54 protein-coding genes and 1 pseudogene (1 of these 55 cut by a window edge) are annotated in these 57671 nt (G+C 41.5%); 33 read left to right on the top strand and 22 right to left on the bottom strand.

Annotated features, from left to right (window positions below; genetic code table 11):
- Window positions 1-124: 124 nt before the first annotated feature.
- Window positions 125-280: a hypothetical protein gene (locus AB0756_RS34790; RefSeq protein ID WP_167844846.1), complete on the top strand. Its 156-nt coding sequence runs from the start codon at window positions 125-127 to the stop codon at window positions 278-280.
- Between the two features lie 102 nt (window positions 281-382).
- Here AB0756_RS34790 and acsF read toward each other — a convergent pair whose 3' ends face one another.
- Window positions 383-1459 (bottom strand): magnesium-protoporphyrin IX monomethyl ester (oxidative) cyclase, encoded by a 1077-nt coding sequence (acsF, locus tag AB0756_RS34785; RefSeq protein ID WP_038081589.1) that lies wholly within the window; start codon window positions 1457-1459, stop codon window positions 383-385.
- 561 nt (window positions 1460-2020) lie between these two features.
- On the opposite strand from acsF, the gene AB0756_RS34780 reads away from it, so the two are divergent.
- Window positions 2021-2533 carry a TM2 domain-containing protein gene (locus AB0756_RS34780; protein WP_038081599.1) on the top strand — a complete coding sequence of 171 codons (513 nt, stop codon included), beginning with the start codon at window positions 2021-2023 and terminating at the stop codon, window positions 2531-2533.
- Here the strand turns inward: AB0756_RS34780 and AB0756_RS34775 are convergent.
- Both AB0756_RS34775 and hemW read right to left on the bottom strand, forming a co-directional pair.
- On the bottom strand, window positions 2530-3198 hold the full coding sequence (locus tag AB0756_RS34775) for a DUF2996 domain-containing protein (protein WP_038081590.1): 669 nt from the start codon (window positions 3196-3198) through the stop codon (window positions 2530-2532). The two genes, AB0756_RS34780 and AB0756_RS34775, sit on opposite strands and share 4 nt — an antisense overlap.
- A 234-nt stretch (window positions 3199-3432) precedes the next feature.
- Window positions 3433-4608, bottom strand: coding sequence for a radical SAM family heme chaperone HemW (gene hemW / locus AB0756_RS34770; protein ID WP_038083211.1), 1176 nt, complete (start codon window positions 4606-4608; stop codon window positions 3433-3435).
- A gap of 363 nt (window positions 4609-4971) precedes the next feature.
- On the opposite strand from hemW, the gene AB0756_RS34765 reads away from it, so the two are divergent.
- From AB0756_RS34765 to AB0756_RS34755, 3 genes are read left to right on the top strand one after another with little or no spacing between them, the layout of a single operon-like run.
- Complete coding sequence (locus tag AB0756_RS34765; protein WP_038083214.1) at window positions 4972-6048, top strand: PIN/TRAM domain-containing protein; 1077 nt, start codon at window positions 4972-4974, stop codon at window positions 6046-6048.
- Window positions 6017-6238: a hypothetical protein gene (locus tag AB0756_RS34760; RefSeq protein WP_237266053.1), complete on the top strand. Its 222-nt coding sequence runs from the start codon at window positions 6017-6019 to the stop codon at window positions 6236-6238. The genes AB0756_RS34765 and AB0756_RS34760 overlap by 32 nt, the downstream gene beginning before the upstream one ends.
- A gap of 35 nt (window positions 6239-6273) precedes the next feature.
- Window positions 6274-7392 carry a YheC/YheD family protein gene (locus AB0756_RS34755; RefSeq protein WP_038083217.1) on the top strand — a complete coding sequence of 373 codons (1119 nt, stop codon included), beginning with the start codon at window positions 6274-6276 and terminating at the stop codon, window positions 7390-7392.
- A gap of 96 nt (window positions 7393-7488) precedes the next feature.
- Here the strand turns inward: AB0756_RS34755 and gloA2 are convergent, their stop codons facing one another.
- A complete protein-coding gene (gene gloA2, locus AB0756_RS34750; protein WP_038083219.1) occupies window positions 7489-7878 on the bottom strand; it encodes an SMU1112c/YaeR family gloxylase I-like metalloprotein in 390 nt (129 codons plus the stop codon).
- Between the two features lie 105 nt (window positions 7879-7983).
- Window positions 7984-9231 carry a vWA domain-containing protein gene (locus tag AB0756_RS34745; protein ID WP_038083221.1) on the bottom strand — a complete coding sequence of 416 codons (1248 nt, stop codon included), beginning with the start codon at window positions 9229-9231 and terminating at the stop codon, window positions 7984-7986.
- Window positions 9232-9542: 311 nt separating this feature from the next.
- On the opposite strand from AB0756_RS34745, the gene AB0756_RS34740 reads away from it, so the two are divergent.
- The 3 genes from AB0756_RS34740 to AB0756_RS34730 all read left to right on the top strand — a co-directional run bounded on the left by AB0756_RS34740 (window position 9543) and on the right by AB0756_RS34730 (window position 11790).
- The gene (locus tag AB0756_RS34740; RefSeq protein WP_038083222.1) at window positions 9543-10247 is read left to right on the top strand and encodes an ATP-dependent Clp protease proteolytic subunit; all 705 of its coding nucleotides are present in this window, start codon (window positions 9543-9545) and stop codon (window positions 10245-10247) included.
- Window positions 10248-10344: 97 nt separating this feature from the next.
- Window positions 10345-10935, top strand: coding sequence for an ATP-dependent Clp protease proteolytic subunit (locus AB0756_RS34735; RefSeq protein WP_038083225.1), 591 nt, complete (start codon window positions 10345-10347; stop codon window positions 10933-10935).
- A 243-nt stretch (window positions 10936-11178) separates the two neighbouring features.
- Window positions 11179-11790, top strand: coding sequence for a J domain-containing protein (locus tag AB0756_RS34730; protein WP_038083226.1), 612 nt, complete (start codon window positions 11179-11181; stop codon window positions 11788-11790).
- A gap of 78 nt (window positions 11791-11868) precedes the next feature.
- Here AB0756_RS34730 and AB0756_RS34725 read toward each other — a convergent pair whose 3' ends face one another.
- The gene (locus AB0756_RS34725) at window positions 11869-12930 is read right to left on the bottom strand and encodes a LeuA family protein (RefSeq protein ID WP_082051653.1); all 1062 of its coding nucleotides are present in this window, start codon (window positions 12928-12930) and stop codon (window positions 11869-11871) included.
- A gap of 190 nt (window positions 12931-13120) precedes the next feature.
- On the opposite strand from AB0756_RS34725, the gene AB0756_RS34720 reads away from it, so the two are divergent.
- The gene (locus tag AB0756_RS34720) at window positions 13121-13336 is read left to right on the top strand and encodes a hypothetical protein (RefSeq protein WP_038083228.1); all 216 of its coding nucleotides are present in this window, start codon (window positions 13121-13123) and stop codon (window positions 13334-13336) included.
- A 110-nt stretch (window positions 13337-13446) separates the two neighbouring features.
- Here AB0756_RS34720 and AB0756_RS34715 read toward each other — a convergent pair whose 3' ends face one another.
- On the bottom strand, window positions 13447-15984 hold the full coding sequence (locus AB0756_RS34715) for a bifunctional serine/threonine-protein kinase/ABC transporter substrate-binding protein (RefSeq protein WP_050045451.1): 2538 nt from the start codon (window positions 15982-15984) through the stop codon (window positions 13447-13449).
- A 190-nt stretch (window positions 15985-16174) separates the two neighbouring features.
- Window positions 16175-17026, bottom strand: coding sequence for a sulfurtransferase (locus AB0756_RS34710; RefSeq protein WP_038083230.1), 852 nt, complete (start codon window positions 17024-17026; stop codon window positions 16175-16177).
- A gap of 1126 nt (window positions 17027-18152) precedes the next feature.
- Here AB0756_RS34710 and AB0756_RS34705 point away from each other — a divergent pair.
- The 7 genes from AB0756_RS34705 to AB0756_RS34675 all read left to right on the top strand — a co-directional run bounded on the left by AB0756_RS34705 (window position 18153) and on the right by AB0756_RS34675 (window position 27847).
- Window positions 18153-18551 (top strand): helix-turn-helix domain-containing protein, encoded by a 399-nt coding sequence (locus tag AB0756_RS34705; RefSeq protein WP_038092057.1) that lies wholly within the window; start codon window positions 18153-18155, stop codon window positions 18549-18551.
- On the top strand, window positions 18503-19099 hold the full coding sequence (locus tag AB0756_RS34700) for an IS630 family transposase (protein WP_202048575.1): 597 nt from the start codon (window positions 18503-18505) through the stop codon (window positions 19097-19099). Before AB0756_RS34705 ends, AB0756_RS34700 begins: the two co-directional genes overlap by 49 nt.
- A gap of 241 nt (window positions 19100-19340) precedes the next feature.
- Entirely contained in the window at window positions 19341-21323 is a 1983-nt protein-coding gene (locus AB0756_RS34695; protein WP_050045452.1) for a bifunctional diguanylate cyclase/phosphodiesterase, read from the top strand.
- A 251-nt stretch (window positions 21324-21574) separates the two neighbouring features.
- Complete coding sequence (locus tag AB0756_RS34690; protein ID WP_038088485.1) at window positions 21575-22666, top strand: glycosyltransferase family 4 protein; 1092 nt, start codon at window positions 21575-21577, stop codon at window positions 22664-22666.
- A gap of 224 nt (window positions 22667-22890) precedes the next feature.
- On the top strand, window positions 22891-23973 hold the full coding sequence (gene psbA, locus AB0756_RS34685; protein ID WP_038088482.1) for a photosystem II q(b) protein: 1083 nt from the start codon (window positions 22891-22893) through the stop codon (window positions 23971-23973).
- A gap of 198 nt (window positions 23974-24171) precedes the next feature.
- Entirely contained in the window at window positions 24172-26268 is a 2097-nt protein-coding gene (locus AB0756_RS34680) for a hydantoinase/oxoprolinase family protein (protein ID WP_038088480.1), read from the top strand.
- 28 nt (window positions 26269-26296) lie between these two features.
- On the top strand, window positions 26297-27847 hold the full coding sequence (locus tag AB0756_RS34675; RefSeq protein WP_038088477.1) for a hydantoinase B/oxoprolinase family protein: 1551 nt from the start codon (window positions 26297-26299) through the stop codon (window positions 27845-27847).
- Here the strand turns inward: AB0756_RS34675 and AB0756_RS34670 are convergent.
- Entirely contained in the window at window positions 27844-29313 is a 1470-nt protein-coding gene (locus tag AB0756_RS34670; protein WP_038088584.1) for an amidohydrolase family protein, read from the bottom strand. The two genes, AB0756_RS34675 and AB0756_RS34670, sit on opposite strands and share 4 nt — an antisense overlap.
- Window positions 29314-29573: 260 nt before the next feature.
- Between AB0756_RS34670 and AB0756_RS34665 the strand changes: the two genes are divergently transcribed.
- Window positions 29574-30359, top strand: a complete 786-nt coding sequence (locus tag AB0756_RS34665; RefSeq protein ID WP_038088581.1) for an aspartyl/asparaginyl beta-hydroxylase domain-containing protein — start codon at window positions 29574-29576, stop codon at window positions 30357-30359.
- A gap of 138 nt (window positions 30360-30497) precedes the next feature.
- Here AB0756_RS34665 and AB0756_RS34660 read toward each other — a convergent pair whose 3' ends face one another.
- Both AB0756_RS34660 and AB0756_RS34655 read right to left on the bottom strand, forming a co-directional pair.
- On the bottom strand, window positions 30498-31586 hold the full coding sequence (locus tag AB0756_RS34660; protein WP_038088474.1) for a phosphatase PAP2 family protein: 1089 nt from the start codon (window positions 31584-31586) through the stop codon (window positions 30498-30500).
- 19 nt (window positions 31587-31605) lie between these two features.
- On the bottom strand, window positions 31606-32256 hold the full coding sequence (locus AB0756_RS34655; RefSeq protein WP_038088472.1) for an HMA2 domain-containing protein: 651 nt from the start codon (window positions 32254-32256) through the stop codon (window positions 31606-31608).
- 393 nt (window positions 32257-32649) lie between these two features.
- Between AB0756_RS34655 and AB0756_RS34650 the strand changes: the two genes are divergently transcribed.
- The 4 genes from AB0756_RS34650 to hisS all read left to right on the top strand — a co-directional run bounded on the left by AB0756_RS34650 (window position 32650) and on the right by hisS (window position 37812).
- A complete protein-coding gene (locus AB0756_RS34650) occupies window positions 32650-33693 on the top strand; it encodes a nitrilase-related carbon-nitrogen hydrolase (RefSeq protein WP_038088469.1) in 1044 nt (347 codons plus the stop codon).
- Between the two features lie 243 nt (window positions 33694-33936).
- Window positions 33937-35355 (top strand): aldehyde dehydrogenase family protein, encoded by a 1419-nt coding sequence (locus AB0756_RS34645; RefSeq protein ID WP_038088466.1) that lies wholly within the window; start codon window positions 33937-33939, stop codon window positions 35353-35355.
- A gap of 72 nt (window positions 35356-35427) precedes the next feature.
- Window positions 35428-35874: a DUF3598 family protein gene (locus tag AB0756_RS34640; protein ID WP_038088463.1), complete on the top strand. Its 447-nt coding sequence runs from the start codon at window positions 35428-35430 to the stop codon at window positions 35872-35874.
- A gap of 549 nt (window positions 35875-36423) precedes the next feature.
- On the top strand, window positions 36424-37812 hold the full coding sequence (hisS, locus tag AB0756_RS34635) for a histidine--tRNA ligase (protein WP_038088459.1): 1389 nt from the start codon (window positions 36424-36426) through the stop codon (window positions 37810-37812).
- A 192-nt stretch (window positions 37813-38004) separates the two neighbouring features.
- On the opposite strand, the gene AB0756_RS34630 is transcribed toward hisS, so the two are convergent.
- The 5 genes from AB0756_RS34630 to AB0756_RS34610 form a co-directional block, all read right to left on the bottom strand.
- Complete coding sequence (locus AB0756_RS34630) at window positions 38005-38427, bottom strand: type II toxin-antitoxin system VapC family toxin (protein WP_038088456.1); 423 nt, start codon at window positions 38425-38427, stop codon at window positions 38005-38007.
- Between the two features lie 11 nt (window positions 38428-38438).
- Window positions 38439-38795: a hypothetical protein gene (locus AB0756_RS34625; RefSeq protein WP_038088454.1), complete on the bottom strand. Its 357-nt coding sequence runs from the start codon at window positions 38793-38795 to the stop codon at window positions 38439-38441.
- Between the two features lie 72 nt (window positions 38796-38867).
- Window positions 38868-39302, bottom strand: coding sequence for a YybH family protein (locus AB0756_RS34620; protein ID WP_038088451.1), 435 nt, complete (start codon window positions 39300-39302; stop codon window positions 38868-38870).
- 8 nt (window positions 39303-39310) lie between these two features.
- A complete protein-coding gene (locus tag AB0756_RS34615; protein ID WP_038088577.1) occupies window positions 39311-39673 on the bottom strand; it encodes a hypothetical protein in 363 nt (120 codons plus the stop codon).
- Window positions 39674-39698: 25 nt separating this feature from the next.
- A complete protein-coding gene (locus AB0756_RS34610) occupies window positions 39699-40889 on the bottom strand; it encodes a class I SAM-dependent methyltransferase (protein WP_038088448.1) in 1191 nt (396 codons plus the stop codon).
- 148 nt (window positions 40890-41037) lie between these two features.
- Here AB0756_RS34610 and AB0756_RS34605 point away from each other — a divergent pair, with 148 nt between their 5' ends.
- Window positions 41038-41433 (top strand): nuclear transport factor 2 family protein, encoded by a 396-nt coding sequence (locus AB0756_RS34605; protein WP_038088446.1) that lies wholly within the window; start codon window positions 41038-41040, stop codon window positions 41431-41433.
- A 163-nt stretch (window positions 41434-41596) separates the two neighbouring features.
- Here the strand turns inward: AB0756_RS34605 and AB0756_RS34600 are convergent, their stop codons facing one another.
- Window positions 41597-42265 (bottom strand): Coq4 family protein, encoded by a 669-nt coding sequence (locus AB0756_RS34600; protein ID WP_050045454.1) that lies wholly within the window; start codon window positions 42263-42265, stop codon window positions 41597-41599.
- Between the two features lie 64 nt (window positions 42266-42329).
- On the opposite strand from AB0756_RS34600, the gene AB0756_RS34595 reads away from it, so the two are divergent.
- On the top strand, window positions 42330-42485 hold the full coding sequence (locus AB0756_RS34595) for a hypothetical protein (protein ID WP_237266052.1): 156 nt from the start codon (window positions 42330-42332) through the stop codon (window positions 42483-42485).
- Complete coding sequence (locus tag AB0756_RS34590) at window positions 42448-43410, top strand: AraC family transcriptional regulator (RefSeq protein ID WP_237266051.1); 963 nt, start codon at window positions 42448-42450, stop codon at window positions 43408-43410. Before AB0756_RS34595 ends, AB0756_RS34590 begins: the two co-directional genes overlap by 38 nt.
- A gap of 38 nt (window positions 43411-43448) precedes the next feature.
- Here AB0756_RS34590 and AB0756_RS34585 read toward each other — a convergent pair whose 3' ends face one another.
- Window positions 43449-44186 (bottom strand): sensor histidine kinase, encoded by a 738-nt coding sequence (locus AB0756_RS34585; protein ID WP_050045455.1) that lies wholly within the window; start codon window positions 44184-44186, stop codon window positions 43449-43451.
- 189 nt (window positions 44187-44375) lie between these two features.
- On the opposite strand from AB0756_RS34585, the pseudogene AB0756_RS34580 reads away from it, so the two are divergent.
- A pseudogene (locus tag AB0756_RS34580) lies at window positions 44376-45018 on the top strand (transposase); the annotation flags it as partial.
- Between the two features lie 58 nt (window positions 45019-45076).
- Here AB0756_RS34580 and AB0756_RS34575 read toward each other — a convergent pair.
- On the bottom strand, window positions 45077-46537 hold the full coding sequence (locus AB0756_RS34575) for a cryptochrome/photolyase family protein (protein ID WP_050045456.1): 1461 nt from the start codon (window positions 46535-46537) through the stop codon (window positions 45077-45079).
- Window positions 46538-46722: 185 nt separating this feature from the next.
- Between AB0756_RS34575 and AB0756_RS34570 the strand changes: the two genes are divergently transcribed.
- Window positions 46723-47265 (top strand): cupin domain-containing protein, encoded by a 543-nt coding sequence (locus AB0756_RS34570; protein WP_038088438.1) that lies wholly within the window; start codon window positions 46723-46725, stop codon window positions 47263-47265.
- A gap of 11 nt (window positions 47266-47276) precedes the next feature.
- Here the strand turns inward: AB0756_RS34570 and AB0756_RS34565 are convergent, their stop codons facing one another.
- From AB0756_RS34565 to AB0756_RS34555, 3 genes are all read right to left on the bottom strand, one after another.
- Window positions 47277-48071 (bottom strand): CBS domain-containing protein, encoded by a 795-nt coding sequence (locus AB0756_RS34565; RefSeq protein ID WP_038088567.1) that lies wholly within the window; start codon window positions 48069-48071, stop codon window positions 47277-47279.
- A gap of 91 nt (window positions 48072-48162) precedes the next feature.
- Window positions 48163-48525, bottom strand: a complete 363-nt coding sequence (locus AB0756_RS34560; RefSeq protein WP_038088564.1) for a four-helix bundle copper-binding protein — start codon at window positions 48523-48525, stop codon at window positions 48163-48165.
- 886 nt (window positions 48526-49411) lie between these two features.
- Window positions 49412-50575: a pyridoxal phosphate-dependent aminotransferase gene (locus AB0756_RS34555; RefSeq protein ID WP_237266050.1), complete on the bottom strand. Its 1164-nt coding sequence runs from the start codon at window positions 50573-50575 to the stop codon at window positions 49412-49414.
- A gap of 292 nt (window positions 50576-50867) precedes the next feature.
- Here AB0756_RS34555 and AB0756_RS34550 point away from each other — a divergent pair, with 292 nt between their 5' ends.
- The 7 genes from AB0756_RS34550 to AB0756_RS34520 all read left to right on the top strand — a co-directional run.
- On the top strand, window positions 50868-51086 hold the full coding sequence (locus tag AB0756_RS34550; RefSeq protein WP_137986189.1) for a hypothetical protein: 219 nt from the start codon (window positions 50868-50870) through the stop codon (window positions 51084-51086).
- Between the two features lie 320 nt (window positions 51087-51406).
- On the top strand, window positions 51407-52195 hold the full coding sequence (locus AB0756_RS34545) for an FHA domain-containing protein (RefSeq protein ID WP_038088429.1): 789 nt from the start codon (window positions 51407-51409) through the stop codon (window positions 52193-52195).
- A gap of 130 nt (window positions 52196-52325) precedes the next feature.
- Window positions 52326-53756, top strand: a complete 1431-nt coding sequence (locus tag AB0756_RS34540; RefSeq protein ID WP_038088426.1) for a hypothetical protein — start codon at window positions 52326-52328, stop codon at window positions 53754-53756.
- Window positions 53757-53968: 212 nt separating this feature from the next.
- Window positions 53969-54382: a hypothetical protein gene (locus AB0756_RS34535; RefSeq protein ID WP_038088423.1), complete on the top strand. Its 414-nt coding sequence runs from the start codon at window positions 53969-53971 to the stop codon at window positions 54380-54382.
- Window positions 54383-54567: 185 nt separating this feature from the next.
- Complete coding sequence (locus AB0756_RS34530) at window positions 54568-55389, top strand: superoxide dismutase (RefSeq protein ID WP_038088420.1); 822 nt, start codon at window positions 54568-54570, stop codon at window positions 55387-55389.
- Window positions 55390-55539: 150 nt separating this feature from the next.
- Complete coding sequence (locus tag AB0756_RS34525; RefSeq protein ID WP_137986190.1) at window positions 55540-55770, top strand: hypothetical protein; 231 nt, start codon at window positions 55540-55542, stop codon at window positions 55768-55770.
- Window positions 55771-55896: 126 nt separating this feature from the next.
- Window positions 55897-57671 carry the 5' portion of a sensor histidine kinase gene (locus AB0756_RS34520; RefSeq protein WP_038088417.1) on the top strand. The gene runs 238 nt beyond the window's last position, so 1775 of the gene's 2013 nt are visible here — the first part of the coding sequence; the start codon lies at window positions 55897-55899; the stop codon falls past the right edge of the window.

Genomic DNA, 57671 nt, shown 5'->3' with positions numbered 1-57671 from the left:
CACTATATTCTTATTTTGTAACGAAAGACGAACGAATAACAAGGAATTCGGACTGCAAATCTTAAGTATCATCTTTGTTTCTGAATTAGTCGTCCCGGATTTCCCTAATCTTTGCGAGGTTCTCATGAGCGAGCAAGAAAAAGCCAATATTCACTCAGCGTATCAAATGGCAGCAGAAATGACCTATCTTGTAGCGGTTGGTTTGAGCAAGGCAAAAGAAAAATCAGAAGCCAGAAAAATGCATCGCGACAGGAAAAATAGGAAACCGTTTTCTAATTAAACAATTGCCCAATTCAACAGAAAAATTCTCTAGAATCTATTGATAGCATAAATAAAATAGAGAGACGTTATATATAACGTCTCTCTATTTTATGGACTGTATCTACCGCACAACATATCGAGTTGCTTCAGCATCAATTGGTTTGATGAAGTACAACTGCACTACTTGCCAAGCATTGGAGATGTAGTAGGGTAGCTTCTGGAAGAATTGCAGGAATTTTGGAGTATTGGAGTTCGCGATCGCAGTCAACTTCTCGTTGTTCTTGACACAAACTTCCAAACGCTCGTAGAACTCCGGACGCTCAATATCTAGCATAACGGGGAAGACTCGCCCTGCTGTTTCATTGGTTTTTTCAATGACGTACTTATCATATTCCCGTGCATCTAAACCAATTGAGGCATAAAAGTCTTTGCGTTGCACGTCATTGAGATACATAGTGGCAAAGACTGACAGCAGGAAGAACCGACACCACAACCGTGCTTTCCAATCGTTCAGCATTTGTGGCTGAGATTTCATAATGGCATCAAAGAAATCACCGTGGCGATTTTCATCCTGACACCAGTTCTCGAACCAACGGAAAATTGGATAAATCCGGTCTTCTGGGTGTGCTTCTAAGTGGCGGTAAATAGTGATATACCGCCAATAACCAATCTTTTCTGAAAGATAGGTTGCGTAGAAGATAAATTTTGGTTTAAAGAAAGTGTACTTGCGGCTCTTTGTTAAAAACCCTAAATCTAGCGACAGATTAAAATCTGAGAGTGCTTTGTTAAGGAACCCAGCGTGACGTGCTTCATCCCGAGACATGAGATTAAAGCACTCTGCTAGAACGGGGCTTTTATCCTTTAAACGACGACCGAGTTCTTTGTACAACAAAAATCCGGAAAATTCTGCCGTACAGGAACGTTCCAAAAATTCAACGAACAACCGACGAGTTTCCCCATCAATACGATCCCAGGATTGTTCAAACTCGGAATCCCGAACAAAGTGATGGCGGTTGTAGTCCGCACGAAACTCTTCTAGGATGGCTTGCAACTCATCTTCGTTGACGGAAATGTCCATCCGTGCCATCTCATCGAAGTCAGTTGTGTAGAATCGGGGTGTCAGCAGGGTTTCCTTCGCTGGGACTTTAATCCCTGGCCGTATTTCTTCAAAGCCTGGTTTTTTTAGGGAATCTACCATGTCCTGATTGCCATGAATGTCTTATTATTCCGTGGTTTCCGTCAAAGCCATAAGCAATGCGCTCGCGAACATTGACAGAAGACAGTATTTTATTTGTATAGTTCAGTCTACCAAGGCTAGGGGTAATAACAGACGCCTAAAACGTTAAGACTTGCAACAATACTTCAACTAACGATCCTAGTGGGTGAAGTGCAATTGCATTTTTCCGAACTATCCTAGAGATATAAAATCCTATTTAAGAGCCGCACAAGGGGGACAGGGGAGACAAGGAACAGGTGTTTGTAAATCATTTAGGACTGATGAACAAATCGTGTTTGTGTTGTTTATGGGAATGTTATTAGAATTATGAATCTTTATAATGAACTGTAAAGTTGCACGGAGAAAAAGAGGTCTGTAAAAATTGAACTAAATTTCTCTATATAAAATGTCACACTTATGAAATTTCTCTTACTGATTTTTTGAATGCATGATTTTTGAATCGCTACCTACCATGGTTTGAAACAAAACAGTATGGGAAAGCCGTCTGGAAAAACAAGCACGAATCTGAGGGGTTGGCACGGGATGAATGCGGAAACTAATAACACAAACAAAGAACATCAAGATCGTCTTCTTGTCTCTTACATCTTAAATGTAATTGGATTTTTTGGTCTGCTTAGTGGGTTGCACCGTTTATACAACGGCAAGGTCGGAACAGGTATGTTATGGATGTGTACTTTTGGTTTGCTGGGGGTCGGACAAGTTGTTGATTTGTTTCTCATCCCTAACATGGTTAACGAGCACGAAATGAAACTCAGGCTAAAAGCAGGGGTGTCTCCCTTTGGCGTACCTTTAAATCAACCGCCTGCAACAACTCAAGTTTACAAATCGCCTCAAGAAAAACTGATGATACAACTGCTGAAAGTGGCGGAAAAAAGAAATGGCAGACTCACTGTGACTCAAGGAGTCATGGAAACGGGGGCTGGCTTTACGGAAGTGGAAGCAACGCTCAAGGAAATGCTGAAATCTGGTTATGTAGCAGTAGATAACGACCCCATTACAGGAGCTGTTACCTACCACTTTCACGAGCTTGGCTAGTTTCTTCCCAACCACTTTTGACCGTTCAAACGCTGCACAATACCAAACACTAAAAGATCGAGTGTGATTTTGCGCTCGTCTATAAGAAAAGATTCAAGAGTACTGGGCTTTTTCCCTTCATGACAGGAAAAAGCTTTTTTCCCTTGAATGTCTTCTTCAGGAAAATATAGGTTAAACTGGCGCAGCCCGTTTTGCCAACTACCTGCTATTTGCCAACAGTCTTCAGCTTTTTCATAGCCAATGATGGGAAGCTTCTGTTTGGCAAAAGATAATTGTAAATCTTGTACCCCTTCTTTTGCGATCGCTTTTTGTAAAGCCGGCAAGTAGTCTTGCTGTATAAACTCTACAAAGGGCTTATCTTCAACACCAGGTGCTTTCTCTTTTTTTGCCCCAGCCTTAGCAGCTGCGGCAGGTTTTTCCTCAGCATCCCCTGCAGCTTTATCCGCTGGCTTTTCCCGTTTGGGTGGCGCAGTTTTGGATTTTGCCGCATTGGGATTAGTTTCTGGGTTTGCCGTTTTGGGGTCTGGAGCGTTGGCAGTTGGAATGCTGGTCGCTTCAGGTGAATCAGTGCTGGGAGCGTTTTCTTCAGCGACACTGGGGGCTTGCTTATCGACAGTGCTGGGAGCAACTTCTCCTGCTTGATTGTGATTGGTTTCTTCTGCCATTGCTTGGAGTCAATCCTTCCGACTTGACTGTATCACTTTCATTTTGACATAGGTCTATGAGTTATCAACGCGCTAATTGCTAATGGCTAATGGTAAGTCCAGTCCTGTAGGCGGGTTTCCCGCGCCCTGGGAACTGGCGAACCCGTTCGCGTTCGCGAAGCGTGTGCCTTGCACATAGCGTCTCCGTAAAGAGATAGGGCTAATGGCTAATGGCTAATTGCTAATTGCTACTCCCTACCCCCTGAATAATTCTGCTAAGACTACATTAGAGAATAAAAAACCTTCTGGGTCGGTGAGTCGCAACCTTCCACCGACAACTTCTACCCAACCTTTCTCATAATAAGTTGCACAACGCTGCTCTATCTCTTTTACCTTGTCTTTGCCGAAACGTTCTGCCAAAGCAGCTAAGCTGACTCCTTCTGCCAACCTCAACCCTAACATTAAAGTTTCTAATAAAATTTCATCTGGTGGTGTCACATCACAATCTACAATCGCTCCATTTTGCACCCACCCATAATATTCCTTGGTGGTACGAGGGCGGTTGAAGCGTTTTCCACCAATATAACTTGCTGCACCCATCCCAAAGCCATAATAAGGGCGGTTCTCCCAGTAAACTCGATTGTGGCGGCATTGATGTCCCGGTCGGGCGTAGTTAGAAATTTCATAATGTTCGTAACCTGAATTTTTTAAAAATTTCTGTGCTATGCGATACATTTCCACTGTTGTTTCATCTGTTGGTAAAGGTCGATCCCCAGGTTTGTAATACCGCCCAAAAGGAGTTTGTGGCTCAATTGTCAAGTCATAAATAGATATATGCGTGGGTGATAGGGCGATCGCTTTTTCTAAAGATTCTTCCCACCTATCTAAAGTTTGATGCGGCAATCCCGATATTAAATCTATGCTGAATTCGGGAACCGCGACTAGTCGGATTAAATCCACGGCTGCGAAAATGTCTGAGACGGCGTGCGATCGCCCACTCGCTTTCAATAAATCATCCTGAAAAGCTTGCACGCCCAAACTGATCCGGTTTGTGCCTGCTGCACGGTAGCCTTGTATATGGGCTAAGTCAAAAGTGCCTGGGTCCATTTCCATGGAAATTTCTGCATCAGGCGATATACCAAACTGTTTATCTAACGCCGTCAATATTGTTTCTAACTGTTCTATAGAGAGAAGGGAGGGAGTACCGCCACCAAAAAAAATTGTTTGCAATGGTTGACAGAAAGTAGGTGTGATGGTGATTTCATGACACAAAGCGCTAACGTACTGAGAAATAGTGCCCGATGTTTCACCCCGCAAGCGATCTCCGACCACTGATACGGGAAAATCGCAGTAGAAGCATCGCCGCCTGCAGAAGGGAATGTGAACATAAGCAGAGGAAGGAGAGCCGATCGCGTTGACTGGATAATCCATTTTAATAAAGATTTAAATTATTAATCGAAGGGTTACAAATAATGAAAATTACTCTGTTTTTTGGATTTTTTTATCGTTTTACAACAAAAAGATGAAAAAGATAAAGCATAAAACTCTTTGGTTATAATGAGTGCATATCTTGTCAGACAAAACTCTTAGAAAGTATGAAGGATGAGGGATAAAGGATGAAAAAATTTTATACACATTCTAGAAGGGGGACAATCTCCTGGATAAATTCATAAAGGGATTTCACTTTATACGTCATACTTCACACTTTATGCTTATGTCTAAATCTATCTTACCGAGGAAATAAAAAATACCTTATTTGCTCGGTTAACACAGTTCCAGGAAAACAACACAATCATGGTTGATGCAATTATTATTTTCTCATTTGTCCTGGCAGCAACGGGCATAGGTTACTACAGTATAGACCTCTTCCCAAGAGGAGTTCTGGCTAATGTTAGCAACCAAGAAGCTTTACGCTTAGTCTTTGCTGCTTTCACTGCTATCATTGGCGGTGCAGTAGGATTAAGGTTCCAGACAGGATACCGACGCTTGGAAACACAAGTCCGGGAATTACCATTTGATGTAATTCTAACTCGTGCCATTGGCTTGGTTGTCGGGCTTCTGATAGCTAACTTGATGCTTGCTCCGTTGTTTTTACTACCAATTCCAGCGGATTTTAGCTTTATTAAACCTTTGGTCGCTGTTGTAGGTAGTATAGTTCTGTCATATACGGGCATGAATTTAGCGGACTCCCACGGACGGGGGCTGTTGCGCCTAATCAGTCCCAATACCGTAGAGACAATGATTGCGGAAGGGACTTTGAAACCAGCCAGTACTAAAGTTTTAGATACTAGCTGTATTATAGACGGTCGTATTGAATCACTGCTGGAAACTGGGTTTTTAGAAGGACAGTTGCTCGTACCCCAGTTTGTCCTGCAAGAATTGCAGCAAGTCGCTGATGCGAGTAAAGACCAAAAGCGAGTCAGGGGAAGACGGGGACTGGAAATTCTTAACAGAATCAAAGGGACTTACCCAGAGCGCATCGTAATTAACCTCACTGATTATGAAGACATTACAACTGTTGATGCGAAGTTAGTTCGATTTGCTCAAGAAATTAACGGTACGTTACTGACTAATGATTACAACTTATCAAAAGTGGCTAGCGTACAGAAAGTTCCGGTACTCAATGTGAATGACTTAGTGAACGCAGTTCGTCCCACTTACTTACCTGGTGATAATATTGACATTAAGGTACTTAAAGAAGGGAAAGAACCAAGCCAAGGCATTGGCTATCTTGATGATGGCACAATGGTTGTGGTTGAAGAAGGAAGCGGTTATGTAGGAGGCGAAATCCGGGTAGTTGTCACAAGTGCTTTGCAAACTTCTGCAGGAAGGATGATTTTTGCCAAACCACAAGCTTCTGCGATCGCATGACATCAAGATGACAAGAATTAGAGTTAAACTTTGCAGCCGATGTGGATTAACCGCATCGGTTCTTTATCGGGTGAAATATGAAGAGGATGGACAATGGGTTTTTGTTTGTTCTCATTGTTGGGAAAAAGTAAGTCAAGATAACCCATTTTACGTCTATGGAGGAACGTGGAAAGCAAAGAAGAAAAATTGAACCAAATATTTTTGGTTTCAGTCTTTATCTAAATTATGAAAAAAACAATTGGTGTTATAGCTAGAGAGTACCATGGAAATACTGCTCTTTTTGGAGCAAGAACCCCTTTCTTGCAAGAGATGGCAATAGAAGCTCAGAATCTTGCAATCGAATTGGTAGTATTTTCTCCCTTGGCTTGGCAGCCAGGAAGATTGGAAATTAACGGGTATCGCTTTTGTGACGGTGCTTGGGTTGCTAACAGACAAATTATCCCCAATCTTCTCTATTATAGATTTATTTCTCAGGCTAATGAGAAAAAATTTATTGGTGATTTTCAATACTTTTTAAGACAAAATAATTTTAATTTATTAATTCCTTTCGAGCTAGTTTTTTTACTACAAGATAAATTTAAATTTTATAATTTTTTACTGGAAAACAATATTCCTACAATTCAATCTGTTCTTATCAAAGATGCTTCTGAAGAAGTGGTAGACAGTTTTTTAACATACAGTAACTGTATATACATAAAGCCTATTAAGGGTCATGGAGGAAAGGATATTGCTATTGTTAAGCAGAGCCAAGACAATCAAGAATCATTATATTTAATGACCGAAAGTTGTAGGGTGATTCAAAGAAAACACTTATTAGAAACGCTGAAAACACAATTCAATTCAACCTCTTGTTTGCTCCAGCCAAAAGCAAAGGTGGTTGAGTTAGAGAATTCTCATTTTGATGTCAGAGTAATTGTTCAAAACTCTGGCAATGCAAATTATCAAGTAACAGGTATGGGGGTAAGAATTGGTAGCAAAAATTCTTGGATTACAAATATAAATGGTGATGGCAAAGCCCTGTCGATTTACGAATTGAGGGAATTTTATCAAAAATATTACGGTAAGAGTATTGATTCAGAAATTGTTAGGATAACAGATATGTGTTTGGAATGCTCCTACAAACTTCATGCAAAATTTGGTAATTTTGCTGAAGTTGGTTTTGATATTTTATTGACTTTGGATCGAGGACCTCTTGTTTTAGAAGCTAATTCTCAACCCGGACGGAAAATATTTAAGGCGATCGCTAGTTTGTATGAAGAAAATTCTGCCGAATTTCTCAGGTATAAAGAGCTTAGACGCACAAGTGTTAGACTTCCTCTAATTTTTGCCCTAAATAATAGCTAGCACGTTGGTTTTGCTTTGTAGTAACGTTATAGCGCGTCAATGGATTTAGAATCTAACATTGAATCCTTATTGTTGGGTTTCGTTCCTCGATCCAACCTACTCATTTTCATAAATTTCTAAGGGCAAATCATCGGGGTCTTTGAAAAAAGTAAACTTTTTGCCCGTTATTTCATCAATTCTGATGTCTTCTACTTCTATTCCTTGAGAGATTAAATCACTAACAGTTTGTTCAATATTATCTACTTGAAAAGCTAAATGTCTTAAACCACAAGCTTCGGGAGTACTGGTTCTTTTGGGGGGTGATGGAAACGAAAATAGCTCGATCTGGTCGTGTTCTCCAACTCGTAAATCTAACTTATAAGAATTTCTATGAGTCCGAAAGGTTTCTTTAATAATAGAAAAACCTAAAACTTCTACATAAAACTTTTTGGAGCGCTCGTAATCCGAACAGATAATTGCCACATGATGAATTCCAGTTGTTTTCATAATTTTTGGGGTTAGAGAAGAGGCTAGGCTTTCCCAGGTGGAGCCTGGGAAAGAGGTCGATACAACTTTCAAGGATTTTAAACCGCAAACTCCCCTACCCACAAACTAAGAATCTTGCAAAACAGTCTTAGAAACAATCCGGGTTTTCTTACGATCGCTCTCTGATAACTCTTCTCCTGCTTGCAGGCGAGTAGCAGAGGTTTGCAAGACAGTCGCAGCGCCAGTATCGCCCATTTGCAGGGCAGTTTTAGCAGCAGTTTGCAACATCGTAGCAGCGCCAGCGCGATCGCCTTGTTGCAATTTTGCCTCTGCAAGTTGTGTTTGTCGATACTTAGCAAGTGCCAAAATATGTTGCTGTACTTGAGCATCAGCAGCCGGTTGGTAGGAACGAACAATATTTGCCTCAACAGGAATTGTTTCTGAGAGCAATCCTGTTTTGTCCTGAGCTGGATCGTCGTAGCGAACCTGAACTTTAGCGATGGTTTGCCTACCTTCTGGTAACTGTCCCAAATAAATATTTGCTAGCACAACGCGCTCTGAATCCTTCATCAAATCGCCCAAACGCACGGAAAACCGTCCATCCATTTCCAGTTGTACTGGCAATTCAATGGTGTCTGGGGCGACTTGGGCGACAGGTTTTAGTTCTGCAAGACGCACATTAGGTACGAGTGAGAAAAGCAAGTAAGCATTGGTCAATCCCACAGTTTGAATGCGGGTAAACAAACGACCAAACTCATCTACGACCTGTTCCGGTTGCTGGATGTAAGATAAAGTTCCACCACCAGCATCAGCAATTTTTTCCAGAACATCTTGGTTCCAATTATCACCGAATCCTAAGGTGTTCAAAGTTAAACTATAGCCTGCAGCCAATTGGGCAAATTTTAAACAACGGTTGTTGTCACCGTGTTCGTTTTCACCGTCAGTTAACAAGAAGGCTTGGGAAATAGTTTCTTTTTTTCCTTTTGCCAGTTCCTCTATACCCAAACGCAACCCCTCATCAATTGCAGTTCCGCCATCAGCAGCAAGACGGTTAATTTGTTGCTTAACACGTTCTGGATTTTCCAGTAATTGATTGGAAACTAGAACTTTGGCGCGGTGATCGAAAACAACAACACTGAGGCGATCGCCAGGACTGAGTCTGTCAACTAAGCGGATTGCTGCTTTTTTGACAATTTCCAGTGGTCGTCCACTCATAGAACCACTGTGGTCGAGAATCAGGCATAAATTCAGAGGGACGTTACGATCCATCATTTCTGGCTTTGCAGAAATGGAAATTGCCAACTGACGTTGACTATTAGATTGATTTGCATCTAAATTGCCATCATTGAGAGCTGGCTGCAAGCTAACCTTCATAATCCCCCAAACGTTTCACACGGGTTATACTTATTTATAGATAACTTCAAACCGCCATTTCTGTTCTTCGGAAAATCTTTGTGACAAGAACTTTAACAATCGCTTCATAAGTTATTAGGGACTTAGAACTGGGGACTGGCGATTGGGAATTAAAGATTAAGTTATGAGTACTTTCCCCTTGTCTCCCTTGTCCCCCTTGTCTCCCTTGTCCCCATGCCCTAATCCCCTAGAGAGAAATCCACACCCCCAATAGAGCTAGCATCGCGCTAGGATGTAGTACAGTTAACGGAATTAATTGAGCAACAGTTGCTATGGAAACCTCCCCCATCAAGGCTGTTCAAGCCCCATATTATGGCGACAGCTTCTACCGATCTCCGCCACCCGATTTACCTTCGCTCATGTTGAAGGAACGGATCATTTACTTGGGACTGCCTTTGGTTTCACCGGATGAGTATAAACAGCAACTGGGAGTAGACGTAACGGAACTGATCATTGCTCAGCTTCTCTACCTACAGTACGACGATCCGGAAAAGCCAATTTATATTTACATCAACTCTACGGGTACTTCTTGGTACACCGGAGATGCAATTGGTGCTGAAACGGAAGCATTTGCTATTTGCGATACCCTGAACTACATTAAGCCACCCGTCCACACCATCTGTATTGGTCAGGCAATGGGTACGGCAGCTATGATCCTATCTGCAGGAACCAAGGGTTACCGTGCAAGTCTCCCCAATGGGTCAATTGTCTTGCACCAGGCAAAACGCCGCACTGGTTACGGTCAAGCAACAGACATTCAAATCCAAGCACAAGAGGTGCTCACCAACAAGCAAATGATCCTGTCAATTCTCTCTAAGAATACGGGACAACCTCCTGAAAAAATTTCTAAAGATATGGATCGCATGTACTATATGACTCCTCAAGAAGCTAAAGAATACGGCTTGATTGACCGGGTATTAGAAAGTACAAAAGAACTTCCTCAAGTTGTGTCGGCTGCCCTTCCTGTTAAATCTTAAATAGGTAAGTTGCGATACGGCTGTACTCCGTTAAGCCTCCGGCTTATCGCAGTGTTTCTTCCAGCTTAAACTTTGAATACGAGAATTTTGAACTATTATGCCGATTGGTGTTCCTAGAGTCCCTTATCGTTTTCCTGGGGAACCTTATACCCAGTGGATTAATATTTACGAACGCCTTGCCTTGGAACGAATCATTTTCCTCAGTGGAGAAGTCACCGATGGTATGGCTAATGCTATTATCGCCAGACTGCTTTACATGGATTCTGACGATCCAACTAAGGATATTAGTATTTACATCAACTCCCCTGGTGGTTCAGTGACAGCAGGGCTTGCTATCTACGATACAATGCAGCATATCAAAGCAAATGTTGTAACAATTTGCGTAGGTATGGCAGCTTCCATGGGATCGTTCCTCTTAGCTGCAGGAACAAAGGGCAAACGTCTGGCTTTGCCCAATACTCGAATTCTCATTCACCAACCTCTTGGCGGTGCTCAGGGTCAAGCTACTGATATTGAAATTGAAGCTAAGCAAATTCTTAGAATGCGGCAGCAACTCAATGAAATGTTAGCAGCTCGCACGGGTCAACCTATAGAGAAAATTCAAAAAGATACCGACCGCGACTACTGGATGTCAGCTCAAGAAGCGAAGGAATACGGTTTGATTGACCGTGTCATTGAAGAACGGTAGCGCGTGGTGGGGATTGGAGAATGGGGAAAAGGGAGAGAAGAGGGACAAGGGGACAGGGAGAAGTATGAGTAACCGATTCTCCAATGCCCAATCTCTAATCCACGTATCCCCAATCCCCAGTTCTCTATTAACAAAAATGTAAATTATGGACTTTAAACCAGAAATTGAGTCATTATCATCATAAAAACTTCACGCTTAGGCTTTAAGCTAATAGCTGATATTCGTCTCACGCTGATAGCTCAGATGGATCTAGGAGATTGCTACCGTTTATTAGGTCTCAGGTCGGGAGCCTCGTTTTCCGACATCAAATTGTCATACCGTCGCTTGGCGCAGCTGTATCATCCTGATATCAACCCAGATGACAAAAAAGCGAAAGAAAAGTTTATTGCCGTAACTGAGGCATATAAACTCCTGTTGCAGGTAGTTCCTCAAGAAAACACATTTCGACAAGGAACTCAGTCACAAACTGTTGAACGTCAGGAAACTTCTTCGCGTCCGGAACCTCCAAAGAAGGAAAAACCAAAACCCAAACCAAAACCGCCTAATGTTGTGGAAATAGAAAGGCGGTTGAAGTGGCGTACTTACGAGCAATTGCAACAGTTTTTGAAGCAAAAGCGTTTCCCGCAAGCGACAGCTCTGGCGGAAGCACTGGCTCAGCGTCTCCCTGATGATGCAGAAGTCCGCCAATGGCAAGCTATTGCATATCAACTTTGGGGGCGATCGCTCATTGCAGATAACCAACCCTTGAAAGCTAGGATTTATCTCAAAAAAGCTCTAAAGACCGATCCCAATAACAGAACTTTGTGGATTGAGGTGCAGCGAGATTTTGAACGTTTAGAGCAGAAGATTTTTTAGGATTGCGATTAAATCGGCTGTTCACCGTCTTAACAGCGCACCGATTGAAAGTGCGTTTATTTTGCTGTTGCAAAATGTTTAAGTTGTGGAGTCCAGTACAGTTTGGGAACGAACATTCCATTCCTCATTCAGTTCTATAACTGCATGCCCATTAACTGGTGGACGTTGCTTTTCAACTCTTCGGACTCGACCCACTAATTCGGGTGGATACGCTTCATAGGACTTGGGATTACGCTCCACAGCTTGCACGTGGTACTTTGAAGTGTGAGTAAAAGCGTTTTTCCCAACCACAGGTCTGAGTTCGTCTGGTTGGTAGCCCGTTACTCGTTGTACGGCGCAGGCTAATTTAGGAATTTGTTCTAGGGGAAAGCGGTTTTCTCCTCTCTTCTGGTGAAGAATAACCGCTAGTTGAAGTAAATCTGTGATACCCGTTCTTTCCCCAATTCCTAAAATCGATGTATCTATAACGGAGGCTCCAGCATCAATAGCTACAAGTGCATTTGCTACTGCTAAACCAAAATCATTGTGCAAATGTATTTCTAATTCACAACTAAAAGTGCTGACAAATTTCGATACAAGTGTGTCACAAGTTAATGGTTCTAAAATACCAACTGTATCAGCTAAGCTTATACGTTCTGCTCCTGCTACGAGCGCTATATCAGTTAGCCACTCAATATCATCCCACACCGTTCGAGATGCATCTTCAATTGTAAAACGGACTTTTAAACCTAATTTTTTTGCTTCTGCGAGCGCAACTTGTATTTTCTGGCTAATGTATTCTTTGTTGCGGTTAACAAACTTAGTTTCAGTGGCTAAATGATTGACTGAAGCCCAAATACCTACCCAATCCGCTTTAGCTCGTTTCGCTGCTTGTATTTCTTCAACATTTGCTCTAGCATGCATCAGTATTTGTGTGGAACGGGCTGCACGAGCAACTTCCAAACAAATCCTTTCATCTTCTGCTGAAATCCCTGGATGACCTACTTCCACACAGTCAATTTGAAATTCTTCTAATAGATGAAGAATTTTGATTTTATCTTGACTGCTAAAACGAATTCCTGCTTGCTGTTCGCCTTCACGCAACGTTGCGTCTAAAATTTTGAGATTGGACTTATTACTGCAATCATTTTTATTTGGCATTAGTTGCTTTGTTACACTGTTACACAGATAGCAAAAACCTTCTTTGTAAAGATTAACAAATGCGAGCGGAGCAAAACCATCACCCAATTCATTTTGAAGATAAAATTTTATGAAGATTTTCTATTCCTATCGGATACAATGTTGCTATTTCTGTAAAAAGATCGTGGAGGAGCGAGGCTAAAGGAAAAATATGTCATCTTTAATCATTCTAGTCGCTGCATTAATTGTAGCTTTGTTGGTTTTTAAGGCATTATTTAATGTCTTTAAAACAGTTATTAGTACTGCGATCGCTCTTTTTATCATTGTGGTTATCTTGGCTGTTTTTGGGTTTACTCCTGAAGATCTGTTACACGAATTTACAAAATTACCAGAAACTTTACAAAAAATGTTAAGGGGAGGCTCGTAAAAATTTTGCATTCAACAAAATTTCTACAAATTTGAAACAAAAATGCGACAGTGAGTTGGTCTAAATCAAGCCCAGACTTAACTTTCTCAATCTCAAATCTACTCATGGTATTACTTAAGAGGCACAAATTGTAATTGTCCCGTACTGGGATGGGCTTTAACTGTCACTAATTGTTGAATGTTAAGTTGTTTGCGATCGCCATTATAGAGAAAAGAAATGTCTCCTGTAGCACCCTTTACTGTAAAATTCGGCTCTGCCATTGTTTGTTCTAAATTCTCGCGACTCACAAATGAAAGTTTTTCAGTAGCCGCTACAAATACACGCGTTGCATCATATGACAATGCAGTACGCCAATTAACTGGTTCCCCCCAAAGTTTAATGGTAGCTTGTGTATATTGTCTGTTAGGGCTGCTTAAGTGATGCCAGGGTATCCCAACGACCATTCCTTCTGCATTATTACCGACACCTTCTAGAATATTCGGCATAAAAAGACTATCTCCGCCCACAATAGGGTAGCGTAACCGATTGGCGCGAATCAAGCGAAACACAGTTTCAGAAATCAGACCATCATTATTGGGGAGTAACACAATTACATCAGCATTTGTTGCTCGAACTTCACTTATAGCTTGACTGGGATTAAAATTGGGTGCTGATAAATCGAACTCTTTAACAACTGTCCCACCACCTGCAGTAAAGCTTCTTTCTAATGTGTCTCGCATAGAAAAACTGTAGTTGCTTGTTTCATTAAAAAAAACGGCTGCTTTTCTTTTCTTAGCGTTTGTCAGCATATAGCTTGCTAAATTTTGGGCAATATCCCTGTCGCTATAAGCTATTCGGCGAAAATAACAATAGGATTGCCTGCACACGGTTGATAAATCTTTTGAGGTAGCAGTGGAAGAGATTAATGGTAACTTGTGCTGTTGGTAGATACCGACAGCACTAATCGTGGTATCGCTGGTAAAATGACCTACAACACCCAGAACATCTTGTTTTTTTACTAAAGCTTCCGCTATTTTCTTAGCTTGGTAGGAGTTATTGTTGTCAGTAGCAATGAGAATCTTGATTTTGTAGTTAGTTTTAGGATTTTTATTAAATTCATCTTGAGCTTGAGCCACTCCCCGCAACATTTCTTTACTGACATTGATACTATCGTTATTGTTTGTCATGGGAACAACAACAGCAAACGTGTAGCTTTTTGGTACTTGTTGAAAAATTCGAGCATTATTTAAGTAAATTAAGGTTTCAGGATCGGAGTTTTTTTTCCATGACTTCTCTAGCAAACCGATAGCAGTCTCATACCTTCCTGCTGCAAATGCTTTGACTCCTTCTTCTTTCTCCTCATTTATACTTTGAGTAATAATAATTTGTTCTCCACAACTTATGTTGTCATCGGTTGCAAATTTGCTAAAAGTACTCTTGGAACACCCATCCACTCGATGGACAAAAGATAAAACAAGTCCTCCAACTAAAACGGTAGCAAAGACAGCTGCACCCGCTAACAGCTTTTTTATTGGTATTCTTTTCTGAGCTTTATAAGCCCTCTCATGACCGTTTTCTTTCAGATGGGAGTTTACTAAAGTATCAATAAGGTTCACATCAAGACTGCGATAAGCTTCCGGCTTCTCGGCTGAAGCGGTATCGTGACCGTTATTGTCATAATAAGTAGATTGAACGCAGGTTGGTTCAGATAAGATATTTTTTAAATTTTCTGTTGTTCGATATCCGATGTTGATTTCGCCTCGTTCCTCCAACTGAAGCCCGTAACTTTTCTGTAGTTCTACTAATTGATGCAAAAGGATTTTTGTATTTTGCGGGCGTTTTTTAGGCAATGGGTCCATTAAATTATCAATAAAATTTCCTAAATTTTCAGAAATTTGTATTTCGTTGCGCCAAATTTTTCTTTCTCTATCTTTAGGATCTGGAGGAAGCTCGTAAGGTTCTTTACCTGTTAGTAGATAAACAAATGTACGACCTAAAGCAAAAAAATCTGATTGAGGAACCGCTTGACCTTGGCATTGTTCTGGTGCAGTATACCCTTGTGAAGAAATTGTCGTTACCTCTTCTTTGGCTAAAGCTTCAGAATAAGTATCTGTCATTTCTCTCACTGCGCCAAAGTCTATTAGCACAAGTTCTCCATCAGATCTCAACATAATGTTTGATGGTTTAATATCTCTATGAAACAGTCTTTTCTCATGGACTATATCTACGATATTTGCTAACTTAAACAACCACTCAACTGCTAATTCTTCCTGAATAGGACGAGATTCTCTTTGTTTTAAATAGTCTTGTAGATTTAATCCCTCAATTTTCTCCATTACAAAGCAAGGGTATAGACTACTGCTATCTTTTCCTTTGAATAGAAAGTAGCTATATCCTTTAGGAATACCGGGATAATTAATAGATTGCAAAACTTTAGCTTCTTTCTCAAATAACTCCACCAATTTGTTCTGGGGTTGTTCTAGTACTTTAAGGATTTTAATTCTTCCCTTTTCTAAAACTTCATAAACTGCTGTGTATGGTCGTTTTTCCAGAACTTCAACAACTCGATAGCGACCTTCTAAAAGCAATTCTGAACCACAGGTACAGCAAAACAGCCTACCATCAGGGTTATAAGGATTTCTACATCTGGGATTGATACAGTAAGTCATACAATTGTGAAGGTGAACGGTCGTTAAAGTACCTTGTACTTACAAACCACTACCGCTCCTAGTCCTCTATACTAGGTTGTTCTGAAAAATTATAGATAGTTAATATATAAAGTTTATTATTAATTTTGAATTATTTTTGCTTTGCGGTTAGAACCCTGACTTCTTAAAGAAGTCGAGGTTCTGGCAACTCCTAGTCAGACAACCGAGTTTCAACAGGTAGTGAGAAATCACGAGACCATTCGTTCCAAGAACCAAAATAGTTCCTGACATCTTTGATTCCTGCTTCTTTTAAGGCAATGAGGGTATTGGCGGCTCTAGACCCTTTGAAGCAGTAAACGTATACCGTTGACTCTGGCATAATACCTACAGACTGACAAATCTCTAAGATTTCTTCAACTGGACGGAACATCGGAATTTCAGAATTGGGTATCATCATTCGATACCATTCAATCCAAACTGCGCCGGGAATCCTACCTTTACGGGGGCAAAAATCCACTCCATATGGAGAAGAACTTATTCCGATCCACTCATCGTAATCTCTAACATCTAGCTTAACGATTTCCGGTCGATCGAGAGCCTGCAACATTTGCTCTGTAGTTACCAGAATTGAGGAATCTATGTTAAGCAAGAAGATTTTGCGATTGCGATCGATCGTTTCTACAGTCGTTGGCATTTGGGCTGCTAACCATGCTTTATAACCACCGTGTAAAATAGAAACGTTAGAACAACCGAGGTACTTGAGCAAAAAGTAACCCCGACAAGACTGTCCGTAGCCAGAGTTCATGGCATCTTCGTAAATGACAATCTGCTCGGTACCTGAGATTCCAGCTGCACCTAATAAATCTGCAAAATTTGACTGCAAGTTAGATAAACCAAATGGTGTAGAAGAAGCCAAATAGGTGAAAATTTCGTGAATATTGATTGCACCGGGAATATGAGAAACAGCATATTCTTGTAAGGTGCGGGTATCAATAACAACAGTTGATTTTTGAAGTATAATTTCGGCTAGTTGTATCGGTGTAAGAAGTGGTTTTACTTCCATCTCTGCCTTTCTCCTTTCTTATGAATGCTCAAGCAGAAGTGAAACTTGAAGATTTTTTCTTTTTCTCAGGCAAAGCAATAACCTTAGGCTTTCTCGGAGATAAGTAGGTAGGCACAATTAAACCGAACTATATAAACTTATGTAAAGTGTCACAAATGCTTTAAAGATTAAGCTTTTAAATGATTTACATTTCTTAATGTAGTTGTGTTTTTTAGCACCCACCTACTTAAATTACTCCAGAATTTGGGGAAAGTTTTGTTTGAAAATTCCTAAGTCAGCTACCTAGCCATCATAGAATTGAATGTTGATAATAGATGTTAATCACAATGCTTTTTTTCAGAATTTCTGCTTGCACGTGTCTTTTTAAGAGAGCGCACTTAATAGGTCTTTTTATTATTTAGTCTGAAGTCTGAGTCTACACAAGTTGATGGTAATTGTCACAACTTTAAATGACGCATATTGTATTCTAAGTAGTCAGCGTTAAAAATTGCCGTCATCTTAAGCAGACAGCAGAAGAGAAGAGATTTTTAGACAACTTTACTTTTTGTTGTATGCTTTGGTTTTTTTGCACTTGTCTGCTTAAGTGTATTTTCTAAAAAGAATGACGTTGACGCTCGAATTTTTCCTATTTAGCTGTGGTAGCAAGGGTTTACCACATTTACTTTGAGATGTGATTGAAAAAACCGCAGAGGTGCAAAGGGCTCGGAGGAAGAGCAAAAATATGATTATTAATATCATTTTAAATCTAAATTTAAGTGGCGGACCTATAGCGGTCTGTCACACAAGCTTTAAGGGGAGCATCACAATTTGGAAAAAACACGCTTGTGATTGAAATCATACCTATACAGACCAAGTTTGACTGCGAGGACTTTATTTAAAGCCTGCATAGCTTTGTTTGTATAGCCAGAATTCTATTCTGCGGGCACTTGGCACTCTTTGGGATGCTCCCACTTCAAGAAACTGCTAAATTTCCGATTTTATTGAGGAAATCAAGGATCTGGTGATTGCAAAACTGCCTTCACAAAAAACTCAAATTTGAAGCTTACAATCATTATATTTTAAATACAGCAGTTTCCGATGTTATGAGGTACAGTTAGTATTAATAAAATCAAAAGATAATACTGTCATGAAAGCATATTCAGTAGATATTCGAGAAAAAATAGTGGCAGCGCATATTGAGGAAAAAATCTCGATTCGTCAAGTAGCACTCAGATTTGCAGTGAGCAAAAGTTTAGTACAAAAGCTAGTAAAGCAACAAAAAAGTCATGGTAATTTACAACCATTAAAACCGGGTAAGCCACGATTTAGTCATCTGACAAATGCGGAATTAGAGTTAAGAGAACTAGTGTCAGAGAATCCGGATGCAACAATAGTGGAATTCTGTGAATTATTTGCGGCAAAGACAGGTAATTGGGTGAGTCAGACGGCAATGTGTCGTTCTTTACAAAAATTAGGATTAAATCGCAAAAAAAAACATTGCGGAGTAGCCAAGCAGCAACTCCAAGAGTTCAAAAACTCAGAGTAGAATATTGGGAAAAAGTCAAGGAGATAGAGCCAGAAAACTTGGTATTTTTAGATGAAACAGGGGTAATACTGGGTTTAGCAAGAACGCATGCACGTTCACAAAAGGGAACAAGAGTATATGAAATGAAGCCATTTTACCGGGGAGCAAAAGTTACGGTGATTGGAGCAATAAGTCTTAAAAAAGTTGTGGCATTAATGACAATAAATAACTCAATGGATAGCCTAGCTTTTGAAGGATTTATTGAGAAGTTCTTATTGCCTCAATTATGGCCGGGAGCAGTAGTAGTTATGGATAATTTACCGGCACATAAACTAGCATCAATCGAACCAATGATTGAATCTGTAGGTGCAAAAGTCTTGTGTTTATCTCCATATTCTCCTGATTTTAATCCCATTGAATTATGGTGGTCACAACTTAAATCTTTTTTACGTACTTTTTCTCCAACTACAACCGAAATGGTTGATAAAGTTATCTCTGTTGCTCTCGACTTGATGAATCCTCAACATTTAAAAAATTGGTTCACTAAGTGCTGTTATTGTACCTCATAACATCGGAATTTGCTGTAATATAATAAATTACATAAAATTAGTACTTTTTAAGATGAGTAAAAATTGATGACTTCTTTATGAAAGCTTTAATGTACGAAGTTTTGCTGATGACTGTAAAGACAAGATTTTTGATTAAATTAACCGTTTAACGAACAAATCAATTGAAATTACTGAAATATATCAAAAAAACCAATGATAGCAGTTATCAGTATTTTCTCTTAAACAACTTTAATTGAAAACGATGCAACGACCTCCAGAAGAAACAGTGACTTTAGACAATGTTGTGATTACGGTGGAGTTATCTCGACGATTGCCTCGTCCTCCAAACTTGCTCTCAGAAAATCAGGCAATGCATACGTTAGCGCGACAGATGGTGAACCAGCCAGAAACGATGCTTAAAAGCCTGGTTGAAATAGCGATCGCCTTATGTCATGCAGGGACAGCAGGAGTCAGCTTGCTTGACGTAACGCCCAGTGGTGAGGAAGTCTTTCGCTGGGATGTATTAGCTGGAACCCTGCAACAGTACGTCGGCGGTACTACGCCCCGCAACTTTAGCCCTTGTGGTACCTGTCTCGATCGCGGTGGACCTCAGCTTTATTCCTACCCCGAACGGTATTTTACTTATTTCCAAGCCACAAATACTCCCTTCGTCGAAGGATTGGTATTACCGCTTATTGCCGAGGGTCATGCTCTCGGCACTATCTGGATTGTGTCTCATGACGAGCAGCAACATTTTGACTTAGAAGATGTTCGCGTGATGACAAGTTTAGCAGACTTTACTGCGGCTGCTCTATTGCTCAATCGGCGACAGACCAAAGAATTGCTGGTGAAGAATGCCCAATTAGAAGCTGAAGTTGTCGAGCGTCAACGGGTAGAAAAACAATTGCTCCATCTTGCTTTTCATGACTCTTTGACAGGGCTACCGAATCGAACTTTATTCATGGAACGGTTGGGACAGAAACTCAAACGTGCTTGCACGGGTGAGGATTTGTTTGCCGTTCTTTTTCTAGATGTAGATCGCTTCAAGGTGGTTAACGATAGTCTGGGGCATACGATTGGGGATCGATTGCTAATTGCGATCGCAGATCGACTTCAAAAGTGTTTGCGGTCTGGAGATTTATTAGCACGTCTTGGAGGCGATGAGTTTGCCATCCTAACAGAGGAAATAAAGTCTATCAACGATGCCGTGCAACTTGCCGAGCGGCTCCAACAAGCGCTGATACTGCCTTTCTATATTCAGGGATACGAAGTGTTTACCACTTTAAGTATTGGCATTACGTTCAGTACCTTAGGATACGAGCGACCGGAGAATCTTTTGCGCGACGCCGATATTGCAATGTATCGCGCTAAAGCTTTGGGGAAGGCGCGTTACAAGATATTTGACCGAGCCATGTATACTGAAAGTAAAAAGCTGTTGCAGTTAGAAACAGACCTGCGACGTGCTGTTGAGCGTCAAGAATTTCGGATTTACTACCAACCAATTGTTTCGCTGTCAACCAACAAGATTATTGGGTTTGAGGCTCTCTTGCGCTGGCAACATCCCAAGCGCGGTCTGGTGTTGCCATCGGAGTTTATTTCAGTAGCAGAAGAAACTGGGCTGATAGTACCTATTGATTATTGGGTACTTCGAGAAGCATGCCGCCAGATGTACTTGTGGCAGCACCAATTTCAAGACAGAGGTTTGACAATCAACGTCAATCTTTCTAGCAAACAATTTTCACAACCAAATCTCAATGAGCGGATCTACGAAACTTTACAGTCAACTCGCTTAGATCCACGAAGTTTAAAGGTGGAGATCACCGAAAGCATAATGATGGAAAACACTGCTATGGCAACTAAAATGCTATGGCAACTGAAAGAATTAGGGATTGAATTACACATAGATGACTTTGGGACTGGCTATTCATCTCTGAGTTATCTGCACCAATTTCCACTGAGTGTTTTAAAAATTGACCGCTCCTTTGTTAATAGGAGCGAGAACTCAGAAATTGTGCTGGCGATCGTCACACTAGCTCATAATTTAGGCATGGATGTCATAGCAGAAGGGATAGAAACTTTGGAGCAACGCGAAAAACTGAGATCACTCAAATGCAAATACGGACAGGGGTACTTCTTTTCTAAGCCACAAGAAGCATCAGCAGTAGAAGCTTTGCTTGCCCAAGAGGTCAACCACGTCTACTCGCCCAACGAGTACAGATCGTGCTCGCGAATGCATTCCAAATAGCGACTTTGTCAACAAAACTTTACAAAAAAGCATCCTTAAGATAGATTCCTTCATCTTAATCCAGCCTTACTATAGAGTGTAGTAAATGTACAACACTCATTGGAGATGAGTTTTTCGGTTCGATTCACTAAAGCTGCGTAGGTAACTACAAGCCAGGTGACAGTTGAGTGCAGATGTTGATAGAGAATTCTCTACCATTATCTGAAAACAACCCAAAATAAAGGGTTTATAACTGGTGAACCATACATATTATGAAAATCGCACAAATTGCCCCCTTGTGGGAACAAGTTCCGCCTACCACCTATGGAGGCACCGAGCTAGTTGTGAGTCGTTTGACTGATGAGTTGGTACGTAGAGGTCACGATGTCACGTTGTTTGCTTCAGGCGATTCTACAACCCTAGCTCGTTTGGAAGCGGGTAGTCCCCATGCATTACGCTTGGATAAAAGCATTAAAGAACCCGTAATGTATGATATCTTGCACGCCAGCCAAGCTTACGAACGGGCTACTGAATTCGATATTATCCATTCCCATATAGGAGTTTGGTCATTACCTTGGGCGAGTACGGTTTCAACGCCAACAGTACATACCCTTCACGGTATCTTTACTCGTGATAACAGCAAAGTCTTTAGGCGTTACCACACGCAACCATATATCAGTATCAGTGACGCCCAACGTTTGTTAAACATAAATTACGTTGGCACAGTTTACAACGGTATTAACGTCTCTGCGTTTCCATTTTTTGCCAAACCCCAAGAACCATCCTATCTGGCATTTTTAGGGCGCTTCTCGCCAGAAAAAGGACCGCAACACGCCATTAATATTGCCAAGCAAACAGGGTGGCATTTGAAGATGGCTGGAAAAGTGGATGTTGTAGACAAGAAGTTTTTTGAAGAAGAAATTGCTCCCCACATTGATGGTAAGCAAATCGAATTTTTGGGTGAGGTCAATCACGAACAAAAATCTGAACTTTTGGGAAATGCGGCGGTGACTTTGTTCCCCATCACCTGGTGCGAACCTTTTGGGTTGGTGATGGCTGAATCTATGGCAACAGGTACACCTGTTATTGCGATGAATATGGGTTCTGTATCCGAAGTCATTGCTCATGGAGAGACGGGTTTTGTTTGCCAAAGCTATGAAGAGATGGCGGCGATGATACCAAAAGCATTGGAACTCGATCGCCAGAAATGCCGAGAACACGTGGAGAGTAAATTTAGCGTTACCCAAATGGTTGATGGGTATGAGGCAATTTATGAGAAAATTGTTGGAGAACGCAACTTTAGGAGCTGGTTCAATTCTGCTTTGAGAAATTCGTTGGAATCAATTACAGCATTTAGGCGTTAACGACTTTTTGTTTGATTTTTTTGTTTGATTAATCAAAATGCTCCCTTGATATGGGAGCATTTGCTTTTTGCGAGCTGGCTTGCGATTCATAACTTAGGCTAATATCTTAAATCACTTTTACTCACTGTCAGTCTATTGTAAAGTTAAGTAAACAGTTGTAATTTAAAGATGAGGGCACAAAGAAAGCCCCATAATTCATACAAAACAACCGCAATTATAAAACCATGACAGCAACCTTACAACGCGCTCGCAGCGCCAACGTATGGGAGCAGTTCTGTAACTGGATCACCTCCACCGAAAACCGCCTTTATGTCGGCTGGTTCGGCGTACTGATGATCCCTACACTGCTCTCCGCAGCCATCTGCTTCATCATCGCCTTCATCGCTGCTCCCCCTGTAGACATCGATGGTATCCGCGAACCCGTTGCAGGTTCTTTGCTCTACGGTAACAACATCATCTCCGGTGCAGTTGTTCCTTCTTCCAACGCCATCGGTCTTCACTTCTACCCCATCTGGGAAGCCGCTTCTTTAGATGAGTGGTTGTACAACGGTGGTCCATACCAGTTGGTGATTTTCCACTTCCTGATTGGCGTATTCTGCTACTTGGGTCGTGAGTGGGAATTGTCCTACCGCTTGGGTATGCGTCCTTGGATCTGCGTAGCGTTCAGCGCACCTGTAGCAGCAGCTACCGCAGTGTTCTTGATCTACCCCATCGGTCAAGGTTCTTTCTCTGACGGTATGCCTTTAGGAATCTCTGGAACCTTCAACTTCATGTTGGTGTTCCAAGCAGAGCACAACATCCTCATGCATCCCTTCCACCAGTTGGGTGTAGCAGGTGTATTCGGTGGCTCCTTATTCAGTGCAATGCACGGTTCCTTGGTAACTTCTTCCTTGGTACGTGAAACAACCGAAACCGAATCACAGAACTACGGTTACAAGTTCGGACAAGAAGAAGAAACCTACAACATCGTCGCAGCACACGGCTACTTCGGAAGGCTTATCTTCCAATACGCATCATTCAACAACAGCCGCAGTTTGCACTTCTTCTTGGCAGCATGGCCAGTGGTAGGCATCTGGTTCACCGCACTTGGCATCAGCACCATGGCGTTCAACCTCAACGGCTTCAACTTCAACCAATCCGTGATTGACTCTCAAGGTCGCGCCATCGGCACCTGGGCAGACATCCTCAACCGCGCTAACCTCGGTATGGAAGTGATGCACGAGCGCAACGCTCACAACTTCCCTCTCGACTTGGCTGCAACTGAAGTTGCTCCTGTTGCAATCAGCGCTCCTGCTATCAACGGTTAGTTGTAGAAGGTTTACTACAAAGAGACAATACTAGATAAAAGGCGCTCTCCTAAAAGGAGGGCGCTTTTTGCGTTTGGGACAATTTGCATACAGCATTCTGTATAGGAGTTACAAACACCTCTTCCTTGTCTCCCTTGTTCGGATCTCAAATAGGATTGATTGCTATATTAACCTTAAGGGCATTAAGGAAATGGAGTGATGTTAAAAGTTTTCGCCGATCGCGGCGGTACATTTACTGATATTGTTGCTGTTACAAACGATCGCGCGATCGCAGACCGACTCTCAAGCAATGCCGAACGTTTTCTCATCGCCCCTCTTTCCAAAGGACAGTGGGCGATCGTATACAAATTACTTTCAGAAAATCCCGAACAATATCAAGATGCAGTGATTCAAGGTATTCGGGACATTATAGGTCTTTCCAGCAAAGATCCCATTCCTAGCGATGCCATAGAAGTGGTAAAAATGGGGACAACAGTAGCAACAAATGCACTCCTAGAAAGGAATGGCGATCGCGTAGTGCTTGTTATTACTAAGGGATTTAAAGATGCCCTGCGAATTGGTTACCAAAACCGTCCTAACATCTTTGCCCGCCATATTATTTTACCTACCATGCTTTATGAAAGGGTGTTAGAGGTTGACGAACGGTATGATGCTAGCGGAAATGAACTAACTCCCGTCAATATCGAACAAGTCAAACGTGACTTGCAAGCAGCTTACGATACGGGAATTCGCAGCTGTGCCATTGTTTTTATGCATAGCTATCGCTATCCCAATCACGAACAACAAGTTGCACAACTAGCCCAAGCTCTTGGATTTACGCAAATTTCTGTATCTCATCAAGTTAGCCCTTTGATGAAATTGGTGAGTCGAGGAGATACAACAGTTGTCGATGCTTATTTAACTCCTATTCTTAAGCGCTATATTAACCAAGTAGCCAGTCAGTTACTCGGAGTCAGATTAATGTTTATGAAATCTGACGGGGGTTTAGTTGCAGCCCAACAATTTCAGGGAAAAGATAGTATTTTGAGCGGTCCGGCTGGAGGTATTGTTGGCGCAGTTCAAACGAGCAAGAGGGCTGGTTTTGAGTTAGTCATTACCTTTGATATGGGAGGGACAAGTACGGATGTTGCTCACTTTAAAGGAGAATACGAACGACAACTAGATTCAGAAATTGCTGGAGCGCGGATGCGAGTCCCCGTGTTAGCAATTAATACCATTGCTGCTGGGGGCGGTTCAATTCTATCTTTTGATGGTTCGAGTTACCGTGTCGGACCTGAATCAGCCCGGTCAAATCCCGGACCTGCTTGTTACCGACGTGGCGGACCCTTAGCAGTGACTGATGCTAATGTCATGTTAGGGAAAATTCACCCGCAATATTTTCCCTCTGTGTTTGGACTTGATGGCAATTTGCCCCTAGATAAAGATATTGTCATTCAGAAATTTACAAAATTAGCCCAAGAGATTGCAGCGACTGCGGGAAATCCCTCCACTCCCGAACAAGTCGCTGATGGATTTATCACTATTGCTGTAGAGAATATGGCAAACGCAATTAAAAAGATTAGCTTGCAACGGGGTTATGATGTCACCCAATACGTTCTTTGTTGTTTTGGGGGTGCAGGAGGACAAGTTGCTTGTTTAATTGCCAATACTTTAGGGATGAAAAAAATATTTCTTCACCCTTATGCTGGAGTTCTCTCAGCTTATGGCATGGGATTGGCAGATGTGCGGGCGATTCGAGAAGGTGCAGTAGAAGAACCCCTGACTCAAGCGTTAATCCCCAAACTAGTAGAGTTAATGAAGTCTTTAGAAACCCAAGCTAGCAGAGAACTCATATCCAATGAAACTAATAATGAAGAAGAAATCATTCAGAAAGTTCATTTAAAATATGAAGGGACAAATTCTACCTTGACAGTCAATTTTGCTGATAATGTAGCAGTGATGCGACAAGAATTTGAGGGAGAACACAAATCTCGATATGGTTTCATTCAATTAGAAAAAAACTTAATTGTTGAATCTGCCTCAGTCGAAGTTATCTTAAAGATGGAGACTCTCGAAGAACCCTTACTCGTGCGTACTCGTTCCACAGAACAAGCACCTTCATCTGTTGAAACAGTCCAAATGTTTGCCGCACAACAATGGCATGATACCCCTGTTTATAGGAGGGAACATTTAGAACCAGGCGATTGCATTATTGGACCTGCGATCGTTGTAGAGCAAATTAGCACAATTGTCGTTGAACCGAACTGGGAAGCCAGATTAACAGAATGCAATCATCTCATTTTAGAACGTCGATGAGCGTCGTGATAATAAAACGAAAACCAAAATGCACGCAATATCTCAACCCGACCCCGTCCGCTTAGAAATCTTCAAAAACCTCTTTCAATTTAACGCCGAACAAATGGGAATTGTCCTGCAAAACACAGCAGCATCGGTAAACATCAAAGAGAGGCTAGATTTCTCCTGTGCTATTTTCGACCAAACCGGCTCCTTAGTCGCTAACGCTCCCCACATTCCCGTACACTTAGGCTCGATGAGCGAAAGCGTCCGCAGTTTAATTCACGATAAAGGCGACACAATAAAACCGGGAAACGTCTATCTATCGAACAATCCCTATAACGGGGGAACCCATCTTCCTGACGTGACTGCAATTACCCCCGTGTTTTTAGATACATTTTATACTCCCCTTTTCTACGTTGCTTCTCGCGGACACCAAGCCGATATTGGCGGGATTGCTCCCGGTTCCATGCCTTCTCACAGCATTACAGTAGAAGAAGAAGGCATTCTTTTTGATAATTTTCTCTTAGTTGAACAAGGCAATTTTCGGGAAACTGAAGTCCGTAATGTACTCTTAAATCATTCTTACCCCGCCCGCAATCTCGAACAAAATTTAGCTGATTTTAAAGCACAAATTGCTGCTAATGAAAGAGGAGTTCAAGAACTTCATAAAATGGTATCACAATACGGGCTTGAAACAGTTCAAACTTACATGAAATTTGTGCAAGATAATGCTGAAGAAGCAGTGAGAAGAGCTATTGATGTTCTTCAAGATGGCTCTTTTATCTATGAAATGGATAACAAAGCACGGATTCAAGTGAAAATAACAATTCACCGACAAAATCGCAGTGCTACTATTGATTTTACTGGCACTTCTCAACAACTTCAGAGTAACTTTAATGCTCCTAAAGCCGTAACTCAAGCAGCAGTCTTATACGTCTTCCGAACTCTGGTGGATGATAATATTCCCCTGAATGCTGGGTGTCTTAACCCACTCGAAATTATCATTCCCAAAGGCTGTATGCTTAACCCAACTTACCCAGCCGCTGTCGTAGCTGGTAATGTCGAGACTTCTCAAACCATTGTCGATGCTTTGTATGGGGCTTTGGGTGTGATGGCTGCTTCTCAAGGCACAATGAATAACTTGACTTTCGGGAGCGATCGCTATCAATATTATGAAACCATCTGCGGTGGTTCTGGTGCGGGAATTGATTTCGATGGAACTGACGGCGTTCATTCCCACATGACTAACTCTCGCTTGACAGACCCAGAAGTGTTAGAATCTCGCTATCCCGTACAAGTAGAAAGCTTTACTCTTCGTTCCAATAGCGGTGGAAAAGGAAAACATTCCGGTGGTGATGGAGTTACCCGCCGCATTCGGTTTTTAGAACCCATGACAGCTAATATTCTCTCCAACCATCGGCTTGTTCCTCCTTTTGGATTAAATGGCGGTGAAGCGGGACAGGTAGGACGTAACTGGATACAGCGTCAGGATGGAACTGAAGAGAATTTGGACAGTACTGCAACAGTAGAGATGCAACCTGGAGATGTTTTTGTTATAGAAACCCCAGGAGGAGGAGGTTTCGGGAAAGCCCGCTAAGAACCACTACAAAAACGTCCTATGGGCGCACCAATGACTTGTCCGCGATCGCAAATTTTGTTTCCACGTAAAAAAGTTGTTTTCACCCGTCCCGTTAACTCCAATCCTTCAAAGGGGGTATAGCCTTGCTGTGACTCTGATTCTGTCGCACGCACAACAAAAGTCTCATTAGGGTCTAGCAGTGCTAAATCAGCATCATAACCAATGGCAATGTTACCTTTTGAACGCAAACCAAACCTTTGGGCGGGATTGGAGCTGAGTAACTCTGCCATGTGATTGTAGGACATACCGCGCTTGCTACCTTCGCTAAAAACACCAGAAAGGAGGTACTCCGTACCACCAAATCCGGATTTGGCTAGCCAAATGTTATTTGGGTCTTTCAGATTAACTTTTTGTTCGGCGGAACAACAAGCGTGATCGCTGACAATCCAATCTATTTGGCGATTGAGTACAGCATGCCACAAGTATTCTACGTCTGCACGGGAACGGATTGGAGGGTTAACCTTAGCCCATTTGCCTGTAGGTGTATCTATATCTAACAAAAGGTGTCCAACAGTGACTTCCCGTCGGAAATTGATGTGAGGAAAGACTGTTTGCATCATTAAAGCAGCTTCCACTGCTTTGCGAGAACTGAGATGTAATAGATTTATATTGAAACAATTGGTTTCGTGTGCCAAGTAGGAAGCAATGCAGATGGCTAACCCTTCAGAATGGGGCGGACGAGCAGCGCTGTATGCTTTTAAACCCGTAAGCGTGGTATCCTGTTGGACAATTTTAGTGTAGGCGTTGAGGATATCAGCGACTTCACAATGAAGACTCAGGCTAATGCGATCGCTTGCTTCTGGGTGGCTTTCCCTCAGCTTGCTCAGACCGCGCATAATAAATTCAAAGTGAGCTAAGTCGTACCTTTCCTCTTTGTTAATCATCAGGAAAAGATTTTGTTGGTCAGAAAGACCGTGCAAACCATAGCCCCCGTAAAACATAAAGATTTTGAACGAGCCAATTCCATACTCCTCAAATAGCATCTGCATCTCATCAATATGTTGAGCGCTAATTGGGGCAATATGATAGCCGTAATCAACAAAAAAATTTCCCTGCGAAAGTCCCAGCACTTCTGGAAAAAAATCTTTATAGGAACCGCCCTTATTGAGATAATACTGCCCTGTACGAATGTAATTCAGGCTGGTAGTCACTCCTCCCATAGCGGCTGCTTTAGTTTCAGTCAGAGCATCTCGGTCCAGAGGTTGATAGATCCCTATATGCATGTGAGCATCCACAACCCCAGGAAAGCCCAGCAAATTTTGAGCATCAAATACTTCTTTGCTTGTATCTGGGCTAATATGAGGAGCAATTTGGGCAAATTTCCCATCCTTAATACCCAAATCTAGCAATTCAACACCCTCCTGATGGGGAAGCACTACCCGCACATTTTTAATAATTAGATCTAATACGGGAACCTCAGACACAGTAGACCTCACGTTAAAATAGTTGTTACGCATTGAATTTACATATTTGGCGTGAAGGCTGTTAGTAGTTAGTGGTTACTGGTTAATGGTGAAATGCTGAGTAACTAACCAATAACAGTCCTCATGAAAAATGTGCAACTTCTACGTGGATGAAATGAATACCCCAGTTTATTTAGGAATTTTAGCATCCTTCTAGGGCACAGACTGAATTTCAACATTGCGTAATGTTTTTTAATACAATTATTTTAGGAGGAAAAACAATGGAAAGTTTTAATGAGTACCATCTAGATCCAAAGCAATTTCCTTTTCTCAACAGTTTTCAAGATAATTGGCGAGCGATCCGAGATGAATTTACACGTTTTAATCGCGATGCCTCTGATGAAGAGTTAAAATTTACTTACGAAGTTCTGGGACCAAAAAATAAAACAATTAAAACTAAGGGAAATTCCAAATACAGCGCATTTGGGATTTTATTTCAAGGCATCTTTATTGAAGAATATATTAAATTGCATCAAATACAATATCCAGATTATAATTCGTATGAAGCATCAGAAAAAGCACTTGCTTTAAGAGAGAAATATTTCCCAAATTTAACGAATATCATAGAAATTAGCAGTGATGATATTATTAGAAACGTATATTTTGGTACATTTCATCCCGGTTTAGATATCAAATTGCACGTGAACTATAACCCACATATGAATCGCGGTTATTTGGGATTGATCGTACCAGAAGGGGATGTGGCGATGAAAATATGTCACGAGCAACTTTACTGGTATGAAGGCGAAGTTATGGTTTTAGACCATAGCTTTCCACACTGTCCGCATAATTACACCAATTATGACAGAACAGTCTTAGTTATAGACTTTTTTAAACCGGAGCAGCCTAGAGAAGAAGCAATAGGATTTGAAAAAGAACTCGTTACACAAAGAATGCAAGACAACCCTTATAGTTTGGGTGTATTTGGTAAAAGTGATAAAGCTAAAGAAGAAGATTTTATTAAGTATGGTTTAGCACATCAACTAGAATGGGATAAAGCTTTATAAGCATCAGAAAAACAAGGCAATTGATATGCTTGCTCCTGTTGCACCCGAAAATAATTTGGATTGCTAATAGCTAATGGTTAATAGCTAATGGTCAAAAAGCAATTAGGTATTAGTTATTAGCAATTTTCACTCTTATTTTTATATTTCATCTATGACTGCTATAGCTGAATTTTCTCTAAGAGGAAATTGCAGATTGGGGAGACCTTCAATCGGTATATTTTCATCTTTTTGAAGCTGTTGTAATAAGCGGTATTTTCGCAACAGATTAAAGCCAAAGATACAGGCAATTAACCATAGCAAACCGACAGCATAACCAGCTGCAACATCAGTAGGCCAATGTACACCTAAATAAAGTCTACTAAACCCAATCGCCGCAATTAAGAGAATGGTCAAGGCAAAAATTTGCTTTCTGTGGTGAGGAAATTGTTTTGCTAAAGTATAGGCAATAAAGCCATAAATCACCATCGACATCATTGCATGTCCGCTAGGAAAGCTGTAATGACCCACATTTACAATCCAGTCCCACAATGCTGGACGTGCTCTACCAAAGCGTTCTTTCAACAAATAATTTAAGCCGATCGCACCAACTGTAGCTATACCAAAAGTTGTCGCTTCTGAACGACGGTTGTTATAGATCGGGCTAGTTGCAAATGCCAAACAAATCCATGGCAAACCGACTGAGCCACCAAGAGAAGTTATCCCAATCATAATGCGATCGAGAAGTGGCGTATGCAATCTTTGAATTGCCAGCAAAATACTTTCGTCAAGACCAAATCGGTGCAGCAAAAAAGTACTTACAATTAGAGTACTAACTGCCGTTCCCGATAGCAAAATAAGTTGTCTTCCCGCTTTGTCTATTGGTTGCTGCAAGGGTGTTTCTGCTAATATCGCTTTCCTTGCAACGTCTTGTTTTTTTTCTGCTTCCGTTTTGATGAATGATTTTTCAATCTGTTGTCTGTAATCAAAGACTATATTTTGGATAAGTGATGCAATGGACTTTGGGCTGCGATTGGAAGGAAAAAGAACAAGAACATTTCCTGTATAGTGATTGGCGCTCACTTGCTGAATGCCTTTTTCATTTAACAATCTAAGTTCAAGGTACCTTTTAAAAGCTTCCGAACGGTAAAGCCCATTAACTTTATACCTTGCTCTTCCTTTGACAGCAGTGTGTAGTGCTTGAACTAAAGGATTTTGCTCGGGGAGTTTGTTGAAATGAGGAATTCCCATTTTTCTACTTCATCAAAGGCTAAACTAAGTCACCCTCCCCAACAGTTTGCAATTTTAAAGGCTGCAAACCACCTATCTCATCGGACTGGCTGCGCCGTTGCCATCGTTTGTTAGGCAGGATTAACATGGTAGCAGATTTTAGCCTTTTGATGATATTTCTTGTGGTGGAAAGAACCCGCTCCCAAGTATCTTTTCTAAATCTTTGGTACTTAATAGCATTGCGTGCTTGGTTAATATTACGTGTTGTGTCGATGAGGTGGATAGCAGCATCAAAAATAGTTCCCACAATTGATTTAGCTGTGACTCCGACTGGGATCGCTATATTAGGAGCCGTTTGTATCAGATGAATTAGATGCGATCGCATTTCCTCATCTCTTACCATCTCTCTCGAATAATCGATAACAATCGATGCTGCAGCAGGGTTAACACGTACTTTCTTAATTTTCGAGTCAAATTCCATAACCTGCTGCAGTTTCTTGGCATAGGTAGAATCCTTCACTAGCCGAGGAATGCGAAAACGAATGCGTCCGGGAATTGCGTGAGCAACACTATAAGATATCCTTTCAGGTTGCGTAGTTTTATGAGCTACACTTGAATTGGTTTTGCTAGCTTGCTGGGATTGATGGAAAATAGGATTTTTGCCAGAATTATCTCTTTTTCTAGAATTCATAATCTCTTATTCTTGCTTTTCAAGCAGACAATAACTGAGGTTGAAAGTTTTTAAATCAATTTAGGAGTTTTGAAGGATTTTTGAAAAACTTGCAGTCAGACCTGCAATGCCCATCCGACTTAATATTTCTAAAATCAAAGTTAGATTCTTATGTAAATTTAAATAAAGTGCTCTATTCCAATAATTTCTATACAAGTTTTCTTAATTAAAAACAATAATTTATGGCTGAGAAAGATTAAGCATAAAGAACAAATAATTATGCTAATTTCTCATCATACAACTTTGATAGCATGACTATATCTAACTTTTGGAACATAAAAATAATGAAGTAGCAAGCGATCGCTTACCACCACTGACAACGTAAAATGAGTAAAAATACAGACAAAGCAGAGTATGGTAGCCGATCGCGAAACCATAGAATCATTTCGAGCCTTAGCACTGCAAGTGACTTGTCATGCTATTAACCAGCTAACTGACCGTCAAGAAGTAGGCTTGTTGATGCAAGACACTATCAACCGTCTGGCAAAACAAATTGCTGCTAGTATTGCGTTTATTGGTAGTGACTGTCGTTTGATTGTTCTACCAGAATATTTCCTTACAGGTTTTCCCATGGGAGAATCACTAGCTGTTTGGAAAGAAAAAGCATGTCTTGAAATGGCGGGTGCAGAATATGAAGCGCTTGGTAAAATTGCACAGCAGTATAAAATTTTTCTAGCAGGTAACGCTTACGAGGTTGACCCAAACTTTCCAGGGCTTTACTTTCAAACTTGCTTTGTCATCGACCCCTCTGGAACAGTTATCTTGCGCTATCGGCGGCTAAATTCCATGTTTGCTCCAACTCCCCATGATGTTTGGGATAAGTATCTCGACTGCTACGGACTAGAAGGTGTTTTTCCCGTTGCGAAAACAGCAATTGGTAATTTGGCTGCGCTTGCTTCAGAAGAGATTTTATATCCAGAAGTGGCGCGATGTCTGACAATGCGGGGGGCAGAAATTTTTCTGCATTCAACTTCAGAAGTTTATGGCAAAGAACGTACACCCAAAGAAGCAGCAAAAATCTGCCGCGCAGTAGAGAATATGGCATATGTAGTTTCCGCAAATAGTGCAGGTATTGCTAACACTGCTATTCCCAGCGCTTCTACTGACGGTGGCTCAAAAATTCTTGACTATAGGGGATTGGTTTTAGCGGAAACTGCTTCAGGGGAAAGCATGGCAGCATTTGCAGAGATCGATCTAGCAGCTTTACGTCGCTATCGTCGCCGACCGGGGTTAAATAATTTACTTTCCCGACAGCGTTTGGAACTCTACGCACAAAGTTATTCTCAATCTCACTTCTACCCAGCAAATACTATGTTGGATAAACAAGTAGACCGCAAACATTTTATCCAAACTCAGCAAGAAACTATAGAAAGGTTAGCAAAATTGGGAGTTATATAGGGGTATGCTAATGGCTAATGGGTAATGGCTGATGGCTAACGGTGAGACCAGTGCTGTAGGCGGGTTTCCCGCACTCTGGCAACTGGCGAACAAGGGAGGGCTAATGACTAATGACTAATGGTGAGTCTAACCCTACAGGCGGGAAACCCGCCTGCTTTCTCTGGTCTCACCATGAACAATTAACAATTAGCCATTAGCTATTAGCAATTAGCCATTAGCTATTAGCAATTAGCAAAATTAATTATGTCTAAAGCAATAGATGTCCGCAATCCTCGGACTGGAAAGTTTGATTACGTGATTATACCTCCACCCGCAAAGCTTCTCGCACAGCAATGCAGTCGCTTGCGGCGATCGCAAAAAAGTTGGCAACAACTTGGTATAGAAGGTAGAGTCGAAGCCCTTCAGCAGTGGAAGCAAGTGATCTCATCTGGGCGGGAGAAGCTGACGGAAGCTTTGGTGAATGATACCGGAAGGGTATCGATATCAGTTATGGAAATTGATTCATTCGTTTCTAGTATCGATCGCTGGTGTAAAGTAGCTCCAGAATTGCTCCAAGAATCGCAAAAAAATACAGCTATTCCTTTTATTGAATTGAAACAAACAGCAGTTCCCTATCCTTTAGTAGGTGTCATTAGCCCGTGGAATTTTCCCCTTTTGCTTTCAACAATTGATACTATTCCCGCCTTGTTAGCTGGTTGTGCTGTTATTGTTAAACCTAGTGAAATAGCACCTCGGTTTGTCGCACCTCTATTAGCTGCACTCAATAACGTTCCAAAGCTAAGAGATGTATTAAATTTTGTAGAGGGAGCAGCAGAAACGGGATCTGCTCTGATAGAGAATGTAGATTTGGTTTGTTTTACCGGAGGTGTAGAAACGGGGAGAAAAGTTGCTGAAACTGCGGCTAAATACTTTATACCGGCTTTTCTGGAATTGGGAGGGAAAGACCCCGCAATCGTTTTAGAATCAGCCGATTTAGATTTGGCAACATCAGCTATTTTATGGGGTTCGGTTGTGAATACCGGACAGTCCTGTCAATCTATCGAGCGAATTTATGTTGCTGAATCTATAATGGAACCATTTGTTAAACAACTTGTAGACAAAGCGCAACGTCTTAAATTAGCTTATCCCACAGCAGAGAGCGGGGAAATCGGTCCTATAATTGCAGAAAGACAAGCGGCGATCGTGAGCGACCATTTGTTAGATGCAGCAGAACTGGGTGCTGTTGTGCATTGTGGTGGTGAAATTGAGACCCATGGAGGAGGATGGTGGTGTCGTCCTACAGTTCTGACTCAAGTTAACCATACTATGAAAGTTATGACTGAAGAAACATTTGGTCCCATTATGCCCGTAATGTCTTTTTCCACAGTTGAAGAAGCAATAACTTTGGCTAATGATTCTATATACGGATTAAGTGCAGCAGTTTTTGCAGGATCGGATGCAGAAGCGATAGAAGTTGCCCGTCAAATAGATGCAGGTGGTATTAGTATTAATGATGCTTCTCTAACTGCTTTGGTGCATGAGGGCGAAAAAAATTCTTTTAAGTTTTCTGGTTTAGGCGGATCGCGTATGGGAAAAACAGGACTGACACGTTTTATGCGAAAAAAAGCTTTTTTAGTGAAAACTAACTCTGGGAGTGACCCTTGGTGGTTTGATAATAAATAGAATTAGTGGTTCGTGGTTAGTTGTTAGTTATGAGTACAACAATCCAAAATCAATAATAGAAGGAGTTTTGTCATGTCACTGATTCGAGAAGAAATGCCTGTTCTGGTACGTCATGAAGGAGATTGGCTGGGTACGTATACAGTAGTTGACGTAGAAGGAAAAATCATAGATAAGCATGAGTCTCATTTGACGTGCCAGTTTCCTGACGATGATGCTTATTCCTACTATCAAATTAATCGTTATAAGTGGGCTAATGGTAAACAAGAAGAGCATCAGTTTCCAGGCACTTATCGAGACAAAGCATTATGGTTTAATACAGAACGTATTGATGGAAAAGCTTGGGAAATTGACAATGCAACAATTATTTTGTGGTTTTCTTATAAAACTGCACCGGGTATGTATTTATATGAAATGATTAATCTCAGCCCCTGCAATAACTATCGTTCCCGGACTTGGCACTGGTTTAAAGATCATCAACTCTTCCAACGAACTTTAATTCAAGAAGAACGTTTGCGTTGAAACAAGCAAAACTTGGTTCTAATATAAGCGGGCAAGAAGTTATACAATTTGCTAAGTTCTACCATACCCGTTTAATGACTTGTTAAATAATTAGCTCTTAAATTAGCTCCCAGTTTTGCCATCTCGTTAAAGTGGAACTAAAAACTCAGTACAAGTATTCATTAAAGATATAGCAATCCTATTTGAGATCTAAACAAGACAGACAAGGGAGACAAGGAAGAGGGGGAGCATCCCAATTTGTAAAAAATATGCTTGTGATTGAAATCACGCCTATACAAACAAAGTCCGCCTGCGCGGACTTAATAAGAAGTCTACGTAGGTGGTGAGTTCAGGGCTGCAGGCGGGTTTCCCACGCCCTGGCGACTGGTGAACCCGAAGGGACGAGCGTTTGTGTAGCCCTAGAATTCTATTCTGAGGGCAATTGCGCTCTTTGGGACGCTCCCGGAAGAGGTGTTTGTAAATCATTTAGGGCTGCTATATTACTCGCCTTTGGTATTATCTTTAATAATTGTTTAATATAGATTCTTGAGTCTCGACCAAAATATTTGTATGGCAAAATCTGAAAAAATTAACTTTTCGACTCCCAGTGGTTTTCCAGAATTTCTTCCCGGTGAGAAACGTTTGGAAGTATACTTACTTGATACAATCCGGAAAGTTTATGAAAGTTATGGATTTACACCTATAGAAACTCCGGCTGTAGAACGTTTGGAAGTTTTACAAGCAAAAGGCAATCAAGGTGATAATATAATCTACAGTATTAATCCTATCTTGCCACCCAATCGGCAAGCAGAAAAGGATAAAGCAGGAGAAACGGGTTCGGAAGCACGAGCTTTAAAATTCGACCAAACGGTTCCTTTAGCAGCATATATTGCCCGTAACCTTAATAATTTAACTTTTCCTTTTGCCCGTTACCAAATGGATATTGTTTTTCGAGGAGAGAGGGCAAAAGATGGACGTTTCCGTCAGTTTAGACAATGTGATATTGATGTTGTAGGGCGTCGCGAACTCAGCTTGTTTTACGATGCTCAAATGCCTGCTATTATTGCTGAGATATTTGAAGCGATTAACATTGGAGATTTTCTCATACGTATTAATAATCGTAAGGTACTTACGGGGTTCTTTAAATCGGTAGGTGTAGAAGCTGAGAAAATTAAATCTTGTATCGGTATTATTGATACTTTAGAAAAAGTTGGTGAGGCGAAGGTTAAGCAGGAGTTGGAAAAAGAAGGAGTTTTAGTAGAGCAAGCGCAAAAAATTATTGATTTTATTAATATTAAGGGAACGGCTGACGAAATCTTAGATAAACTTAAATACTTAGCGCAATCGGCATCAGAAGCTGAGATATTTAACTTGGGAGTTACGGAATTAGAAACAGTTATTTCTGGCGTTCGCAATTTAGGTGTTGGAGAAAATCGTTTCTGTATCGATTTATCTATTGCTCGCGGTCTTGATTACTATACAGGGACTGTTTACGAAACAAGTTTAGTTGGACATGAAGCTTTAGGAAGCATTTGTTCCGGTGGTAGGTATGAAGAATTAGTGGGTGTATTTTTAGGTGAAAAAATGCCCGGTGTAGGCATTTCCATTGGTTTAACTCGCTTAATTAGTCGTTTGTTAAAAGCCGGTATTCTGAACCCACTGACGCCAACTCCCACTCAGGCGATCGTGGTAAACTTGCAAGAGGATTTGATGCCTGTATATCTCAATGTATCTCAAAAGTTACGTAAAGCTGGAATTAATGTTGTTACAAACTTTGAGCAACGACCTTTGGGCAAACAATTCCAACAAGCTGAAAAACAGGGAATTCAATTTTGTGTCATTATTGGTTCTGAGGAAGCAGCAGCACAAAAAGCGGCTCTCAAGGATTTGAAAACACGAGAGCAAATAGAAGTTTCGTTGGAAAATTTGGCTGAGGAAATTAGAAGTAGATTGGTGTAGTAGCGCCCTGATTTTAACTCCTCCTCGGTTGTGAGGAGCAGAGATTTGGCTCTTTTCTTATTGCTCTACGTTCTTACTGTAAGTTCTTTGATTTTGATTCAAAATCAAAGAACTTACAGAAATTAGCTCCCACTGTTCCCAGGTTTTTTCCAAATTGGGATGCTCCTACCAAACATGGTATGGACTTACAATTTAATGTGTCCAATCTGTAATTGCGAGGCCGGGTACTTGCTCATAGTCTCGTTGGTTGCACGTGACAACTGTAGCATTGAGCGATAACGCAATTGCTGCAATTCGCATATCTTTTTGCAGGCGATTTTTTCGCAGAGGTGGCTTATCTTTTAGCAATTGCTTGAGGCAAGTGTCAGCTTCTGGGGTGAAATTTAGCATCTCAACCGTCTGAAGATATTTTACGGTTGTCCAAAGTTTTGTGTAGAGATCTGGCAAATTATTTACTAGTGACGGGTCATTAATTCTGCCGATCCACCCATTGAAAAGTTCTTGAACCGTAATCACCGTAACTGCAATTTGATGTTGAGCCGCGTTGGCGATAACTAAGGGATGATTGTACAAAATTAATGAAACATGGTCAGTATCCAAAATATGTAGAGACACTAAAACTCCCTTTACAAATAATAAGAAGGGTCAACTTCAGATTCATCATTACTATTTCGCTCGGCTCGAATGGTCTGCATAATTTCCTCAAAATCTGAATCGTCTTTGAAAACACCCGCAAATTTCATCCAAGCTGGTTCTGAAGCCTGAACTGGGACATCCCATGAGATTGTTTCAATATGCTTAAGCCGTTCTAAAAATGCAGCTTTAATTTGGGTAATAGCTTCTTCTCTGTTTGGTGCTTCTACTCGACAGTCGGGCAACTCAAATACAGAAGCAGCAAAATATCCGGAGGCAAGATTTTCTAGTAGAATCGTTACTTTCAGATTTGCGGATGGTTGGGACTGTAGTACATTTAGTGTAACCATTTTTGAAATACGACCCTTAAGTGCTATTCCTATTGTATCGTAATAAAAATCAACAGTTCGGTAAAAATGACACTAGGGTTGTTCATTTTTATTTAACCAATCTCCGATACCATATGGATCGTCTAGTGGGGCGGAGAGATGCTCGTGTCGAATCTGCCAAGATCCTGCTTCATTTTTGTTAAGGACAAAAGTAGCCCTAAATGTTCGTTGGATAGATCGAGCTTTGACAGTTACAGTTAATAACACTATTCCCGCTACCCAAGCTAGATTTTCAATTTCTTCAGTAAAGGGTCCCTCTATCCACTCAATTTTTTCTAATTTTACTGTGGAATTACAAAAATCCTGCCAGCCTTTTGCAATTTTGCTATAGCCAATAGTAGAGTAACGAGGTCCTTCGACAAAAACGTATGTATCTTCTTGAGGAACGTAACTTTGACAAATATTCCTCACTTCTTGCCGAAGTATGGCACGATAAAAGTTGTCAATTTGATTTACAGCACTTGTCATTTTAGTCTTTAGCTACTGCCTAACTCTTCTGCAATATCTTTTATATCTCGGTTATGTTCTGGATTTTCTAATGCCTCAAGTTCTTGCTGAATAATACGAAGTATGCGAGAAATATATTCTGCATGCCATCGCTGGCGTTCCTCAGCAACTATTTTAGTAGGTTCATAAGAATCAATTTCTGATTTGCTCAGTATACCTTTAGCGGCTAAAAGGCGTTCTATGGTATCTAACCGTTCTCGTGTCACTGCGTGTTCCATTGCGATCGCCATCGTTATGTTTAATACCCGTTCAACGGCTGGATCGTCAAAAAAATAGGGGCGTTTGCCTTTACTTTTGTTGCTTGCTAATAAGATGTCATTAATATCTTGCATAATTGCTGACTTTACTGTCTGTAACCTAAGCTTTCCATGCACCAAATACATTCCAAATAGGTGAACGACCAAAATCTTCTATTGTTTCATTTGCTTGTTGACCTTCCTCTATGTCATTGACCGCTTTAATACCTATTTGAATACACGATTTTTCCGGAAAACCAGCTTGAATCATAAGTTTTTTCATATCTATATCGTGCATCTGAGACCAAAAAGGTTCATTATTATAATAGGCATCCCAATCACGAATAAACTGCTCGTATAAATCCATATCTGGAGTGTACTGGGGTTGTTCAATATGAAGAGTAATACCACTAAAGTTCAGCATCCGATAAATTTCTTTTATAATCTGATGAAGGGTTGTGTAGGAAGTTTCATGTAGAAACATGGTGGTTTGTATCCAATCAAACGATTCATCTGCAAATCCTGTATTTGCACCATCCATTTGGATAAAAGTAAGATTTTGGACACCAAGACTTTGAGCACGAGCATGCCCGTATCTTAACATTGGGGCTGCAACATCAATGGCGATCGCCTCAGCATTGGGATAGGCTTGCGCTATGGGAATAACGTTATGACCCAATCCACAGCCAATATCCAGTATGCGTTTTGGTTGAAATTCTGGATGCTGGGTTTTTAGCCATTGCGCGATCGCTCTACCTCCTCCATCACTCAGGCGTCCCAGTAAGCCAGCTGTTGTCACAAAAAGACCAGAATCATAATTAGCCGCAGCTGTTACATCTCCTTCTATGAGTTCTGTGTAGTAACTACCAGGCATACAATGATGATCTACTGCTTGAACGTAGTAGGGAATTTTTTGATCTGGATTCAGTTTAAGAGTATCTTTATTCTGATTCCAACGATGAGCCTTTTCTGCTAGTTCATTTGCTTGACGCAGCACCATTGAACGACCTGCTTGTTGTCTCATTTCCATAGCAGATCGACGTAAGGCGCTCCACATCTGATAATGTGAATTCTTCTTCATAGCTTCATGTAATTCTTCCCGGTTTTCAAATTCCCGCCCGTGTGTCTGTCGAAAATGTGGAAGAACTTCTTTTTCATACGCAATCCTGTTACCGGGAGATACAACAGTTGCAAGGTGACGGTTCAAATTTGCTAGAAAATTATAACGAGCAATTTCGTCATGCGTAGCTTCTGGAAACACTGCATGTTTTCCTACTCTATTCCAAACAGGAGGTAGATTATCTCGATACATGGTTATTTTTGTTACAAGTATTTAAGTCATAAATAACTTCTTCTACTAGGATAACGTTGAGAGCAAATATCACAAATTTTTTTACAATGTTGAAAAAATTGCATAATTAAGTCATGTAAGCTTAGGTTAGCGCTTTAAGAGAGCTACAATGACACAAGAGCTAGAAACTACTTTAAAAGTTGCTCATCAAGCATTTGAACATTTTAAGCACGGTTTGACAACAGGGGATTGGAACCAGTTTTTAGATATGGTTACCGATGACTTTAGTTTCTGGTTTCCCATGGGAAAATATCACGGCTTGCATGAGGGAAAAGAAAAAGCAAGAGAATTTTTTCAATATGTTGCTGAAGCTTTCAAAGGTGGGCTGGCTGTGACTTTAGAGCGCGTGACGAGCAATGAAACAACTGTGGTTTTTGAATTTCGGGATGAAGGGAAGTTATTTGGCGAACCTTATAAAAACCGTGTGGCTGTTTCTTTTGATGTGCAGGGGAATAAAATTTGCAGCTATCGGGAATACTTTGGTAGCGATGGCAAATCTTATTGACAAGTCGCTGAAGCGATCGCTTGCCATAATGAGGAATACCATGCACTCACCTCATCTGGGCGCTAGTTAGGTCGAGGGGGAGATAATACTCCCCCTCGACCTAACTGGCATCCAAAAAGTAGAGCGAGCGCAGAACTAAACATTCTGGATCTAATGACTACACTCAAGCAAAAACAGGTTTAACACCTAGTTCAGACTGCCATTCTGCCAATGGCTTCTCCCAGTGTTCTTCCCACTTCTGCGCTAGGAATGGTTTTGCCTTTACTCCCATGGCATAGCCTCGCTGAATTACCCCCAACACTTCATTTAAGCGAGCGGGGTACTTGAGCAGAGTGTGGAAAACGCCTGCGGTGGCAATGGCAACAGACACAGGCAAATGAGTTTGCGCCAGGGTAAATCCTTGTAAGCCAAACTCTCCGACTTCATCGGTGCCAAACCCAGTCAAAATATGCCAGATATCATGCGTCTGTTTGATTCGTAATTCCAGACAAGAGCTATCGTCTGTCACCTCAACATGGGGGAAAAAGTTGGGGTCGAAATTCAGCCGCTTCATGTGGGTGGCATAGCAGTAGCCTAGAGAATCTTGAGGGAGCTGCAACAGGGCATCCATATCAGGAGTAGGAGCAATATATCGTTCCCGAACCAGTGCCTCAATGTCGGGATTGGACTTGAGATACTCAATTCCCAGGTCGTACATTTCCGTTTGATTGATGCTTTTAGCCATCTCGAAAACGGCGAGGGTTTGGCTGGGATCTTCTGCAAGTTTAATAAATGATTTCAACGCGACTGCTTGCTCTGGACGAAGGTCTACGGGGTGTTCTAAAGTTATCATACAAGTCTCCTTTGGCAGAAATCTGTTTGTTCTTTCAAAGTACTGCTGAATCAGTGGGTGAGTCATGCCCCAAGGCGACAACCTTGTTGACCTAAGATGCCACTATGCAAAACGCCGTCTCCATCAAAACTGTACAGGGGATTTTGGATGCCGCCAGCCATTGCAGCGTGCAGGTCGAGAAGGTGGTAGCAGCGCTCGGACTCGATTTAAATCTATTTAATGACCCGGATGGACGAATATCCCATGAAATGCTCTGTACACTCTGGCAGGAAATTACCCGGCGCTCGGGTGACCCCTACATTGGTTTGCGGTTGCCAGAATTTACGCAACGCGAAAGCTGGTATGTGTTTGGCTATGCCGTTCTCAATAGTCCCAATTTAGGTAGAGCGCTGGAACGAATGGTGCAATATATTCCCTTGTTGCACATGGGCGTTGAACTCGCTTTTGTCGTTGAGGACAAGGTGGCACGATTCACCCATGCCATTCCGACTTCCCCTGTACCCGTGCCGACAGTGTTGGGACAATGGGCGGTGGCAAATATCGTCTGGAGTTTTCGTCAGGCAACAGGAGTGAATTGGGTGCCTTTGCAGGTTAAGTTTCAGCATCCTCACCCCCCCGATATTTCTGCATACCGTGACTTCTTTCGCGCTCCTCTGGAGTTTGACTGCTCAGTTGATGAACTGGTGTTAGATGGAGAGCTACTCCAGCTGCCATTGTTGAAAGCCGACCCAGGGCTGGATGCTATTCTCAATCGTCATGTCAAAGAATTGATCGCTCGGTTGCCGAAGTCAAACACGTTTGTGGATAGCGTGCATTGGGCAATCAGTGAGGGGTTCCGGTGTGGAGATGTGGGAATGGAGGCGATCGCTAAACGTCTGAGCTACACTCCCCGTACTTTCCAACGTAAACTCAAGGAATCGGGCACATCTTATACCGATTTGCTGGATCGGATGCGGCATCAGCTTTCAGTGCATTACTTGCAAGAAGCGCCCATCGCCATCAGTGAAATTGCGTTTCTGCTGGGTTTCTCAGAAAGCAGTGCGTTTCATCGGGCATTCAAACGGTGGACAGGTACCTCTCCCAGTGAGTTTCGGCTTGCCCAGCCGAGCTCCTCTCCCAATTTGGGAATACTAACAAAAGAGTGATTACCACATAGGAGATTTTGATGGGTTTACAGAAGACATTACCAGGGTTGCTGATAGAGTTCGTAATAATGCAGGGAAAGCTGTGAGCGATCGCCCTTGGCGCAAGCCGTACCCGGCTTATCGCACTGTTGTTGTGTCATCCCTACACCATCATCTCGAACAGTGCAACGGATTTGGTTTTTGACATTTTCACAAACAGCATCCAATGTCAACTTTACCCCCGGTCGGTTATAACGCAGTGCATTTAAAAGCAAATTTTCATACACTCGCCGCAGATGTAGCGCATCGGCATTCACAGGAGGTAAATGAGTGGGAATCGTAGCTGTTACTGTAGCATTTGCTTGCTGAATAAACGGTTGGAAATCGCCAATTACGGATTGCACCAGCTCGTGCAAGTTCACGCTTTGGTAATGCAGTACAATTCCATGGACTTCAGTTTCGTGTGCCTCTAACAGCGAGTTAATTAAAGCAACTTGTCGCTCCCCACTCTCAATCATTTGTTTGAGTAATTCTTGGGGAATCTGTATTGTTTGTTGCTCGCTCTGCCCAAAAGTCTTTAAAGTCATCACCATACCAATGACAGGATTGCGTAAATCGTGAGACACGGCATGAAGAAAAATCCGCAGTCGTTGACGTAATTCAAATTCACGTTGCAACGAGCGCTCATATAAAAATATGCCAACATCGGCTATTAAGCAAATCAACACTGTATAGAATATGCCCAAAGCATAGGCTGCTGGGACAGTCGTATGCGGATCGCGCCAACCAAACAGCATCGCGATCGCATTATGGCAAAGCAATAGCCCAGATGTGCTTCAGCAACTGGGCTTTTAAATTTAACCGACAACAACCTTACGGTCAAAATCCTTGCATAATTATGGTTAATCAGTACAAACAGTATAATAAATACTATATACGTAAAATAAGAGCAACCGCCAATTCCACCGCAAAACTTTGAACTTCCTATGAAGTGAAAATTATCTTCTGATAATCGTTGGGTAATAATGGCAAGGCTAATACTACGATCGGAATTTGAAGAGGAATATGCATCAAAATTTGATGAAGAAATGGGGGCATCGGCTAAATCATTTCGGATGGCATTAGGAGCACTAATAATTAAAGAGAAACTTGGAGTAAGCGATCGCGCTCACACTAGAGCAAATCAAGGAAAACCCTTATCTAAATTACTTTATAGAAATATTGTCTTATAGTAATAAAGCTCCGTTCGATGCATCAATGCTAGTTTACTTTCGTGAAAGAATAAGTGTAAATCTAGTAAATAAAGTGAATCAAGAAATGGTGAAAAGGATGTTAGAAACAACATCTTCTCAACCATCTGAAAAAAAAATAGAAGGAAAAGAAAGAGAAATAAGTGATGATGCCACATATGTGCCAAAGCCACTCTTTGGACTGGCGAACTTGGAGGGTGAACCTAAAAATCGTGGAAAATTAATATTAGATGCAACTTATGCACCTAGTGATATTAATTATCCGACGGACTTAGAACTATGAAATCAAACAAGAAAGCAGACAGAAAGAATTATAGATTCTCTTTATGAACAGATAAAGGGACAATTAAAGAAGAAACCAAGAACCTATCGGGAAATAGTTGGTGGGCGGTGCCCACCCTACTAACAATAACAGGCGAGACGCCTGTCCTAAACCACTAACCACTAACCGCTCCCTCTTTTTGCCTTTGATATCTTTCTTTAAAGAGTCGTTGCTGTTTGTTGTGATCCACAATGGGGTCGGAATAGCCAACAGCACGACGTTCTATAGGAGTGATTTTACCTGTTACTAAATATTCTGTATCTACAGACCGCAATTCTGGAACCCATGTCCTTATATATTCGCCTTCGGCGTCAAACTTTTGTGCTTGGCTAGCTGGGTTGAATATTCGTATGGGTTTTGGGTCCATCCCGCTAGAAGCACTCCACTGCCAACCACCATTATTTGCAGATAGATCGCCATCGATTAACCTCTGCATAAAGTATTTTTCTCCCCTTCTGGGATCGATGAGCAAATCTTTAGTCAGGAAATTGGCGACAATCATTCGACATCGGTTGTGCATCCAACCAAGTTCGTTCATTTGGCGCATGGCTGCATCAACAATTGGGTAACCAGTTCTTCCCTCGCACCAAGCTTGAAAGTGTTCTTCGTTATTATCATAGGGGAAGTTTTTAAAGGGTTGGCGAAAAGCCCCATCTGCTAGTTCCGGGAAGTTATACATTGCGTGTTGATAAAATTCCCGCCACGCTAACTCCTGTTGCCATGCACGAATGCTAGTTTCTGTTTCTTGGCTGCGACTATTTTCTAACGCTTCCACGGTTGCTTGCCAAACAGTGCGAATGCCAATAACACCAAATTTCAAAGCCGCACTCAATCGGGAAGTACCGTCAATGGCTGGAAAATTACGCTGCTCTTTATATTCTTCAATAGCACGGGTACAAAATTCTTCTAACCGTTCTTGCGCTGCTGCTTCTCCGGGTTCAATGACTAATTCTCCATCCCATTGTTTGCCCAAATCTTTTGCTGTGGGTAGCTCTATTGCCCCGGCTTGCTTTGCTATTTCCCGTTCGGCTTGTGTTAATCCTACTAGATTGTTTTGGGGCGCACCATCTCTCATTTCTACTGGGGATAGTTTTGGTTTACTACTCCAATTTTTCCAAAAGGGTGTGTATACAGTGTAGGGTTGATTTGAACCAGTGCGTATACTGTCTGGAGGATGTAATATCTGATCCCAGTTTTTTTCAAGAAACTCAATACCGTTTTCCTTTAAAGAGTCTATTATGACGCGATCGCGTTCTTGAGAGTAGGGTTCTACATCCCAATTCCAGAAGACAGCCTTTGCACCCAAAGCCTCTGCCAATTTTGGAATGGCTTGGGTAGGTTCGCCATGAAGAATCAGCAATTGGCTACCCATTTGAGCATATCGCTCTTGTAGCGATCGCAAACAGCCAATCATATAAGTGACTCTGACTGCAGCAACATCATCCCTTTCGAGAATATTTGGATCGAGACAGAAAACACCCACAACCTTTGAGCTTTTTTGTCTTGCTGCAGCAAGTCCCGTGTTATCAGAAATGCGTAAATCGCGGCGGTGCCAAAACAGAATTAAATCAGTCATCCCAAATGGCTAGTTCGACTGTACTAGCTTAACAGTTATTGGTTATTAGTGAGTCATGAGTAACGTAGGACAAGGCTCTCGCCTATCGTCGCTCACCCATCGAAACCGCACTTAGTCTATCGGGTATGAGTGGAATTTTTGCTTTTATTTAATTATAATTTTTATAGTAATTTAATAATTATAGAATGGCTATCTTACTCTTAGAAGACGGTACAGTCGAAAGCAATCTAGTTGAAATCTCTCGAGAACTCTCTCCACTTGGGGTATATCTCAAACACTACGATCCAGGCACTTCGGTATTTTTGCCAGACCTAATTTCACAAGAAATTCTTACAAATCAAGAGAAAGATTATATTTTAGAAATTCATGACAGTCTTTTTGAATTTCTCAAACAAGAAGGAAACTATCTTTGGAGTGACCTGCTAACCCTGCATCCAGGGCTATCCCAACTTCAGATGCTGATCGACACCTATAACCGTTACCACGTACATACTGCTCCTGAAGCCCTCTACATATTAGCAGGGGAAATGATTTTTGGCTTTGTACGTCCTGATGGCACCCAGGTACAGCTTTTATTGCGATCGCAAGACTACATTCACATTCCAGCCAGAGTAGAACATTGGTCCAGTCCATCCGCATCATTACATTGCAAAGCAGTACGCTATTTCACAACTGCAGACGGTTGGGTACCACAGTACACCGGGACTTCAGCAGTCAGCGACCACTAACAACTAATCAATTATTCAATATCTTCACATCGAACTAACAACTGTTCCATAGCTTCTGCCAAAGATATCAACTCTGTCCAAGAAGAACCACTGACTAAATCTTGAGCATGAGCCAATCGGTTTCGCAAGTGTTCGGCAGATTTTAAAAAACGCTCTCCAGAACGCTTGGATTTCAGCCCAAGCTGTTTGAGTAGTTCTGGTTGCTGCAAAACTAATTCCCGCTTGTCACAAAATTGAATGTAATCAAGTAAATCTGTGGCTTCGTTTCTTTCTTGACTCTCTTGCCACAGCCGTCTGGCAATTTCTACCCTCTCTGATTTTAGAACTTTTTGCCAGGAATCTTGGGAGTAGTAACGTCTTACCAAACGAAGCAGATTCATCTCCAGTAGGGTCAACAAACCAAACAGGAGCATTCTGACTGGTGCTTTTTGCAAGTCTCCATAGGTGACAATTCCACTGACTCTGTTGCAATCAAGCACAAAAAGTCTGGAAGTCTGTTGCAAGATAGGTAATAACTTCATTAAAGGTGTAGAGATAGCAATTAATTCTTTTGGGTGAAAAACTTTCTGGTAATCGCTGCACTTACCTTGTTTGTCTCTCAAACTGTTCCGTTCTAGATAACCGCTAACAGCACCTTCTGACTCTACTCCAATGACATCAAAATCTTGTATGACCATCCAATGCCAGACTTCTGCTACATCTGCATCTGCTGGAACTGCTTTGAGGGGTTCAGCCACATATTCAATAGTAATGCTGTTTTCAAACAGGTTTCTTAAATCTTGAGAACGAGATTTTAAATGTTTCATTTTTACGCGATCGAACGTCAAGCGCCCAGACCAAAATAGCCCAGGCGCTTGAATATTAGGTTGCAGATAACCTTCTGCTAGGTCGAAATCATTAAGCGTGCATCATTCCCATCATCTTGCAGTGTTCAGCGCATTTGCGACAAGCAGCTGCACATTCCATCATCTTGGAATCGTCGCTCATTTGTTCGCACATCATTGCACACTTCTCGCACATTTCCGCACAAAGCATACAGGTTCGATGCATGAACTCAGAACCACTCATCATCATATTCATTGCCATCATGCACATTTCAGAACAATCACGCATCATGCTCATCATGCCCATGTCCATATGCTTGCCACTTTTTGTCATGCAGTGAGTCATGGTTTCCATGCACATTTTGTGGCAGTCCATGCAAGCCTGCATGCAAGTTTGCATTTCAGCTGTCATGTTTTCATTCATCATCATCATCATCATAAGTAAATTCCTCCTGATAGTGGACTTATTTCGTACATTAACCGTGTCTTTTTTAAATGTCAATCAGGAAATTATGACAGAATTTTAAACATGACTTTATCGATAAATTTAGGGGAATTTTATGTTCAATTTCACACAATTTAGTGTACTTTTTCTATTACCACGTGACAAAGGCTTGCTAATTTAAGGTAAAAATCTCCCCTTAAAGTAAGGAGATTTGTAGAACAAATTGTAAGATTGGGATATATGGGAATTAAGGTTGAATGTTTTGTAAGATTTTCTTGACAATTGAGTTTATTTCGTAAATAAAAAGCGATTTTTATAATACAAATCTTAAATAAACGTAAGGTTTTTAGTGATTCTTATTCTCCAAAGCAGCCATCCCCCGTACAACGTCAAAATCCCCAAAGAATTATGAATCAAGCCTTCACGACTCAACACATGACTCCAGAAGCGATAGCTTCGCTCCTGCCCAGAGGGCAGATCGCAAGGCTTGTCAACGACCTACCCGCTCGTATCAAAGCTGCACTTTTGGAAAAGTCTGCTGAACTTGAATGTTCCCTCAAAGCTACAATCGCTCGGGGCAATCTCCCGTTTTCTAGATCAAAAAGCGTTGAGCTTTGAGGACTGTCTACTTGCTCAACGTCTGAAAGAGGGGGAGCGTTAGATTTGCTGTAGTAGCTATCATTGGCATAAAAGACAAGCCAGGTAGCACTAAGGAAGCGATCGCACTTGTTCCTGCATTACGTAGATACCTGCCGAAGTCAGGAACTTCTTTCAGGTTATTTAGTATCTTTACCGACGGGTTATGATGGAGAGTTTAGTCCTGGAATAAAGGCTTTAGTCATAAGCCTTTATTATAGTTGCAATAAAGACCACTCTTCTAATCTCGCAATTTTAATAAACGATTTCCCGCCTTAGCTAGAGTTTCAGGTTTTTTACTAAAACAAAATCGAATGTATTTTTGTCCAGCCTCTGGTTTGGAGAAAAAGCTAGAACCGGGAACTACTGCTACTCCAATTTCTTTAATTAAAAACGTAGCAAATTCCATAGCAGTTTTGTTAGTAAAGGAAGTTATATCTGCAAAAATGTAGTACGCTCCTTTAGGAATAAAGTAAGGCATTCCTACTTTATCTAAAATCTGGATTATACTGTTTCGCTTTTCCTGGTAAAGGTTTGCTAGTTCTTGATAATAACTAATTGGTAGTTTCATTGCTGCTACCCCAGCCCGTTGCAAGGGTGCGGGGGAACCGACAGTTAGAAAGTCGTGAACTTTGCGAATGGCTCCAGTTAATTCTGGATTTGCTATGATATACCCGACGCGCCAACCCGTTACACTATAAGTTTTAGACAACCCATTAATGGTGATTGTCCGCTCTTCCATTCCCGGTAAGGTTGCTATTGCAATGTGCTGGCTTCCGTCGTAGAGAATGTGCTCGTAAATTTCGTCAGTAAATGCCAGTACGTCCCATTTTTGGCAAAGTTCGGCAATTAAAGTTAGCTCTTCACGGCTAAACACTTTTCCCGTTGGATTGTGGGGCGTGTTAATTATGATAGCTTTTGTGCGATCGCTAAATGCCTGACGCAATTCGGCTTCATCAAATGTCCAATCAGGTGGATTGAGGGACACGTAACGGGGAGTGGCATTTGCTATGATTGCATCGGGTCCGTAATTTTCATAATAAGGTTCAAAGATAATAACCTCGTCGCCTGGATTTACAGTAGCAAGCATTGTAGCTGCCATGGCTTCTGTCGAACCACAAGTTACTGTAATTTGCCGTTCGGGGTCAATATCTAAACCCAGATACCAGCGAACTTTTTCTGCCAAGGCATGACGGAAAGCGCGATCGCCCCAAGTGATGGCATACTGGTTAATATCTGCTGTAATTGCGTCACAGGCAGCTTGTTTCAATTCTTCCGGACAGGGAAAATCAGGAAAGCCCTGTGCTAAATTTACAGCGTTGTGTTGCAATGCAATTCGGGTCATTTCACGAATGACCGATTCTGTAAATTGACTTGCTTTGATGGAAATTTTTTGCTTTTGCACCTGAGCCACCTTATCGCTTCATTCATCATAAGTCTCAAGTTTAATATACGGTTGCTTGATTTAAGTACTGTATTTATGACATTGGCTCGCAGTTACCAGACCATCGGTTACGTAAGGGACGACAGCCTGTAGCAAGGAGTAGCGTTGGGGATTGCCCACTAGATTAAAAGAAAATTTTCTACAATTTGTCAATTTTGGGCGATTTTTAATAAATAATATTTTCCGAAAAGAGAATAGGTTGTTTTGAAGTCATAATATGTCCCCCTTAGCAATTTATATTGAAGAGATCAAAATGGAGCTTGTTATTGGACTGTTAATAGTAGGAGCGATTTTGGCTGGTACAAGCATTGTTGGCAACAAAAAACGTAGCAACATCGGTCATACTGATAGCAGCTCGTGGAGTATCGATCTTGGAAACTGGAGTAGTAGCGATAGTAGTGATGGCGGTAGCGATGGTGGCGACTGCGGTGGTGGTGACTGCGGTGGTGGTGACTGCGGTGGTGGTGACTGAGGGACTTGTGAATGAGGTTGGCAGATTCGGCGTTTCTTCTGTTAGCTGATATCTGAGGCGCGATCGACCTCGATCATGCATGAGTTTTTATTTATACAATCTTTGTCTATATCAAGTTTTGATAAAACCCAAGCTGCCTCAGTCTAGCAATTAAGCTGAACGCTTGTTGGTACAAGCCTTTGACCCAGGTGCTTGACTTTGCGTGTTTTCTACAATAAATTACCTAAATATAATAATTTACAGGCAGTGCAGGTATTACAATTGAGACACATGAATCGGAATTTCTCAATGAATTAATACATGAAGCCGTAGAACAAGTTATGCACAATACAACAAGAGCACAGCCTACAGGACTGAGTTTAGAGCTTTTTCACGTTCAAACGAACACTTCGTTTGACTTGCCATTAAATTTTACTGTTCTTCGTATTGGTAAACCAAAAGACCAAATAGCACCAGATATCAACGTTGTTAACTTACCCAATGCTGACTTTGTTTCTCGTCTTCATGCGGAACTTCATGTAGAAAAAGGCACTTATTATCTCCTAGATATGAACAGTGCAAATGGTACGTTTGTCAACAGCATCAGGCTGAAGCCAGGAAAGCGCCACAAACTCAACTTTGGTGACAAAATCGATTTGGGATCGGGAGGGAACGTCACATTTTTGTTTTTGAATAAGCAGACTCCGGTTGTCCAATCCGAGCAAACTGCGTTGAACCACTTACCTACAGTGATTCAGGTTGAATTGTTGGCAAACAGCAAGCCATCTCTTGTAGAGCGTTCTAACAAATTTGCAGGCGTAATGGTGATGCTTTTAGGTGTAGTGATTTTAGCAATCAATATACCCATTGGGATTAAAATGCGTCTTCCTGGTGTTATACTGTGCGCTGTAGCCGTAGGAGCGTTATCTTTACCACGTATCAACCAGAACGTAGGATGGCTTTTGATGGGATTGGGAATCTCAATTATGTTGTTTACAGAAAAAGCCTTTGCACCAATACCCCTGTTAGCTATCCTTGCAGGTTCCAGTCTGATAATAGCTGGATATCGCTTGTATACTAGCGAGAAACTGTGGAATTTCAGTTTCCCTGGCAAGATGCGAAAAAAATAACTTCTTGAAGGATAAAGTGTGAAGGATGAAGTGTAGAGTAAATACATAAACAAATTTGGGGATTGATATTCATTTTTTTTGAAGATGAAAGGTAAATTTTTTTATCCTTTATCCTTTATCCTTTTAAATTATGTCTTTAATTTTGACCAACACCCAACAGTGGTGCAAGAACTACGAAGCAGCTTCTGCAAAAGACAAACATTTGTTGATGGTAGAGGCGCTAGAAAATGCAATTCCACCAAGAGCGATTGAGGAATGCGATTTGGGGATGTTGCTTGTAGAACTCGTTGATGAGATAGATAGCAATAATCTCATTTCAGATGCTCTAGCACTGATTGAAAAAGTGCAGCACCAGCAACCCGATCTTTATGCTCGCGAATTTCAATATCTGGATAGCCTGCGGGTAAAGTATTACCTTTTTTCCAAGCAACCAGAACTCTTGAGATCTTGTCTGGCTCAATTTAAGAACGATCCTGTTAGCGGTATCGATCGCATGATGTCTTCCGTTATTGAGTATCTGCGATTTTATGGTGCAACGCGGGAAATCGTTGATTTATGCAAGAGTACTTATCAGCCTATTAAAAATTCACGAGAAGTACTTCCCGGTACAGAGGATGAACTAGCAGGCGTCATCCTAATCGATCTTATGGAAACAGTTTACCGAGAGTTACAACAAGGTGGAGCAGTTGATTGGGATGCATTTGGCGATGCAGCCAAGCAGTATGTAACGGAAGAACCTCAACTTTGGATTGCGGAAGTTCGTCGCAACTTAACTAAAGAAATAGAAATCAACCAACAATTTTTTACTGATTTTAAATCAGAACAGAAACGGGATGATAATCTACGTGCTTTATCATTGGCGTTTTCTATTTATATGGCTGCTCAAAAACAAGTCAGTTTTATCACAAGCCAAAGAATTTGGGGCTCTGTTTTTGAATTTTTGAGTGCGCGAGAGTTACCGCGCAACGAATTGGGTTATCCCGATCGCTTCTTTACTTTTTCTGAAGAAACATTAGACAAACATATTGCCCAATTGATTGGGGGACTGTTATCTGATGGTCAGGTTGAAGCAGCAGCCGTACTTTGGGGAATTCCTTATGTCTATGACTTTTTATTGAACAAGCAAGTCATCGGACAAGCAATACACCAAGAGGTTATTGCTGTGACAAGTGTACTGAAACCAAAAATGATTGAGGTTTTCGAGCGGTACTTGTGGCAATTAGATTTTGTCCATCGTTGGTTACCTCCCGATAGTGTTGTTGAGGCTGATTTCACTGCTGAAGCTGCTTTGTTTGCCAGCAGTATTGAAAAAGTAACCCCTCTTGCCACTGAACCAGGTAAAGGCAATCTTGAATCTTTTTACAATCAATTTAAAGACTTTAATTCAGATATAACTGATAACAAAGAAGCCCCATTTTTGCCAAATCCAAGACTATTCGAGCCACCCGATATAAAACCAGAAAAGCCACCCAAAAAGCGAAAGTCTCCCCTCATGCAAGCAGCAGATCTGTTTGATAGAAATACGTCTTCAAAGGGAAAGCAGAAAAAGAAGAAGAAGTGATAGCAATCTTATTTGAGTCAGAACAAGGGAGACAAGGGAGACAAGGAAGAGGTGTTTGTAACTCAGTGAGGAGTGCTATTTTTTTATGAAAAGGTTTAATGTAGGGTGGGCAATGCTGACCCTACGTATATTTCAAAAATCAAATAAGAGCCTTCTAATATTATGTTATTTTTATTACATCAACAACACTCAATATTTTCCTGCTTCCTGTCATGAGAAAATTTAGTGCAATTTCTGCTACATTTGTCTTTTTGACTTTAGCTTTTAATGTTTTGCCAACGCACGCTCAATCGAATAGTAGCTGCACTGCTCAAGCAAGAATAGGACCTGATGCTACCAATAAAATCCTTGCTTTGGGTCGAGCTAAAAATGTTGCTCGTCAAGCAGCGGAAGCCGCTAATGGAGGGATCGAGAATTATCGTGCAGAAAACTCAATGCACGGACCTATTGAACAAGTCCCTTGTGTAGATAATGGTGATGGAACTTGGACATTTACCTTTAAGGGTACAGCGCCTGGTGGCACGACACCAATTGTCGAAAGTGTTGTGACAGTGAACAGTCAAACATTTGAGGTGAAAGTCGATCGCAATACTCCTTTGAGTTCAGTAGACAAGAATCAACAATAAAACTATAGAACAAATCCTAAAATCGTTGGCTTCGGTTTGTAGTTGTCTGTAAAGATAGCGCAACTACAAATCGGTGAAGATGATTCGAGCAAACTTACTTATCGTAAAACAACGAAGAATCATATACTGAGTGTTGTGCTAATCACAGCCTGCGATGTATTAATATATGGATTTGGAGCCTAAATATGGTGAGGTTTTTGTGGAAACAAATCAGCTACCTTTTGGTAGGAATCATGCTGTTTGCACTACTCGCTTCTTGTCAACCAACAGCACCAACAGCTGACTCACAGTCTTCTACAGAGACACCGGGAGCAACACCAACAGCAACACAAGCTCAAACCACACAAACTCTACCTGTAGCCTATGTCGATCGCGAACTAGAAACCCCCGCACAGTTACCGCCATTACCCTATGCTTATGACGCGTTAGAGAAAGTCATTGATGAAGAAACCATGAAACTGCATCACGACAAGCACCACGCAGCATATGTCAACAACTTGAACGATGCATTAAAGAAGCATCCCGAACTGCAAAGCAAAAGTGTAGAATCTCTATTGCGTGACTTAAACGGCGTACCTGAGGATATTCGTAACACAGTACGTAACAATGGAGGCGGACATCTCAATCACACTCTTTTTTGGCAACTTATGAGTCCCCAAGGTGGTGGGGAACCAACAGGCGCAATCGCAACAGAAATAAATCAAACTTTTGGTAGTTTTGATGCTTTTAAAAAACAATTTAACGAAGCAGGAACAAAGCAATTCGGTAGTGGTTGGGTTTGGTTAGTGCGTAATCCCCAAGGTCAACTGCAAATTGTATCGACACCCAATCAAGACAACCCAATTGCTGAGGGATCTTACCCGATTATAGGTAATGACGTATGGGAACATGCATATTACCTCAAATATCGCAACCGTCGTGCTGAGTACTTAGAGAAATGGTGGAACGTGGTGAACTGGTCGGAAGTTAACAAGCGAGCACAAGTCACATCACAGAAACAGACTTAGAATCGTTAGAACCATGTGGTTGGGTTTTCTTCTTTAACCCAACTACTTTACAAGACTTTTATCGGTTATACTACAAAAACATACTACAGTTATCTACTTTTTCAAAAGTTTTTTCTCGATCGGCAGTGATATTTGGCAATAAAAAACAGCATGACAAGAAGCCAAGACAAAAATCCGCAATGGCATTTGAATGACCCACGTACACGAAAATGGATGGTTCAATGCGTCTGGTGTCAAACTATTGGGTATCAAAGAGAAGCACCCGAACAGTTTTTTGGTCGCTACCATTTGATTAAACATTTCCGACCCATGAATCTCGACTCTACAGGAGTCTGTGAGGATTGCAGGAGAGCTTTATTATTCGCGCAAAAGCAGTTTTAGGTATGAGAATATTTTTAGTCAATTCTTTTCTATTTACAGCTATTACATGAAAAGTTAGTTAGAAAGATGAGAGACATGGGCATCTTAAGAGTAGTTCATATTGCGCCTGCTTAACTTTAACTCTCCATGCCTGCATCCAAAACCGATCGACTAACTGCTAGAACTCGGTCAACGTGCCGATCTCTCGCTATACACAACTGGGTAAAATCCTGGCGCAATTTGCTGTCTCACCTTGTTGTGGGTGGTACAGCGTTGGGAGTGAGTGTCGGAGCATTCTTCAGCTACCAAGTTACGCGAAAGCTAACCTTAGAAAACTTGCAGCAAAACGCTCTGTTAAAGGTTGAGCATGGCACTGATGAAATTGATAGTTGGCTGGCAACTCTCAAAACTAGAATTGATATGTTAGCCTATACAGAGCAAGTTCGCTCGGTAAATTGGTCAGTTGCTCAATCTTATTTAAAGGCGGAAGATGCTCGAAGCAAAGATTTTTCCGTATTCGGGCTAACTACCCCAGATGGTTTGCGTGATAGTACTGCTACAAACCTACGGGCAAATGTTCGAGATCGCCAGTGGTTCCAAAAGGCGATGTTGGGAGAAATTTATGTTGATGACCCGGTGATTGCTCGTGCAACGGGGCTTCCGTCCATTTCAATTTCTGCGCCCATTTACAGTAGTAAAAAGTTAGCGCGTTCGCCTATTGGTGTTGTGCATGGAGCAGTAACAGTAGATCGCGTAGCTCAGGCAGTCAATAGTTTAAAGTACGGTCATGGTAGCTATGCTTTTGCCCTCAATTCCAGAGGACAGGCGATCGTTCATCCAAATAGAGCCCTGATGTCAACTGAGGAAAAACCTGCCCCCAGTTTAGTAGAATCATCGGAGCCAAGTTTGGCGAGGATCGCACAAAAGATGGTAAAGCGCAAGCGAGGGATTGAGCTAGTCCAAATGGAAAGCAAGCAGTTGTACATTGCTTTCATGCCTCTGACTCATGCTAACTGGTCACTTGCCTTGGTCATTCCTCGTGAAAATATTGAGTCTAAACTGAGTTGGTTGGATGGCATTGCAGTTGCTGTTGTAAGTTTGACGGGGATGCTTATTGCTGTTTTGGTGTCCGTGCAATCTGCCGAACAATCCCGATTGAAGCAAGCCAAAGCTGAAGCTGAAACTGCCAATCAATTTTTGGAGATGAAAGTGGCAGAACGCACTCACCAACTAGAAGAAGCACGCGATCGCCTAGAGCAACGAGTTGCAGAACGAACGCAGGAGTTACAAGAAACCTTACAACACCTTGCCCAAACTCAATCTCATCTGGTACAAACTGAGAAAATGTCAAGTCTGGGGGAGTTAGTAGCGGGTATTGCCCACGAAATCAACAATCCGGTGAACTTTATTCACGGCAATGTTTTTCATCTGAGCGAGTACATGAGAGATTTATTCTGCGTGATTCATTCCTATCAGCAAAAGTATCCACCCGATTCAGAAATAGAACAGACCCTCGTGGAGATCGATTTAGAGTATCTTGAAAAAGATTTGCCCAAAATTCTAGCTTCAATGAAGATGGGAACCGAGCGTATCCGGGAAATTGTACAGTCGCTTCGCATCTTCTCGCGCATGGATGAGGCAGAGATCAAACCCGTTGACCTGCACTCTGGGATTGATAGTACGTTGCTGATTCTACAACATCGGCTTAAAGCCAAACCAGAACACCCAGAAATTGAGGTTGTTAAACATTACGGCGATCTGCCATTGGTGGAATGCTACGCCGGACAACTCAATCAGGTGTTTATGAATATTCTGACAAATGCAATTGATGCTGTAGAAGGGCGTTTCCGCAATAAGCCGGGTACAGCTTGCTCTCCCGGTCGGATTGCGATCGCAACGGAATTTGACTCAAAGTCACAAGT

This window comes from Tolypothrix campylonemoides VB511288_2, from assembly GCF_045999855.1.
Taxonomy (GTDB): domain Bacteria; phylum Cyanobacteriota; class Cyanobacteriia; order Cyanobacteriales; family Nostocaceae; genus Scytonema; species Scytonema bouteillei_A.
This window is presented reverse-complemented; position numbering and strand designations above follow the sequence as displayed.

Bases quoted from the DNA above. Each gene is read 5' to 3' on its own strand.
- AB0756_RS34675 (WP_038088477.1), top strand. From the start codon at position 26,297: ATGCACGCAATATCTCAACCCGACCCCGTCCGCTTAGAAATCTTCAAA.
- gloA2 (WP_038083219.1), bottom strand. From the start codon at position 7,878: ATGAAAACAACTGGAATTCATCATGTGGCAATTATCTGTTCGGATTAC.
- AB0756_RS34615 (WP_038088577.1), bottom strand. From the start codon at position 39,673: ATGCAAGATATTAATGACATCTTATTAGCAAGCAACAAAAGTAAAGGC.
- AB0756_RS34695 (WP_050045452.1), top strand. From the start codon at position 19,341: ATGCAACGACCTCCAGAAGAAACAGTGACTTTAGACAATGTTGTGATT.
- AB0756_RS34730 (WP_038083226.1), top strand. From the start codon at position 11,179: ATGGATCTAGGAGATTGCTACCGTTTATTAGGTCTCAGGTCGGGAGCC.
- AB0756_RS34790 (WP_167844846.1), top strand. From the start codon at position 125: ATGAGCGAGCAAGAAAAAGCCAATATTCACTCAGCGTATCAAATGGCA.
- AB0756_RS34765 (WP_038083214.1), top strand. From the start codon at position 4,972: ATGGTTGATGCAATTATTATTTTCTCATTTGTCCTGGCAGCAACGGGC.
- AB0756_RS34530 (WP_038088420.1), top strand. From the start codon at position 54,568: ATGGTGAGGTTTTTGTGGAAACAAATCAGCTACCTTTTGGTAGGAATC.
- AB0756_RS34780 (WP_038081599.1), top strand. From the start codon at position 2,021: ATGAATGCGGAAACTAATAACACAAACAAAGAACATCAAGATCGTCTT.
- AB0756_RS34545 (WP_038088429.1), top strand. From the start codon at position 51,407: ATGCACAATACAACAAGAGCACAGCCTACAGGACTGAGTTTAGAGCTT.
- AB0756_RS34610 (WP_038088448.1), bottom strand. From the start codon at position 40,889: ATGTATCGAGATAATCTACCTCCTGTTTGGAATAGAGTAGGAAAACAT.
- AB0756_RS34565 (WP_038088567.1), bottom strand. From the start codon at position 48,071: ATGAAACATTTAAAATCTCGTTCTCAAGATTTAAGAAACCTGTTTGAA.
- AB0756_RS34755 (WP_038083217.1), top strand. From the start codon at position 6,274: ATGAAAAAAACAATTGGTGTTATAGCTAGAGAGTACCATGGAAATACT.
- acsF (WP_038081589.1), bottom strand. From the start codon at position 1,459: ATGGTAGATTCCCTAAAAAAACCAGGCTTTGAAGAAATACGGCCAGGG.
- AB0756_RS34595 (WP_237266052.1), top strand. From the start codon at position 42,330: ATGCCCCAAGGCGACAACCTTGTTGACCTAAGATGCCACTATGCAAAA.
- AB0756_RS34655 (WP_038088472.1), bottom strand. From the start codon at position 32,256: ATGAATTCTAGAAAAAGAGATAATTCTGGCAAAAATCCTATTTTCCAT.
- AB0756_RS34600 (WP_050045454.1), bottom strand. From the start codon at position 42,265: ATGATAACTTTAGAACACCCCGTAGACCTTCGTCCAGAGCAAGCAGTC.
- psbA (WP_038088482.1), top strand. From the start codon at position 22,891: ATGACAGCAACCTTACAACGCGCTCGCAGCGCCAACGTATGGGAGCAG.
- AB0756_RS34710 (WP_038083230.1), bottom strand. From the start codon at position 17,026: ATGGAAGTAAAACCACTTCTTACACCGATACAACTAGCCGAAATTATA.
- hemW (WP_038083211.1), bottom strand. From the start codon at position 4,608: ATGGATTATCCAGTCAACGCGATCGGCTCTCCTTCCTCTGCTTATGTT.
- AB0756_RS34605 (WP_038088446.1), top strand. From the start codon at position 41,038: ATGACACAAGAGCTAGAAACTACTTTAAAAGTTGCTCATCAAGCATTT.
- AB0756_RS34715 (WP_050045451.1), bottom strand. From the start codon at position 15,984: ATGACTTACTGTATCAATCCCAGATGTAGAAATCCTTATAACCCTGAT.
- AB0756_RS34570 (WP_038088438.1), top strand. From the start codon at position 46,723: ATGGCTATCTTACTCTTAGAAGACGGTACAGTCGAAAGCAATCTAGTT.
- AB0756_RS34720 (WP_038083228.1), top strand. From the start codon at position 13,121: ATGTCATCTTTAATCATTCTAGTCGCTGCATTAATTGTAGCTTTGTTG.
- AB0756_RS34620 (WP_038088451.1), bottom strand. From the start codon at position 39,302: ATGACAAGTGCTGTAAATCAAATTGACAACTTTTATCGTGCCATACTT.
- AB0756_RS34550 (WP_137986189.1), top strand. From the start codon at position 50,868: ATGGAGCTTGTTATTGGACTGTTAATAGTAGGAGCGATTTTGGCTGGT.
- AB0756_RS34625 (WP_038088454.1), bottom strand. From the start codon at position 38,795: ATGGTTACACTAAATGTACTACAGTCCCAACCATCCGCAAATCTGAAA.
- AB0756_RS34535 (WP_038088423.1), top strand. From the start codon at position 53,969: ATGAGAAAATTTAGTGCAATTTCTGCTACATTTGTCTTTTTGACTTTA.
- AB0756_RS34640 (WP_038088463.1), top strand. From the start codon at position 35,428: ATGTCACTGATTCGAGAAGAAATGCCTGTTCTGGTACGTCATGAAGGA.
- AB0756_RS34725 (WP_082051653.1), bottom strand. From the start codon at position 12,930: ATGCCAAATAAAAATGATTGCAGTAATAAGTCCAATCTCAAAATTTTA.
- AB0756_RS34745 (WP_038083221.1), bottom strand. From the start codon at position 9,231: ATGAAGGTTAGCTTGCAGCCAGCTCTCAATGATGGCAATTTAGATGCA.
- AB0756_RS34575 (WP_050045456.1), bottom strand. From the start codon at position 46,537: ATGACTGATTTAATTCTGTTTTGGCACCGCCGCGATTTACGCATTTCT.
- AB0756_RS34660 (WP_038088474.1), bottom strand. From the start codon at position 31,586: ATGGGAATTCCTCATTTCAACAAACTCCCCGAGCAAAATCCTTTAGTT.
- AB0756_RS34560 (WP_038088564.1), bottom strand. From the start codon at position 48,525: ATGATGATGATGATGAATGAAAACATGACAGCTGAAATGCAAACTTGC.
- AB0756_RS34585 (WP_050045455.1), bottom strand. From the start codon at position 44,186: ATGCTGTTTGGTTGGCGCGATCCGCATACGACTGTCCCAGCAGCCTAT.
- AB0756_RS34525 (WP_137986190.1), top strand. From the start codon at position 55,540: ATGACAAGAAGCCAAGACAAAAATCCGCAATGGCATTTGAATGACCCA.
- AB0756_RS34540 (WP_038088426.1), top strand. From the start codon at position 52,326: ATGTCTTTAATTTTGACCAACACCCAACAGTGGTGCAAGAACTACGAA.
- AB0756_RS34740 (WP_038083222.1), top strand. From the start codon at position 9,543: ATGGAAACCTCCCCCATCAAGGCTGTTCAAGCCCCATATTATGGCGAC.
- AB0756_RS34665 (WP_038088581.1), top strand. From the start codon at position 29,574: ATGGAAAGTTTTAATGAGTACCATCTAGATCCAAAGCAATTTCCTTTT.
- AB0756_RS34645 (WP_038088466.1), top strand. From the start codon at position 33,937: ATGTCTAAAGCAATAGATGTCCGCAATCCTCGGACTGGAAAGTTTGAT.
- AB0756_RS34775 (WP_038081590.1), bottom strand. From the start codon at position 3,198: ATGGCAGAAGAAACCAATCACAATCAAGCAGGAGAAGTTGCTCCCAGC.
- AB0756_RS34690 (WP_038088485.1), top strand. From the start codon at position 21,575: ATGAAAATCGCACAAATTGCCCCCTTGTGGGAACAAGTTCCGCCTACC.
- AB0756_RS34650 (WP_038088469.1), top strand. From the start codon at position 32,650: ATGGTAGCCGATCGCGAAACCATAGAATCATTTCGAGCCTTAGCACTG.
- hisS (WP_038088459.1), top strand. From the start codon at position 36,424: ATGGCAAAATCTGAAAAAATTAACTTTTCGACTCCCAGTGGTTTTCCA.
- AB0756_RS34735 (WP_038083225.1), top strand. From the start codon at position 10,345: ATGCCGATTGGTGTTCCTAGAGTCCCTTATCGTTTTCCTGGGGAACCT.
- AB0756_RS34680 (WP_038088480.1), top strand. From the start codon at position 24,172: ATGTTAAAAGTTTTCGCCGATCGCGGCGGTACATTTACTGATATTGTT.
- AB0756_RS34705 (WP_038092057.1), top strand. From the start codon at position 18,153: ATGAAAGCATATTCAGTAGATATTCGAGAAAAAATAGTGGCAGCGCAT.